Origin of the sequence: Streptomyces sp. WM6378, assembly GCF_001279695.1 — a bacterium.
GTDB lineage: Bacteria > Actinomycetota > Actinomycetes > Streptomycetales > Streptomycetaceae > Streptomyces.
In genome coordinates, this window is the sequence record NZ_LGDD01000291.1 from 1 (window position 1) to 55617 (window position 55617).

The 55617-nt window shown below is 71.2% G+C and carries 54 protein-coding genes (1 of these 54 only partly in view); 26 read left to right on the top strand and 28 right to left on the bottom strand.

What is annotated here, in order from left to right:
* The first annotated feature begins 139 nt into the window (after positions 1 to 139).
* Positions 140 to 874: a TerB family tellurite resistance protein gene (locus ADK54_RS22730; RefSeq protein WP_053727531.1), complete on the top strand. Its 735-nt coding sequence runs from the start codon at positions 140 to 142 to the stop codon at positions 872 to 874.
* A 7-nt stretch (positions 875 to 881) separates the two neighbouring features.
* On the opposite strand, the gene ADK54_RS22735 is transcribed toward ADK54_RS22730, so the two are convergent.
* Positions 882 to 1343 (bottom strand): hypothetical protein, encoded by a 462-nt coding sequence (locus tag ADK54_RS22735; protein WP_053727532.1) that lies wholly within the window; start codon positions 1341 to 1343, stop codon positions 882 to 884.
* A gap of 543 nt (positions 1344 to 1886) precedes the next feature.
* On the opposite strand from ADK54_RS22735, the gene ADK54_RS22740 reads away from it, so the two are divergent.
* Complete coding sequence (locus ADK54_RS22740) at positions 1887 to 2108, top strand: hypothetical protein (protein WP_053727533.1); 222 nt, start codon at positions 1887 to 1889, stop codon at positions 2106 to 2108.
* A gap of 503 nt (positions 2109 to 2611) precedes the next feature.
* Here ADK54_RS22740 and ADK54_RS46175 read toward each other — a convergent pair.
* Positions 2612 to 3319 (bottom strand): hypothetical protein, encoded by a 708-nt coding sequence (locus tag ADK54_RS46175; RefSeq protein ID WP_053727534.1) that lies wholly within the window; start codon positions 3317 to 3319, stop codon positions 2612 to 2614.
* A gap of 759 nt (positions 3320 to 4078) precedes the next feature.
* Here ADK54_RS46175 and recO point away from each other — a divergent pair.
* Genes recO through ADK54_RS22760 form a run of 3 tightly spaced genes read left to right on the top strand, consistent with a single transcriptional unit; the run spans position 4079 to position 6427 of the window.
* Positions 4079 to 4828 (top strand): DNA repair protein RecO, encoded by a 750-nt coding sequence (gene recO / locus ADK54_RS22750; RefSeq protein ID WP_053727535.1) that lies wholly within the window; start codon positions 4079 to 4081, stop codon positions 4826 to 4828.
* Between the two features lie 31 nt (positions 4829 to 4859).
* Positions 4860 to 5708 (top strand): isoprenyl transferase, encoded by an 849-nt coding sequence (locus tag ADK54_RS22755; protein ID WP_053727536.1) that lies wholly within the window; start codon positions 4860 to 4862, stop codon positions 5706 to 5708.
* A 2-nt stretch (positions 5709 to 5710) separates the two neighbouring features.
* Entirely contained in the window at positions 5711 to 6427 is a 717-nt protein-coding gene (locus ADK54_RS22760; RefSeq protein ID WP_053727585.1) for a helix-turn-helix transcriptional regulator, read from the top strand.
* A gap of 299 nt (positions 6428 to 6726) precedes the next feature.
* Here the strand turns inward: ADK54_RS22760 and ADK54_RS22765 are convergent, their stop codons facing one another.
* From ADK54_RS22765 to ADK54_RS22780, 4 genes are read right to left on the bottom strand one after another with little or no spacing between them, the layout of a single operon-like run.
* The gene (locus ADK54_RS22765; RefSeq protein ID WP_053727537.1) at positions 6727 to 7164 is read right to left on the bottom strand and encodes a Fur family transcriptional regulator; all 438 of its coding nucleotides are present in this window, start codon (positions 7162 to 7164) and stop codon (positions 6727 to 6729) included.
* Positions 7165 to 7223: 59 nt separating this feature from the next.
* On the bottom strand, positions 7224 to 8126 hold the full coding sequence (locus ADK54_RS22770; RefSeq protein WP_053727586.1) for a metal ABC transporter permease: 903 nt from the start codon (positions 8124 to 8126) through the stop codon (positions 7224 to 7226).
* Between the two features lie 5 nt (positions 8127 to 8131).
* Positions 8132 to 8890, bottom strand: a complete 759-nt coding sequence (locus ADK54_RS22775) for a metal ABC transporter ATP-binding protein (protein WP_053727538.1) — start codon at positions 8888 to 8890, stop codon at positions 8132 to 8134.
* 32 nt (positions 8891 to 8922) lie between these two features.
* Positions 8923 to 9912: a metal ABC transporter substrate-binding protein gene (locus tag ADK54_RS22780; RefSeq protein ID WP_053727539.1), complete on the bottom strand. Its 990-nt coding sequence runs from the start codon at positions 9910 to 9912 to the stop codon at positions 8923 to 8925.
* A gap of 178 nt (positions 9913 to 10090) precedes the next feature.
* On the opposite strand from ADK54_RS22780, the gene ADK54_RS22785 reads away from it, so the two are divergent.
* Positions 10091 to 11473 carry a glycine--tRNA ligase gene (locus ADK54_RS22785; RefSeq protein WP_053727540.1) on the top strand — a complete coding sequence of 461 codons (1383 nt, stop codon included), beginning with the start codon at positions 10091 to 10093 and terminating at the stop codon, positions 11471 to 11473.
* Positions 11474 to 11638: 165 nt separating this feature from the next.
* On the opposite strand, the gene ADK54_RS22790 is transcribed toward ADK54_RS22785, so the two are convergent.
* Positions 11639 to 12070, bottom strand: coding sequence for a hypothetical protein (locus tag ADK54_RS22790; RefSeq protein ID WP_053727541.1), 432 nt, complete (start codon positions 12068 to 12070; stop codon positions 11639 to 11641).
* 177 nt (positions 12071 to 12247) lie between these two features.
* On the opposite strand from ADK54_RS22790, the gene ADK54_RS22795 reads away from it, so the two are divergent.
* The 4 genes from ADK54_RS22795 (at position 12248) to ADK54_RS22810 (ending at position 15327) form a co-directional block, all read left to right on the top strand.
* Positions 12248 to 13495 carry a sensor histidine kinase gene (locus tag ADK54_RS22795; RefSeq protein ID WP_053727587.1) on the top strand — a complete coding sequence of 416 codons (1248 nt, stop codon included), beginning with the start codon at positions 12248 to 12250 and terminating at the stop codon, positions 13493 to 13495.
* Positions 13483 to 14139 carry a response regulator gene (locus tag ADK54_RS22800; protein WP_199827017.1) on the top strand — a complete coding sequence of 219 codons (657 nt, stop codon included), beginning with the start codon at positions 13483 to 13485 and terminating at the stop codon, positions 14137 to 14139. Before ADK54_RS22795 ends, ADK54_RS22800 begins: the two co-directional genes overlap by 13 nt.
* Positions 14136 to 14987, top strand: coding sequence for a DUF4097 family beta strand repeat-containing protein (locus ADK54_RS22805; protein WP_053727542.1), 852 nt, complete (start codon positions 14136 to 14138; stop codon positions 14985 to 14987). Before ADK54_RS22800 ends, ADK54_RS22805 begins: the two co-directional genes overlap by 4 nt.
* A 127-nt stretch (positions 14988 to 15114) precedes the next feature.
* Complete coding sequence (locus ADK54_RS22810; protein WP_053727543.1) at positions 15115 to 15327, top strand: hypothetical protein; 213 nt, start codon at positions 15115 to 15117, stop codon at positions 15325 to 15327.
* 16 nt (positions 15328 to 15343) lie between these two features.
* On the opposite strand, the gene ADK54_RS22815 is transcribed toward ADK54_RS22810, so the two are convergent.
* Together ADK54_RS22815 and ADK54_RS22820 are read right to left on the bottom strand one after the other, a co-directional pair.
* Positions 15344 to 15943: a TetR/AcrR family transcriptional regulator gene (locus tag ADK54_RS22815; protein WP_053727544.1), complete on the bottom strand. Its 600-nt coding sequence runs from the start codon at positions 15941 to 15943 to the stop codon at positions 15344 to 15346.
* A gap of 100 nt (positions 15944 to 16043) precedes the next feature.
* Positions 16044 to 17060 carry an aldo/keto reductase gene (locus tag ADK54_RS22820; RefSeq protein WP_053727545.1) on the bottom strand — a complete coding sequence of 339 codons (1017 nt, stop codon included), beginning with the start codon at positions 17058 to 17060 and terminating at the stop codon, positions 16044 to 16046.
* A 176-nt stretch (positions 17061 to 17236) separates the two neighbouring features.
* Here ADK54_RS22820 and ADK54_RS22825 point away from each other — a divergent pair, with 176 nt between their 5' ends.
* Entirely contained in the window at positions 17237 to 17425 is a 189-nt protein-coding gene (locus tag ADK54_RS22825; protein WP_053727546.1) for a DUF6243 family protein, read from the top strand.
* Positions 17426 to 17518: 93 nt separating this feature from the next.
* Here ADK54_RS22825 and ADK54_RS22830 read toward each other — a convergent pair whose 3' ends face one another.
* Entirely contained in the window at positions 17519 to 18973 is a 1455-nt protein-coding gene (locus ADK54_RS22830) for an MFS transporter (protein ID WP_234392167.1), read from the bottom strand.
* Positions 18974 to 19084: 111 nt separating this feature from the next.
* Here ADK54_RS22830 and ADK54_RS22835 point away from each other — a divergent pair, with 111 nt between their 5' ends.
* Positions 19085 to 19960: a helix-turn-helix domain-containing protein gene (locus tag ADK54_RS22835; RefSeq protein ID WP_053727547.1), complete on the top strand. Its 876-nt coding sequence runs from the start codon at positions 19085 to 19087 to the stop codon at positions 19958 to 19960.
* Here the strand turns inward: ADK54_RS22835 and ADK54_RS22840 are convergent.
* A complete protein-coding gene (locus ADK54_RS22840; RefSeq protein WP_199827018.1) occupies positions 19933 to 21393 on the bottom strand; it encodes an MFS transporter in 1461 nt (486 codons plus the stop codon). The genes ADK54_RS22835 and ADK54_RS22840 overlap by 28 nt on opposite strands.
* 123 nt (positions 21394 to 21516) lie before the next feature.
* Between ADK54_RS22840 and dusB the strand changes: the two genes are divergently transcribed.
* The 3 genes from dusB (at position 21517) to ADK54_RS22855 (ending at position 27393) form a co-directional block, all read left to right on the top strand.
* The gene (gene dusB, locus ADK54_RS22845) at positions 21517 to 22662 is read left to right on the top strand and encodes a tRNA dihydrouridine synthase DusB (RefSeq protein WP_053727549.1); all 1146 of its coding nucleotides are present in this window, start codon (positions 21517 to 21519) and stop codon (positions 22660 to 22662) included.
* A 420-nt stretch (positions 22663 to 23082) separates the two neighbouring features.
* Complete coding sequence (ppdK, locus tag ADK54_RS22850) at positions 23083 to 25806, top strand: pyruvate, phosphate dikinase (RefSeq protein WP_053727550.1); 2724 nt, start codon at positions 23083 to 23085, stop codon at positions 25804 to 25806.
* A 555-nt stretch (positions 25807 to 26361) separates the two neighbouring features.
* Positions 26362 to 27393, top strand: a complete 1032-nt coding sequence (locus ADK54_RS22855) for an ArsR/SmtB family transcription factor (protein ID WP_078966555.1) — start codon at positions 26362 to 26364, stop codon at positions 27391 to 27393.
* On the opposite strand, the gene ADK54_RS22860 is transcribed toward ADK54_RS22855, so the two are convergent.
* From ADK54_RS22860 to ADK54_RS22875, 4 genes are all read right to left on the bottom strand, one after another.
* On the bottom strand, positions 27351 to 28229 hold the full coding sequence (locus tag ADK54_RS22860) for a carbohydrate ABC transporter permease (RefSeq protein ID WP_053727551.1): 879 nt from the start codon (positions 28227 to 28229) through the stop codon (positions 27351 to 27353). The two genes, ADK54_RS22855 and ADK54_RS22860, sit on opposite strands and share 43 nt — an antisense overlap.
* Positions 28229 to 29137, bottom strand: a complete 909-nt coding sequence (locus ADK54_RS22865) for a carbohydrate ABC transporter permease (RefSeq protein WP_053727552.1) — start codon at positions 29135 to 29137, stop codon at positions 28229 to 28231. The genes ADK54_RS22860 and ADK54_RS22865 overlap by 1 nt, the downstream gene beginning before the upstream one ends.
* 5 nt (positions 29138 to 29142) lie before the next feature.
* A complete protein-coding gene (locus tag ADK54_RS22870; RefSeq protein ID WP_199827019.1) occupies positions 29143 to 30396 on the bottom strand; it encodes an ABC transporter substrate-binding protein in 1254 nt (417 codons plus the stop codon).
* A 114-nt stretch (positions 30397 to 30510) separates the two neighbouring features.
* A complete protein-coding gene (locus ADK54_RS22875) occupies positions 30511 to 32376 on the bottom strand; it encodes an APC family permease (protein ID WP_053727553.1) in 1866 nt (621 codons plus the stop codon).
* Positions 32377 to 32611: 235 nt separating this feature from the next.
* Between ADK54_RS22875 and ADK54_RS22880 the strand changes: the two genes are divergently transcribed.
* Entirely contained in the window at positions 32612 to 33016 is a 405-nt protein-coding gene (locus ADK54_RS22880; RefSeq protein ID WP_053727554.1) for a VOC family protein, read from the top strand.
* Here the strand turns inward: ADK54_RS22880 and ADK54_RS22885 are convergent.
* The 6 genes from ADK54_RS22885 to ADK54_RS22910 form a co-directional block, all read right to left on the bottom strand.
* Entirely contained in the window at positions 33006 to 33959 is a 954-nt protein-coding gene (locus ADK54_RS22885; protein ID WP_053727555.1) for an oxidoreductase, read from the bottom strand. The genes ADK54_RS22880 and ADK54_RS22885 overlap by 11 nt on opposite strands.
* A gap of 60 nt (positions 33960 to 34019) precedes the next feature.
* Positions 34020 to 34784 carry an SDR family NAD(P)-dependent oxidoreductase gene (locus ADK54_RS22890; protein WP_053727556.1) on the bottom strand — a complete coding sequence of 255 codons (765 nt, stop codon included), beginning with the start codon at positions 34782 to 34784 and terminating at the stop codon, positions 34020 to 34022.
* Between the two features lie 72 nt (positions 34785 to 34856).
* Complete coding sequence (locus ADK54_RS45035) at positions 34857 to 35441, bottom strand: TetR/AcrR family transcriptional regulator (protein WP_053727557.1); 585 nt, start codon at positions 35439 to 35441, stop codon at positions 34857 to 34859.
* Positions 35442 to 35456: 15 nt separating this feature from the next.
* Positions 35457 to 35789: a nitrite reductase small subunit NirD gene (nirD, locus tag ADK54_RS45040; RefSeq protein WP_053727558.1), complete on the bottom strand. Its 333-nt coding sequence runs from the start codon at positions 35787 to 35789 to the stop codon at positions 35457 to 35459.
* A complete protein-coding gene (gene nirB, locus ADK54_RS22905) occupies positions 35786 to 38254 on the bottom strand; it encodes a nitrite reductase large subunit NirB (RefSeq protein WP_053727592.1) in 2469 nt (822 codons plus the stop codon). Before nirB ends, nirD begins: the two co-directional genes overlap by 4 nt.
* Before the next feature lie 46 nt (positions 38255 to 38300).
* A complete protein-coding gene (locus tag ADK54_RS22910; protein ID WP_053727559.1) occupies positions 38301 to 39473 on the bottom strand; it encodes an NAD(P)/FAD-dependent oxidoreductase in 1173 nt (390 codons plus the stop codon).
* 226 nt (positions 39474 to 39699) lie between these two features.
* On the opposite strand from ADK54_RS22910, the gene ADK54_RS22915 reads away from it, so the two are divergent.
* The 6 genes from ADK54_RS22915 (at position 39700) to ADK54_RS22940 (ending at position 45192) form a co-directional block, all read left to right on the top strand.
* Entirely contained in the window at positions 39700 to 40389 is a 690-nt protein-coding gene (locus ADK54_RS22915) for a sensor domain-containing protein (protein WP_053727560.1), read from the top strand.
* 24 nt (positions 40390 to 40413) lie between these two features.
* A complete protein-coding gene (locus ADK54_RS22920; protein ID WP_078966558.1) occupies positions 40414 to 41712 on the top strand; it encodes a sensor histidine kinase in 1299 nt (432 codons plus the stop codon).
* Positions 41713 to 41800: 88 nt separating this feature from the next.
* Positions 41801 to 42454, top strand: a complete 654-nt coding sequence (locus tag ADK54_RS22925) for a response regulator transcription factor (RefSeq protein WP_053727561.1) — start codon at positions 41801 to 41803, stop codon at positions 42452 to 42454.
* Between the two features lie 133 nt (positions 42455 to 42587).
* Entirely contained in the window at positions 42588 to 44096 is a 1509-nt protein-coding gene (locus ADK54_RS22930; RefSeq protein ID WP_234392168.1) for a ferric reductase-like transmembrane domain-containing protein, read from the top strand.
* Positions 44097 to 44180: 84 nt separating this feature from the next.
* Positions 44181 to 44375 carry a hypothetical protein gene (locus tag ADK54_RS22935; protein ID WP_053727562.1) on the top strand — a complete coding sequence of 65 codons (195 nt, stop codon included), beginning with the start codon at positions 44181 to 44183 and terminating at the stop codon, positions 44373 to 44375.
* 37 nt (positions 44376 to 44412) lie between these two features.
* Complete coding sequence (locus tag ADK54_RS22940; protein WP_053727563.1) at positions 44413 to 45192, top strand: sulfite exporter TauE/SafE family protein; 780 nt, start codon at positions 44413 to 44415, stop codon at positions 45190 to 45192.
* A gap of 143 nt (positions 45193 to 45335) precedes the next feature.
* Here the strand turns inward: ADK54_RS22940 and ADK54_RS22945 are convergent, their stop codons facing one another.
* The 3 genes from ADK54_RS22945 to ADK54_RS22955 form a co-directional block, all read right to left on the bottom strand.
* Positions 45336 to 46004 (bottom strand): class F sortase, encoded by a 669-nt coding sequence (locus ADK54_RS22945; RefSeq protein WP_199827020.1) that lies wholly within the window; start codon positions 46002 to 46004, stop codon positions 45336 to 45338.
* A 45-nt stretch (positions 46005 to 46049) separates the two neighbouring features.
* Positions 46050 to 46754 (bottom strand): hypothetical protein, encoded by a 705-nt coding sequence (locus ADK54_RS22950; protein WP_053727564.1) that lies wholly within the window; start codon positions 46752 to 46754, stop codon positions 46050 to 46052.
* 115 nt (positions 46755 to 46869) lie between these two features.
* Positions 46870 to 47658 carry an aminotransferase class IV gene (locus ADK54_RS22955; RefSeq protein ID WP_053727565.1) on the bottom strand — a complete coding sequence of 263 codons (789 nt, stop codon included), beginning with the start codon at positions 47656 to 47658 and terminating at the stop codon, positions 46870 to 46872.
* Between the two features lie 70 nt (positions 47659 to 47728).
* Here ADK54_RS22955 and ADK54_RS22960 point away from each other — a divergent pair, with 70 nt between their 5' ends.
* Entirely contained in the window at positions 47729 to 48346 is a 618-nt protein-coding gene (locus tag ADK54_RS22960; protein WP_053727566.1) for an NADPH-dependent FMN reductase, read from the top strand.
* A gap of 132 nt (positions 48347 to 48478) precedes the next feature.
* On the opposite strand, the gene ADK54_RS22965 is transcribed toward ADK54_RS22960, so the two are convergent.
* Together ADK54_RS22965 and ADK54_RS22970 are read right to left on the bottom strand one after the other, a co-directional pair.
* Positions 48479 to 49828 carry a sensor histidine kinase gene (locus ADK54_RS22965; RefSeq protein WP_234392169.1) on the bottom strand — a complete coding sequence of 450 codons (1350 nt, stop codon included), beginning with the start codon at positions 49826 to 49828 and terminating at the stop codon, positions 48479 to 48481.
* Positions 49789 to 50601, bottom strand: coding sequence for a hypothetical protein (locus ADK54_RS22970; protein ID WP_053727567.1), 813 nt, complete (start codon positions 50599 to 50601; stop codon positions 49789 to 49791). Before ADK54_RS22970 ends, ADK54_RS22965 begins: the two co-directional genes overlap by 40 nt.
* Before the next feature lie 249 nt (positions 50602 to 50850).
* Between ADK54_RS22970 and cutA the strand changes: the two genes are divergently transcribed.
* Both cutA and ADK54_RS22980 read left to right on the top strand, forming a co-directional pair.
* Positions 50851 to 51162: a divalent-cation tolerance protein CutA gene (gene cutA, locus ADK54_RS22975; RefSeq protein ID WP_053727597.1), complete on the top strand. Its 312-nt coding sequence runs from the start codon at positions 50851 to 50853 to the stop codon at positions 51160 to 51162.
* The gene (locus ADK54_RS22980) at positions 51159 to 51614 is read left to right on the top strand and encodes a gamma-glutamylcyclotransferase family protein (RefSeq protein WP_053727568.1); all 456 of its coding nucleotides are present in this window, start codon (positions 51159 to 51161) and stop codon (positions 51612 to 51614) included. The genes cutA and ADK54_RS22980 overlap by 4 nt, the downstream gene beginning before the upstream one ends.
* On the opposite strand, the gene ADK54_RS22985 is transcribed toward ADK54_RS22980, so the two are convergent.
* Entirely contained in the window at positions 51568 to 53682 is a 2115-nt protein-coding gene (locus tag ADK54_RS22985; protein WP_053727569.1) for a molybdopterin oxidoreductase family protein, read from the bottom strand. The genes ADK54_RS22980 and ADK54_RS22985 overlap by 47 nt on opposite strands.
* 107 nt (positions 53683 to 53789) lie before the next feature.
* Positions 53790 to 54473 (bottom strand): SanA/YdcF family protein, encoded by a 684-nt coding sequence (locus ADK54_RS22990; RefSeq protein WP_053727570.1) that lies wholly within the window; start codon positions 54471 to 54473, stop codon positions 53790 to 53792.
* Positions 54474 to 54740: 267 nt separating this feature from the next.
* Between ADK54_RS22990 and ADK54_RS22995 the strand changes: the two genes are divergently transcribed.
* A protein-coding gene (locus ADK54_RS22995) for a sirohydrochlorin chelatase (protein ID WP_078966559.1) crosses the window boundary here: on the top strand, positions 54741 to 55617 show its 5' portion. 128 nt of this gene lie beyond the right edge of the window; the window shows 877 of its 1005 coding nt (coding positions 1-877); its start codon is at positions 54741 to 54743; the stop codon falls past the right edge of the window.

A 55617-nucleotide genomic window follows, 5' to 3' on the forward strand; every position in this document is an offset into this window, starting at 1 on the left:
GCCCGGCCCCCGCCGCCCCGACGACGGGATTTCGCCATCCGCCGACCTCTCCTCCTTCCGGGGTGCTGACGCCACATCACGGATGTGGCTAACATCACGTCAACGCGGCAACGTTGCCGGAGCGTTACGGAGGTGCGCGGTGCGGCCAGCACGGGGACAGAACGGCACGAACCCGACCGGGACGCCCGGTTCCCGCCTCCGGCCCCGCCTCTGGTCCGTCCGCACCCTGTGGCACACCGTCGGCGACGGCGAGTTCTTCTGCCCCGACTGCGGCGGCGACCGGAACTACCAGCGCCGCACCGGCCGCAGACGCCTCACCGTCCTCGGCATCCCGCTCGTCACCCGCGGCACCGCGGGCCCGGTGGTCGAATGCGCCGCCTGCCAGGGCCACTTCGGGACGGAAACCCTGGACCACCCCACCACGACCCGCTTCTCCGCGATGCTCCGCGACGCCGTGCACACCGTCGCCCTCGCCGTCCTCGCGGCGGGCGGCACCTCGTCCCGTACGGTCACCACGACCGCCGTCGCCACCGTCCGGGCGGCCGGGTTCGACGACTGCACCGAGGACCAGCTCGTCGCCCTCATCGAGGCCCTGGCGGCGGACACCGGCCGGTTCCTGGCCGACCCGGTCGGCGACACCGACCCCTGCGGTGCGGCCCTCGCGATCGAGCTCCACGAGGCCCTCGAACCGCTGGCCCCGCACCTCGCCCCCGCCGGCCGCGAGTCCATCCTGCTCCAGGGGGCCCGGATCGCGCTCGCGGACGGCCCGTACAGCCCGGCCGAACGCGAGGTGCTCAGCACGGTCGGCGGCGCGCTCTCGCTCTGCGCGGACGACACCGCCCGGCTGCTCGCGGCCGCCCGCACGCCCTCCTGAGGCCCGGCTAGTTCTTGAGCTTGTACTCGCAGAGCTTGTCCGACTTGCCGTTCTGGTTGTCCGCGACCTGCTTGCCGTCGACCTTGATGGTGCAAGGGGCGGCCTGAAGCATCCCGTCCGCGCGCTTGACGGAGCCCGGCACCACCGACACCGTGTGGCCGACCTCCAGCTCGGCGTCCTCCAGCGTCACCGACTCGGTCTTCGTCCAGGGCAGCGTCACCTGCTCGAAGTGGTTGGTGTTGCCGACCCACATCACCTGAGACTTGCCCGTGCCGCCCACCTCGAAGACGACCTGGTGCGGCACGCCCTCGCGGTCCGGCGCCGAGCCTTTCGCGTTGCCGCCCGCCGAGGCGCTGGGCTTGGCGTCGCCCGCCTTGGCCGTGCCGTCGTCCTTCTTCTCGCTCCCGCACCCGGTGAGCAGCGCGGCCGCCGCGAGCAGGGTGATGGCGAGGGTGGCTGTCTTCCGCATGTGCGTACGTCCCCGTTGCTGTGCTGATCGGTACTGGTCCCGCAGGAGACCGTAGATCATGCCATCGGGCGCCCGGACACCGCCCGCGGGGGCACGCGGCAGCGCGTTAACCCCCGTACCGCAATGCATTGTTGGGCATCCGGAAGGCCTTGAACATTCGCTCGAAGAAACCTCTCTTTATGAGCCGTGCGGTCGATCCGGAGCGGAAACGTCCAACTGCCGCTTGCGAATTGGCTGTTCGAAATAGCGGGGGCGGTCACCCGATATATGGAGAGCGGGACGGGTGCCCGTCCGCCGCCCCTTCCCGGCTCCGGCCTGCTCCAACCCCCTGCGGCACACCTTCGTAGGAGCAGAAATCGCGGCTGCGGAATCGGTCGCGGGTGAATTGCAGGATGCGCGCGCCCGGTCCTGAATTACGCGGCCATTGCTCCTGCTCGATCCAATGTGGTACCCGAACGAAAAACTGGGATCATGGAGCGGCCGGCGCCGCCCGGCACCCGATACTGCCCGTGGACCCAGTTCCGTACTGTCGGAGGGAAACCCATGACCGCAGTCCCGCCCGTGGGTTCGTACGTCGTCGACACCGGGAGCGGAAGACTGGGCCAGGTGATGGGGCGGCAGGGGCCCTACCTCCAACTGCGGCCGTTCGGCGGCGGGCGCGAGTGGGACTGCCTGCCGGAGGCCGTGCGGGCCGCGACCACCACGGAGCGGCTCAGGGCCGCGACGGCGTACGCGAACGCGCGCAGCCGGGGCGAAGTGCCGTGAGCCGCACTCCCCGGGCAGGCGGCGCGCTACTCCCTGGGGAGCAACACGGGCGGCCGGGACGCCCGGGGAAGTACGGATGATCTCGGTCGCGGGCGGGACGAAAGGGGCCGCCGCGAGCCCGACGCTGGAAACAGCCGGGCAGGCCGCGAGGGCCTTCCGGAGTCCAGCCGGAGGGGGACCCGCCATGGGGTCGACGAGGTCAGCACCAACGAGGTCGGCGCCGGCGCCGACCGGGGGATCAACTGCCTTGAGGCGGCGGGCAGTTCCCTGGGGCGTGCTCGCGCTGTGGGTGATCGTGCCCGCCGTCGCCGGATCGTTCGCGGGGAAGCTCGGGGACGTACAGCGCGACCAGACCGCCGACTACCTGCCGGCGCCGACTCGACACAGGTGGCCAAGCTCCAGGACAAGCTGCCCGGCGGCGAGATCACCAGTCTGGTGCTCGTCTACCACCGCGACGGAGGAGTCGGGGCTGGTGGTGCCGGGCGCGTGAGCCCTGCGCGGGTTCAGCCCTGCCCGGGCCCGTCGGTGCCGTCGGCCGGCTTGATCAGGGAGTCCTCGGAGGGCCGGGTCTTGGTGGCGCCCTTGGCGGGGTCCGAGGCGGCCGGGAGCGGGGCGAGCTCGGTGCCGTTCCAGCGCAGAGTGGTGTCGGACTCGCGGTTGCGGCCGCCCGCGGGCTCCGTGACGACGAGATCGGTGCCCAGCGTCGCGGCGCTCGTGCCGGGCCGCCCGGCGTACTCCAGAACGGCATGGGCCTGCTCGCCGACCGCCGTGTAGACCCAGAGGATGGTGCGGCCCAAGTCGTCGTAGGCGAGCACGAGTTCACGCTTTCCGTCACCGGTGAGATCGGCGTACGCGGGCGGCCGCAGCCGGCACGAGGAGCCGTCCGGGCACCCCTTGAGACCGCTCTGCACCGCGCGGTCGGTCGCCGGATCGGCGGCCAGGAGGCGCACCCCGTCGACCCGCGAGAGATCCCCGTCCGGCACGGTGACCCCCGGCACGGGCCCGCGCGCGTGGAAACCCTGGCCCGGCTTGGCGGGCACGACGGTGGCGGTGTGGTCGGGCCACAGCGGGGAGGCGGTCACCGAACCGGAGGGCGAGGGAGCCGGCCCGTCGTCCCGCACCCCCTCGCCCGCCGAGCACCCCGCAAGCGCCAGCACGGCGAACGCGCAGACCGCCGTGCGGGCACGGCGACCGGTGGTGGGCAGCGGCATTCCGGTCCGTCCAGGTGAGGCGAAGGGTTCGGTCACAGGAGAAGAGGGCCCTGCTGGCGCAATGGTGCCGCATCCCCCTATGTAAACGCCGTGAATCGGACCGCACACGGGCGCCCGGCGCGCCCGGACCGCTTGAGGGGCAAGGGGAGAGGCCCCCGGGGTGATCCGCGCCACGTCGCCCCGACGGGGGCGGCGCTTCCGGCGCAGACGACCTCGGCCCGTTCGGCGGCGCCCCCCACCCTTTCACCTGCGGACCCGTTCGTGGCCGGTCGCGTGGTTCCTCGCGCCCCTTGCAGGATCGGTGCGGGCTCCCCTGGTGCGACCCGGCCGCCCCTCCGCCTCTTCGCCTGCGGACCGTGCGTGGTTGCTCGCGCAGTTCCCCGCGCCCCTGGCAGCGCCGGGTACCGGCATTCCCAGCCTGTCATGGGGGTCCCCCTGGCCCTTAAGGCCTTGGGGGAGTTTGAGGACGAGCGCACTTAAGGCGCGATCGGGGTCTGGGCGGAGCCCAGCGGCCACCGGGGCGCAGCTGGACGAAACCTCCCGGAGGGTCTCGGGAAGGGGCGGGGTGGGGAATTCGCCCAGATCCAGGGCCTCGCGCCGCACCGCTCGCCCCGTGCAGGACAATGGCCGCATGAGTCTGTTCCGTGATGACGGCATCGTGCTGCGTACCCAGAAGCTGGGTGAAGCCGACCGCATCATGCTGTTGTCTCCCGGGGGGCAACCCCCGGACCCCCGGCCGGACACCCGTGGGGGCTCGCGATGAGTCTCTTCCGCGACGACGGGATCGTGCTGCGCACCCAGAAGCTCGGGGAAGCCGACCGCATCATCACGCTGCTCACCCGCAATCACGGCCGGGTGCGGGCCGTCGCCCGCGGGGTGCGGCGGACCAAGTCCAAGTTCGGGGCGCGGCTCGAACCGTTCAGCCACGTCGACGTGCAGTTCTTCGCGCGCGGCAGCGAACTCGTCGGCCGCGGGCTCCCGCTGTGCACCCAGAGCGAGACCATCGCTCCGTATGGTGGCGGCATCGTCACCGACTACGCCCGGTACACCGCGGGCACCGCCATGCTGGAGACGGCGGAACGGTTCACCGACAACGAGGGCGAGCCGGCCGTGCAGCAGTACCTGCTCCTGGTCGGCGGGCTGCGCACGCTCGCCCGCGGCGAGCACGCCCCGCACCTCATCCTGGACGCCTTCCTGCTGCGCTCGCTCGCCGTCAACGGATACGCCCCGAGTTTCGAGGATTGCGCGAAATGCGGCATCCACGGCCCCAACCGGTTCTTCTCCGTCGCGGGCGGCGGCGTCATATGCGGTGACTGCCGCGTACCCGGCAGCGTCGTACCCTCTGCGGAGGCCATCGGACTGCTCAGCGCGCTGCTCACGGGGGACTGGGAGACGGCGGACGCTAGTGAGCCGAGGCATGTGCGGGAGGGCAGCGGGCTCGTATCGGCCTATCTGCACTGGCACTTGGAGCGCGGCCTGCGCTCCCTGCGGTACGTAGAGAAGAACTGAGCATCCAGAGCATCTAGGGAGAGAGCTCCACATGGCAGTACGCGGAATCCTGGGCGGGCGGTCGCGGCGCGACTACAAGACCCCCGAGCCGCACCCGTCGGGCGCGGTGCCGCCGAAGATCCCGGCCGAGCTGGTGCCCAACCACGTCGCCTGCGTCATGGACGGCAACGGCCGCTGGGCCAAGGAGCGCGGCCTGCCCCGCACCGAGGGCCACAAGGTCGGCGAGGGAGTCGTCCTCGACGTGCTCAAGGGCTGCCTGGAGATGGGCGTCAAGAACCTCTCCCTGTACGCCTTCTCGACCGAGAACTGGAAGCGCTCGCCCGAAGAGGTCCGCTTCCTGATGAACTTCAACCGCGACGTCATCCGGCGCCGCCGCGACGAGATGAACGAGCTCGGCATCCGCATCCGCTGGGTCGGCCGCATGCCCAAGATGTGGAAGTCCGTCGTCCAGGAGCTCCAGGTAGCCCAGGAGCAGACCGTCGACAACGACGCCATGACGCTGTACTTCTGCGTCAATTACGGCGGCCGGGCGGAGGTCGCCGATGCCGCGCAGGCCATCGCGCGCGACGTCGCCGCCGGGAAGCTCGACCCGTCGAAGGTGAACGAGAAGACCTTCGCCAAGTACCTGTACTACCCCGACATGCCGGACGTCGACCTGTTCCTGCGGCCCAGCGGCGAGCAGCGCACCTCCAACTACCTGATCTGGCAGTCCAGTTACGCCGAGATGGTCTTCCAGGACGTGCTGTGGCCCGACTTCGACCGGCGCGACCTGTGGCGGGCCTGCCTGGAGTTCGCCTCCCGCGACCGCCGCTTCGGCGGCGCCATCCCCAACGAGGCGCTGGCCGCGCTCGACAAGAGCGGCGACCTGCCCCGGCAGTGACGGTGAACCGTACGGAACGGCTGTACGCCCTGGTCGAAGAGCTCCGCGCGATCGCGCCCCGGCCGCGCACGGTCGGCTGGCTCGCGACGCGCTTCGAGGTGTCGGGCCGCACCGTGCAGCGCGACCTCCAGGCGCTGATGGAGTCGGGGGTGCCGGTGCGCTGCGAGGCGGGACGGCGCGGCGGCTGGTTCATCGACCCCGGGATGACCCTGCCGCCGGTCAACCTCACCAGCGAGGAGGCCCTCGCGGTGGCCGCGGCGCTGGCCGGGGCGGAGTCCTCGACGCCGTTCTCCTCGGGCGCGCGGGGCGCCATGCGCAAGCTGGCGGCGGCGCTGTCCGCGGATGCGGCGTCCTCGGTACGCGATCTGGCCTCGCGCATCCACGTGCTGCCGGGCCGGACCTCGGCGGGGGTGCTGCGGACGGTCGAACTCGGCGTTCTGGAGCGGAAGTTGCTGCGGATTCGCTACGCGGATGCGGCGGGGTGCGAGTCGTCCCGGCTGGTCGAGCCGGGCGGGCTGTTGTGCGCGGAGGGGGGTTGGTACCTGGTGGCCTGGTGCCGCCTTCGGGGGGCCGGCCGCGGGTTCCGTCTCGACCGGATCCGGGCGGCGGAGCCTCTCGATGAGAGGTGCGAGCCTCGGCCGTTGTCCATGCTGGACGAGGGGCTCGCGGGGCGGGTGGGAAGCCCGGTGTCGCTGAGCTCGCTGGCGGCGGAGGGCTAACGGCTGTGGCTTTCCCCACCCCGCCCCTTCCCGCTGTGACACTCTGCGGCTCCGCCGCGTGGCCTCCGGGGGTGAAGGACCCTGGGGCTCCGCCCCAGACCCCGTTCGCGCCTGAAGGGCGCTCGTCCTCAATCGCCGGACGGGCTAAAGATGCCGGTGCTGGCCAGGATCGATGCTGCTAGGGGCGCGGGGAACTGCGCGAACACGCACCCGCGGCCCGCGGTCGAACGGCCAGCGCCCAAGGGGCTCGGGGCGGAGCCCGAGGGGGACCGCCCCGAGGGGGTGAAGGGGGAGGCCCCCTATGAGTTCCCCGGGTTGGCGCACTGCGCGCACGTGCCGAAGATTTCCACCGTGTGGGCCACGTTCACATAGCCGTGCGCCGACGCGATCGACTCCGCCCACTTCTCGACCGCGGGCCCCTCCACCTCCACGGCCTTCCCGCACACCCGGCACACCAGGTGATGGTGGTGGTCCCCGGAGGAGCAGCGCCGGTACACCGACTCCCCGTCGCTGGTGCGCAGCACGTCCACCTCGCCCGCGTCCGCGAGGGACTGCAGCGTGCGGTAGACAGTGGTCAGGCCCACCGAGTCACCCCGGTGCTTGAGCATGTCGTGCAATTCCTGTGCGCTGCGGAACTCGTCCACCTCGTCAAGGGCAGCCGCCACCGCGGCACGCTGCCGGGTCGACCGGCCTCGTACGGGGGCGGTATTCGACCCGCCGAGTGGCGCTGTCGTCACAGGTGCCTCCAAGCCTTGACCCGTACAAACTCTCCTGGGGCCATTGTGCCAGCTCCCGCTCAGGCCGTGACCTCGCCGGCCTGAGGCTTTGCCGGGGCGGGCACGTCGAGCCCGCACTCGCCCTCGGCCGGGGCTGCCGCCGCGGCCCGGGCCCGCCGCTTGGCGAGTGGCGTCGCGAGACCCGTCAGGACGATGAAGATCGCGATCGTGAACAGGACGATCACCGCGCCCGGCGGTACGTCCTCGTAGTACGTGACCACCGTTCCGCTCAGCGTCACCGTCACCCCGATCGCCACCGCGATCGCGAAGGTCAGGGCGAAGCTGCGGGACAGCTGTTGCGCGGCCGCGACCGGCACCACCATCAGGGCGGAGACCAGGAGCAGGCCCACCACGCGCATGGCCACGGTCACCGTGACCGCCGCCGTCACCGCCGTCAGGAGGTTCAGGGCTCGCACCGGCAGACCCGTCACACGTGCGAACTCCTCGTCCTGGCTGACCGCGAAGAGCTGGCGGCGCAGGCCGACCGTCACGGCGAGGACGAACGCTGCCAGGAGGCCGATGGCCCACACGTCCGACTGCGAGACCGTCGACAGCGAGCCGAAGAGGTAGGAGTTCAGGTTGGCCGTCGAGCCGCCCGGCGCGAGGTTGATGAAGAGCACGCCGCCCGCCATGCCGCCGTAGAACAGCATCGCGAGCGCGATGTCGCCGCGCGTCTTGCCGTACCAGCGGATCAGTTCCATCGTGACCGCGCCGAGGACCGAGACGAGCGTCGCCATCCACACCGGTGAGGTGGAGAGGAGGAAGCCGAGGCCGACGCCGGTCATCGCGACGTGGCCGATGCCGTCGCCCATCAGCGCCTGGCGGCGCTGGACCAGGTAGATCCCGACGGCGGGCGCGGTGATCCCGACGAGTGCCGCGGCGATCAACGCCCGTTGCATGAACGGGGAGTTCAGGAGTTCCATCATGGTCAGCTCAGCAGTCCCGTGCGTACCGGCTCGGCGGCCGTGTGCGGATGTACGTGGTCGTGGCCGGGCAGCGCGTGCTGGCCGACGGCCCTCGGCGGCGGGCCGTCGTGCACGACGCACCCGTCGCGCAGCACCACCGCCCGGTCGATCAACGGCTCAAGGGGCCCGAGTTCGTGCAGGACGAGGAGGACCGAGGCGCCTGCGGATACCTGTTCGCGCAGGGTCGCTGCCAGGATCTCCTGGCTCTCCATGTCGACGCCCGCCATGGGCTCGTCCATGATCAGGAGTTCCGGCTCGGCCGCCAGTGCCCGCGCTATGAGCACGCGCTGGTGCTGGCCGCCGGAGAGGGCGTCCACGGAGTCCTTCGCCCGGTCGGCGAGGCCCACCGCCTTGATGGCCCGGTCGACGGCCTCGCGGTCGGCCCTGCGCAGGATCCCGAAGCGGGTGCGCGACAGCCGGCCCGAGGAGACGACCTCGCGGATCGTGGCGGGCACCCCGCCCGCGGCGGTCGTGCGCTGCGGTACGTAGCCGACCCGTCCCCAGGCACGGAAGCGCCGGCGCGGGGTGCCGAAGATCTCGACCGAGCCGCCGCTGAGCGGCACCTGCCCGATGATCGTCCGGATCGCGGTGGACTTGCCCGAGCCGTTCGCGCCGAGCAGCGCGACGACCTCGCCGCGGTGCACGGCCAGGTCGATGCCGCGCAGGACGGGGCGCGAGCCCAGCTCGGCCGTCACCTTGGTGAGCGATATGACGGGCTCCATGGCGGGTGCCTCCAAAGCGGGTGGACGGATGGTCACTTGGTGCCGAGCGCCGTCGTCAGGGCGGTCAGGTTGGACCGCATCACCGAGAAGTAGTCGGTGCCCTTCGACTTGTCGGTGATGCCCTCAAGAGGGTCGAGTACATCAGTCTTGAGCGAGGCGTCCGACGCCAGGGTCTTGGCGGTCTTGTCGCTGACCAGCGTCTCGTAGAAGACGGTCGTGACCCCGTCGGCCTTCGCCATCTTCTGGAGGTCCTTGATCCGGGCCGGGCTCGGCTCGGAGTCCGGGTCGAGGCCGTTGATGGCCTCCTCGGTCAGCCCGTAGCGCTCGGCGAGGTAGCCGAAGGCGGCGTGGGTGGTGATGAAGACCTTCGCCTTCGTGTTCCCCAGTGCGGCCGCGTACTCCTTGTCGAGGCCACCGAGCTTCGCCACCAGAGTGTCGGTGTTCTTCCGGTAGTCGGCCGCGTGGGCCGGGTCGGCCTTCGCCAGGGCCGCGCCGACGCCCTTGGCGACCTCGGCGTACTTCACCGGGTCCAGCCAGATGTGCGGGTCGTCGCCGCTCTCGGAGTGGCTGTGGCCGTGGTCGGCGTGGTCCTCCTCGCCGGCGGTGTGGTCGTGCGCGGCGGCGTGTCCGCCCACCTCGTTGCCGTGCTTCTCCATCGAGGTGAGCGTCGAGGCGTCGACCTTGGTCTTGAGGTCGGCCTGCTTGACGGCCGCGTCCACGGCGGGCTGGAGGCCCTTGAGGTAGACGACCGCGTCGGCGTCGTTGAGCTTCGCGGTCTGCTTGGCGCTGATCTCCAGGTCGTGCGGCTCCACGCCCGGCTTCGTCAGGCTGGAGACCGAGACGTGGTCGCCGCCTATCTGCTCGGTCAGGAACTGCAGCGGGTAGAACGACGCCACCACGTCAAGCCGGCCGCCCTTCTTGTCCGCCGCGGCCGAGCCCGATCCGCAGGCGGTGAGGGCCGTGAGACCGAGGAGGGCGGCGCAGGACAGGGCGGCCGTGGGTATGAGGCGTCGTACGTTCATGACATCCATTTTCAACAAAGATGGAAACGGTTGTCAATAATCGGGACCGGCGGCTCTCCGTGAGGGGCCGTGTGCGGGCCCCGCGCGGTAACCGATTTGATAGAGGGGGTGCGGCCGCCGCTAATCTGGGGCATTCGCTGTTCCCCCGTTCGTCGTCGTCGTTAATGAAGAGAGCACCGTGGCCGCCGACAAGATCGACACCATCGTCAACCTGAGCAAGCGCCGTGGCTTCGTCTACCCGTGCAGCGAGATCTACGGAGGCCAGAAGGCCGCCTGGGACTACGGGCCGCTGGGTGTCGAGCTGAAGGAGAACCTGAAGCGCCAGTGGTGGCGCTACATGGTCACCTCGCGCGAGGACGTCGTCGGCATCGACTCGTCGGTGATCCTGGCCTCCGAGGTCTGGGAGGCCTCCGGTCACGTCGCGACCTTCACCGACCCGCTCACCGAGTGCACCTCCTGCCACAAGCGCTTCCGCGCGGACCACCTCGAAGAGGCCTACGAGGAGAAGCACGGCAAGGCCCCCGCGAACGGCCTCGCCGACCTCAACTGCCCCAACTGCGGCAACAAGGGCACCTTCACCGAGCCCAAGAGCTTCTCGGGCCTGCTCTCCACCCACCTCGGCCCGACCCAGGACACCGGCTCGGTCGCCTACCTGCGCCCCGAGACCGCCCAGGGCATCTTCACCAACTTCGGCCAGGTCCAGCAGACTTCCCGCAAGAAGCCGCCCTTCGGCATCGCGCAGATGGGCAAGTCCTTCCGCAACGAGATCACGCCGGGCAACTTCATCTTCCGCACCCGCGAGTTCGAGCAGATGGAGATGGAGTTCTTCGTCAAGCCCGGCGAGGACGAGCAGTGGCAGGAATACTGGATGGAGCAGCGCTGGAACTGGTACACCGGCCTCGGCATGCGTGAAGAGAACATGCGCTGGTTCGAGCACCCCGCCGAGAAGCTCTCGCACTACTCCAAGCGCACCGCCGACATCGAGTACCGCTTCAGCTTCGGCGGCAGCGAGTGGGGCGAGCTCGAAGGCGTGGCCAACCGCACCGACTACGACCTCACCGCGCACTCCAAGGCCTCCGGCCACGACCTCTCCTACTTCGACCAGGAGGCCGGCGAGCGCTGGACGCCGTACGTCATCGAGCCCGCGGCCGGTGTCGGCCGCGCGATGCTGGCGTTCCTGCTCGACGCGTACAGCGAGGACGAGGCGCCCAACGCCAAGGGCGTCATGGAGAAGCGCGCCGTGATGCGCCTCGACCCGCGCCTGGCGCCGGTCAAGGTCGCCGTCCTGCCGCTGTCCCGCAACCCGCAGCTCTCCCCGAAGGCCAAGGGCCTCGCGGCGGACCTGCGGCAGAACTGGAACATCGAGTTCGACGACGCGGGCGCCATCGGCCGCCGCTACCGTCGCCAGGACGAGATCGGCACCCCGTTCTGCGTGACCGTCGACTTCGACACCCTCGACGACAACGCGGTCACCGTGCGCGAGCGGGACACCATGGCCCAGGAGCGGGTCTCCCTGGACCAGATCCAGCAGTACCTCGGCAGCAGGCTGCTGGGCTGCTAGGCGCTCCGCTGGTTCGGGGTGCGCTTCGGCTGCGGACCGTGCGTGGCTGGTCGCGCCCACGCGGCGGAGCCGCATGTGTCACAGCCCCGCGCCCCTCAGCGGCATGACGAAGCCCCGGGTTCCTTTGCCAGGAATCCGGGGCTTCTGCCGTGCCCAGTACGGGAGCTACGGCTTGCGCAGCGCCACCACCCCGCACGCCACCGCCATCGGCAGTTCCGCCGCCAGCGCCAGGGTCAGGGCGGTCGGCAGGTCGCCCGCGGCCGCCGTCGTCACGTCGAACCACGCGTCCATCACCAGGAGCGCCGCAGTCGCCGCGGCGAGCTGGGAAGCTCGGGGGTCCTGTCGCTTCAGCAGGACTCCCGTGCCGGTCAGGCCCGCCGCCAGCAGGGCGTCCAGGCCGATCCACGCCGTCGACCAGTTGGAGACCTCCGTGGTCTGCGGCAGCGTCTTGGCGAGCACCACCATCCACGGCACCAGCGCTATCCCGGCCCCGGTCAGGACGGTCGCCAGGCGCGGCCGGCGACGCAGGACTCCCGAAGTGCCCACGACGGTACGGGGCTTACGGCTCGTACGGATCTGCGGGGCGACGAGCGTCATGGCGGCGGGCTCCTTCCGGCCCGGCGGTCCATCCGCCCGAGCACAGCAACAAGACTCGCGTCCGGGGCCGCTCCGGTCAGTAACGCGGCTGTCCGAACCGGGGGTGGTGCTGGCTACACCCCCGACCGGGCAGCAGCGTGATGGCAGGCCCGTGACCAGCCCAACTACGCTGTGTCCATGGCAACTCCCGGCCCGCTGCGGCGCGCGTACGACTGGACCGCCGCGCACGCGCCGTGGTCGGCGTGGGCTTGGCGCAACACCGCCCTCGTGGTCGCGTCCGTACCGGTCGCGGTACCCGCGGCGCTCGCCCTCGCGTACACGTTCTCCAACCCCAAGCACCTCTTCAAGACGCTGGCCTTCGTGCTGCTGCTCTGCCCGCTGCTCACCCGGCTCCAGCGCAGCCGCTTCTGGTCGCTGACCGGCCTCGACATCCCGAAGATCCAGTGGGCCCGCCCCTGGTACCGCTGGGGCGGACTCATCCCGCGGCTGCGCGCCGAATCGACCTGGCGGCAGTACGGCTACCACCTGCTCGTCTCCCCGCTCGCCGGGATCGGCGGCGTCCTGGTCGTGCTCGGCTGGGCCACGGGAGCCGCCTGCACCTTCGTCTACGCCTGGGTGTGGGCGCTGCCCGTCGACGACCGGCCCGCGGGCTGGACCGAGGCCTATGTCGCCTTCACCGTCCTCGGCGCCCTGCTGCTCATCGCCATGCCCTGGTTCGCGGCCCTCGTCGCCGCGCTCGACAGCCGCGCGGCGACCGTCCTGCTCGGCCCCAACCGGGCCAAGGAACTGGAACGCCGCGTCGAGGACCTCGCCGAGAGCCGGGCCGGCATCCTCGACGCCGCCGACCTGGAGCGGCGACGCATCGAACGCGACCTGCACGACGGCGCCCAGCAGCGCCTCGTCTCCCTCGCCATGAACCTCGGCATCGCCCGCGCCACCCTCACCGACCTGCCGCCCGAAGCGAGGGCCGTCATCGACGAGGCCCACCGCGAGGCGAAGGAAGCCATCGAGGAACTCAGCAGTCTCGTACGGGGCCTGCATCCGGCCGTCCTCGAAGACCGCGGCCTGGACGCCGCGATCTCCGGCATCGCCGCCCGCGCCCCCTTCCCCGTCGAACTCACCGTGGACCTCGCCGAACGCCCCTCGCCCACGGTCGAGGCCGTCGCCTACTTCGTCGTCTCCGAAACCCTCGCCAACGTCGCCAAGCACGCCCGGGCGACCCGCTGTTCCGTCCTGGTCCGCCGCCGCGCCCAGCTCCTGACGATCACCGTCAGCGACAACGGCGTGGGCGGCGCCGACCCGGCGGGCGGCACCGGCCTCCTTGGCCTGCGCAAGCGCGTAGGGTCGGTCGACGGAACCATCAGGATCAACAGCCCCCACGGGGGCCCGACCGTCATCACTGTGGAGCTGCCGTGCGGGCTGTGATCGCCGAGGATTCGGTGCTGTTGCGGATAGGACTCGTCAAGGTCCTGGAAATGGCCGGATTCGAGGTCGCCGCCGAGACCGGAGACGCCGAGGGCCTGCTGCGGGCCGTCGAGGAACACCGGCCCAAGCTGGCGCTCGTCGACGTCCGGATGCCGCCCGGCTTCACCGACGAGGGCGTACGGGCCGCTCTGATGATCCGTCAGCAGTGGCCGGACACCGCCGTGTTGCTGCTCTCGCAGTACGTCGAGGAGCGGTACGCCGCCGACCTCCTCGCCACCCAGACCGGCGGCATCGGCTACCTCCTCAAGCAACGGGTCGCCGACGTCGAGGAGTTCGTCGACGCCCTCAAGCGCGTCGCGGCCGGCGGCACCGCGCTCGACCCGCAGGTCGTCGCCCAGCTCCTGCTGCGCCGCGGCGGCGGGCCCGACCCGCTGGAACGGCTCACCCCGCGCGAACGCGACGTCCTCGCGCTCATGGCGGAAGGCCGCTCCAACGCGGGCATCGCCGCCGAACTCGTCGTCAGCGAAAGCGCGGTGGCCAAGCACATCAACAACATCTTCGCCAAGCTCGACCTGCCCGTCGCCGACGGCGACCACCGCCGGGTCCTCGCGGTCCTGCGGTTCCTGGACGGCGGACCGGCGTGAGCGCCACCGAGCAGCGCGAGGCACCGAAGGCACCGAAGGCGGCGGAGGCCGCGGGGGAGCGCCCCCGCCACCGCACCGCGTGGATCATCGTCGCGATCATCGGCGCCCTGGGCATCGTGGCCCCGTTCACCTTCTCGCTCGTGGCCGACGCCATCAGTAAGACCGATGCGTACGCGAGCCCCGACAACGGTCGCCCCCATGCCGTCTCGGCCGTCGAAGTGGACTCCGGGGCGGCCCAGATCTCCGTCACGACCGGCGCCGCCGGGCAGGTGACGATGAGCGGCAAGCTCACCTGGTCGATGAAACGGCCCGTCGTCGAGCGGACCTGGGACGGCGACACCCTCAAGGTGCACACCCGCTGCGTCGGCTTCGTGGACGAGTTCGTCCAGAACTGCCAGGTCGACCTCAAGCTGACCGTCCCCGCAGGTGTCCGCCTCAAGGTCAAGAGCGGCTCCGGCCCGATCAAGGTCAGCAATCTGACCGGCCCCGTCGACCTCCAGGGCGGCTCCGGCAGCATGAAGCTGTACGGGCTCAAGGGCGCGGTCCGGGCCAAGGTCGGCTCCGGTGAAATCCAGGCGTCCCAACTCTCCTCGTCCGACGCCTACTTGAAATCCGGCTCCGGCACCGTGGACGCCGAATTCATCGCCGCGCCGCAGCGGGTCAAGGCCTCCGCCGGATCGGGCAGCGTCTCGGTCACCGTGCCGGAGAGTGCCCACTACCGGGTCGAGGGAGGCACGGGGTCGGGCGGCCGCAGCATCCAGAAGGAGCTGATCGACAACAACTCCGACCGGGTCCTGGACGTCTCCAGCGGCTCCGGATCGGCCACGGTCGGCTACCCGGGCTTCTGACTTGGGGAGCCTCGTGCCGCCCCCCCCAATTCACCCTGGGAATCCTGCTGTTGATGTTGTCCGTGGGGCACACTGGCCCCGCCGCAGCGAACTTCGCCGCGTACCGGCGCATTTCAGGGAGCCACCGATGCCGTCCACGACGACCAGCACGGTCAGCAGATGGGACCAGCACAGCAGACGCCACGTCGTACGGGTCGAGCGGGCCGGCGTGCAGCGCTCGCTGACCTGTGAGACCTGTGGCTGGCGCAAGGGCGCCCAGTTCCTGCCCTGGCTCAAGGCGGAGGAACACCTGACCGCGGCCCACCAGGCAACCGTCGACCCGACGGCCCCGGCGGGCTGAGCCGCGCGCGGAGCGCTCAGCGCTTCCTCAGCCCCTGCAACAGCAGATCCACCACGGCCCCGAAATCGTCCACGATGGACCGGCGCGACCACTCCGCCGCGTACACCGGGTCGTGGAAGCGGCCCGTCGCGTCGAAGACGGCCCGCGCCGAGACCGCCGACGACTCGTGCGGAATCGTGAACTCGCCCCGCTCCAGACCGAATTGGATGATCGTGGTGAGCTGACCCACCAGCTCCGCGATGTGCTCCTCCACGACGCTGCTGTTCTCCCGGAGCAGCACCTCGTACGTCTGGAACAGCTCCGGGTCGTCGCCCGCCTTGTGCATCTTGGCCTGGAACAGCTCGCTCAGCCAGAGCCGGAGCACGACGCCCGACTCCAGGTCCTGGCGGGCCGCGATCTCCCGCAACAGGTCCGTCGAACGGTTCAGCCACCGCTCGGTGACCGCCTCGCGCAACGCGGCCTTCGTGCGGAAATGGCGGTACACACTGCCGTGGCTCACCCCGAGCTGGCGCGCCACATCGACGACCGTCGCCTTCGCCGGGCCGTACCGGCGCAGCACCTCCTCGGTCGCGACGAGGATGCGCTCGGCGGTCAGTGGTTCCGTACTCATGGACATGACGTTACCTGCCGCTCGGAACGGCCCGGCCGGCCTGTGGACAACCCCGGTCACGGACTTGTCCACAGGTCACGGGCACGGGCAGGGGTGTGGCTCGGGCTCAGTGCTCGCTGTCCAGGTGGGCCATCTGAGCCTGGGGGTAGCGGTCGCCCGCGGCCGCGTCGACCGGGATCGCCGCCTCGATCGCGGCGAGGTCGGCGGCGGTCAGGTCCACGTCCAGCGCGCCGAGCGCCTCGGTCAGCCGGTCCCGGCGGCGGGCGCCGACCAGCGGCACGATGTCCACGTCGTGCTGCGGGCCCTGCGCGAGGACCCAGGCGATGGCGGTCTGCGCGACCGAGACGCCCTTCTGCTCGGCGATCTTCCGCAGCGCCTCGACGAGGTCCAGGTTGTGCTGGAGGTTCTCGCCCTGGAAGCGCGGGCTCATGCCGCGGAAGTCGCCCGCCGACAGCTGCCGGTCGCGCGAGAAGTGCCCGCTGATCAGACCGCGCGAGAGCACCCCGTACGCGGTGACGCCGATGCCCAGCTCGCTCGCGGTGGGCAGGATCTCGTCCTCGATGCCGCGCGAGATCAGCGAGTACTCGATCTGGAGGTCGGAGATCGGGGCCACGGCGGCGGCCCGGCGCAGGGTGGCCGCGCCGACCTCGGAAAGCCCGATGTGCCGTACGTGCCCGGCCTGGACCAGCTCGGCGATGGCGCCGACGGTCTCCTCGATCGGCACGTTCTCGTCGACCCGGGCGATCCGGTAGATGTCGATGTGGTCGACGCCGAGGCGCTGCAGCGAGTAGGCGGCGAAGGTCTTGACCGCGGCGGGCCGCCCGTCGTACCCGAACCAGGCGCCGTCCGGGTCGCGGAGCGCGCCGAACTTCACGCTGGTCAGGGCCTGCTCGCGGGCCGCGGCGGGGGCGGAACGCAGCGCCTCGCCGATCAGCATCTCGTTGTGGCCCATGGCGTAGAAGTCGCCGGTGTCGAGAAGCGTGACGCCGGCGTCGAGCGCGGCATGGATGGTGGCGATCGACTCGCCCCGGTCGGCTTCGCCGTACAGCGCCGACATGCCCATGCAGCCGAGGCCGAGCGCGGAGGTGCGGGGGCCGCTGGTGCCGAGGGTGCGGGTTCGCATGAGGGGACTCCTTGGTGGTGGGGGTGTGCGTCCACGATGACATGACAGCTGACAGATTTCAATATCTGTCAGCTGTCATGTGTTGGTCGTCATCTGTGATCCGGTGCCCGGGGCCCCGGCCCCCCACGCCAATAACTGGTACAGCTCACCCCCAGGACCCAGGTACCGTCGCCCTCATGGCTAAGAGTCGTAACAACCTGCTCGGTGTCGGTGGACAGCGGAAGAAGGTGTCCCGCAACGGAGACCAGGGCTCCGTCCAAGGGAGCGCGGCCGACCGGAAGGCGGCCGTGGACAAGAAGGAGGAGCTGCTGCGCAAGATGCGCGAGCGCGCCAACCCCGCGACGACGGAGTCGAGCGAGAGCTGATCCGAGGAGTCCGGGGCATCCGGAACATCCGTACGGCGAAGGGCCCGGAACGTGTGACACGTTCCGGGCCCTTCGCCGTCGCGGCTCACCCGCTCACCGCATGGTGCGCGGCAGCCGCAGGCTCAGCAGGGTCGTCACCACGATCAGGCCGAGCTGGACGAGGAGCGTGACGACGAGCGCGTCGCGCATGCCCATCGACGGCGCGAGGGCAAGGAAGAGGCTGCCCAGGACGGCGACGCCGAGGGCGATCGCGGACTGCTGGGTGGTGACCATCACGCCGCTGCCCACCCCGGCCCGGTCGGCCGGTATGTCGGAGAGCATCAGGCGGATGAGGACCGGGAGTTGCAGGCCCTGGCCGAGGCCGGCGACGGCCACACCCGGGGCGAGTTCGACGATGCTCAGGCCCGACCAGCCGTTCCGCACGGTCAGTACGAGCACGGTGATGCCGACCGCCTGGATCACTCCGCCCGCGGTCACCACGCGGGTGCCGAAGCGGCCGATGAGCCGGGGCCCGGCGAGCGAGGCGGCGAAGAAGGCGAGCGCCATCGGCACCAGGGCGAGACCGGCCGAGACCGGGCCCATCCGCAGTCCCTGCTGGAGCACCACGGCGACCACGAACATGAAGCCGCTGAAGCCGATCGAGAACGGCACCACCATCGCCAGGCCGCGCCGCAGCGAGGTCGTTTCGAGCAGGCTCGGCGGCACCAGCGGCGTCCGGCCGAGCCGGTCCGCGCGCCGCTCCACCAGGAAGAACGCGACGGCGGCGAAGGGGAAGACACCGAGCGAGACCCACGTCCACAGCGGCCAGCCCGCGGCCCGGCCCTCGGTCAGCGGGAGCAGCAGCGAGATCAGGGACAGCGCGAGGAGCAGCGTGCCCGGCACGTCGATCGTGGCCGGCCGGTGCGAGCGGGTCTCCGGCACCGAACGGGCCGTGAGGAGGATGCCGAGGACGGCGACCGGCACGTTCACCAGGAACACCGAGCGCCAGCCGGACCCGGCGATGTCGGCCGCGACCAGGACGCCGCCGAGGATCTGCCCGGCCACCATGGACAGGCCGGCGGTCGCGCCGTACAGGCTCATCGCCTTGGCGCGGCGCGGGCCCTGGGTGGTGGCCTGGATGGTGGCGAGGACCTGCGGCATCATCAGCGCGGCCGCGGCACCCTGTGCCACCCGGGCGCCGACCAGCGTCCAGGCGCTCGGCGCGAGGCCGCAGGCCAGCGAGGTGAGGCCGAAGGCGGCCATGCCGATCAGGAAGAGCCGGCGCCGGCCGGCCATGTCGCCGAGGCGGCCGCCGAGCACGAGCAGGACGGCGTAGGCGACGCCGTATCCGGCGACGACGAGTTCCAGCAGGGCCGGACCCGCGGCGAGTTCGCTGTCCATGGACGGCAGGGCGACGTTGACGATGAAGAAGTCGATCAGGGGGAGCGCCGCGCCGAGCAGTACCGTGAACAGCCCGAGCGGCCCGATGACTGCCCCGTGCTGGGTGACCGGGACAGTAAGGGAAGAGGTGGAAGGGTTGGAGGTCGTCCGTACCGTTGTTTCACTCACGGGGAAGACGATCCTCTTCCGCTGAGCCTGGTACCAGAGTCTCCTTATCCTGGTACAAGCACTACCTGGCAACCGGCTGACAAGCATCGGCGGGTGCGGCACCCTGAAGCCATGAGCACTGTGGCCCCGGCAAGCGATGTCCGCCGTCATGAGCTGGCCGAATTCCTGCGCAGCCGCCGCGAGCGCATCACCCCCGAGCAGGTGGGGCTGCCGCCCGGCCGGCGCCGCCGCACTCCGGGGCTGCGCCGCGAGGAGGTCGCGCAGCTCTCCGCTGTCGGTGTCACCTGGTACACCTGGCTGGAGCAGGCCCGCGACATCCAGGTCTCCCCGCAGGTCCTGGACGCCCTCGCGCGCGCCCTGCTGCTCGACCCCAGCGAGCGCAGCCACCTGTTCTCGCTGGCCGGCGCCCTCGACCCGGCGCCGAACGCGGCGTGCCCGAACGTGACGCCCGCGCTGCGCGCAATGCTCGACCAGATGGGGCCGATCCCGGCCTGCATCCAGAACAGCCGGTACGACATCCTCGCGTACAACAGCACGTACGGGCGGCTGCTCTGCGATCTCGACGCGCTGGCGCCCGAGGAGCGCAACTGCCTGTGGCTGGCCTTCACCAACCCCGACTGGCGGGCCTCGGTGGTCGATGTGGCCGAGATGAACCGGGTGATGGCGGCCAAGTTCCGCGCCTCGATGGCCGAGCACCTGGCCGAACCGGCATGGAAGGCGCTGCTGGCCCGGCTCACGGGTGCCTCTCAGGAGTTCCGCGAGGTGTGGGCCCGGCACGAGGTGGTCAACCAGGGCGGCAAGACCAAGTACCTCCGCAACGCCCACGTCGGCCTGCTGTCCGTCGAGCACACCAATCTGTGGCTCGGGCCCTCGGCGGGCCCGCGTGTGGTGATGTACGTGCCGACGGACGACGAAACCCGCGGGCGCCTGGAGCGACTCCAGGAGTTGGCGGACGCCGATCAGGCGTTGGCGTCCGCCGGGGCCTGAACGGCCGGAGCCTCCAGGCACCGCGCGGTCCGCCGCGCCGACTCGCGCGCCCAGCGTCCGCTGGTCGCGAGCCCCACGCACAGCACGCTCAGACCGCAGCCCGTGATGATCCACCAGGCGGGCCGGGCGGCCCCGGGGAAGCTGTCGGCGTACGCACCGGAGGCGACGCCCGCCATGCCGCCCGCGAGCACCGCGCCGATGACGGCCACGCCCAGGGTCTGGCCGATCTGGCGGCTGGTGGAGGCGACCGCGGCGGCCACGCCCGCCTGGGAGCGGGGCATTCCGGAGACCGCGGTGTTGGTGATGGGCGCGTTCACCATGCCGAAGCCGAGGCCGAACAGGACGTACCCGGTGAAAAGGAGCGCCGTGGTCCGCTCGGCGTCGAAGAGCGCGAAGAGCAGCCCGCTCGCGGCCATCGCGACGCCGGCGACCAGCAGGGACAGGCGCGGCCCGCGGCTGCCGACGAGGCGGCCCGACAGGGGCGCGCAGACGAAGGTGAGCGCGGCCATGGGCAGCATGTAGAGCCCGGCGTTCAGCGCGCTCAGACCACGCGCGTTCTGCAGGTACAGGGTGTTGAGGAAGAGGAACCCGCCGAGCGCGGCGAAGGCCGAGATCGCGATGACGGTGGCGCCGCTGAACGGGGCGCTGCGGAAGAACCGCAGGTCGATGAGGGGTTCCGCGCGCCGGGGCTCGTACATCAGGAGGGCCGCGAGCGCGGCGACGGCTATGGCGACGAAGGCCAGGATCTGCGGCGAGTCCCACCCGGCGCTGGGCACCTCGATGATCGCGTACGTCAGGGAGCCGAGCAGCGCGATGACCAGGAGCTGGCCGATGGGGTCCGGGCGGCGCGGCTTGGGGGCGCGGGACTCGGGGACGTAGCGCCAGGTCAGGAAGAGGGCTAGCAGCCCGATGGGCAGGTTGAGCCAGAAGATCGAGCGCCAGCCGACCGACTCGACGAGCACACCGCCGATGATCGGGCCCGCGGCCATCGAGATGCCGACGACACCGCCCCACACGCCTATGGCGCGGGCGCGTTCGCGCGGGTCGGTGAAGGTGTTGGTGATGATCGACATCGCGACGGGGTTGAGCATCGAGCCGCCGACCGCCTGCACCATCCGGAAGGCCACCAGGGATTCCAGGTTGGGGGCCAGCGAGCAGAGCACCGAGCCGATGGTGAACAGGACCAGGCCCGCCTTGAAGACCTTGCGGCGGCCGATGCGGTCGGCGGTGGAGCCCGCCAGCATCAGCAGCGAGGCGAGGACGAGGGTGTACGCGTCGATCGTCCACTGCAGGCCGGAGACGCCGGAGTGGAAGTCCTTCTGCAGGGAGGGGAGGGCGACGTTGAGGACGGTGTTGTCGAGGCTGACGATCAGCAGGCTCATGCAGCAGATCGCCAGGATGAGCATCCGTCGGCGGGGGTTCGGCTCGGACATGGCATCGATAGTACGCCTAACTAATGAACCGGATGGACGGGGCCCAGGTGGCGGCGGTCCTGGTACCAGTGACACCGGTCTGCGCGCACCCGTTGTCCACAGCCCCGAAGGGGCACGGCCGGGATGCGCGACAATAAGCAGATGACCACGCTCTCCATCGGCCCGCACACCGTGCAGCCGCCCGTGGTGCTCGCACCCATGGCCGGCATCACCAACGCTCCGTTCCGCACCCTGTGCCGCGAGTTCAGCGGCGGCAAGGGCCTGTTCGTCAGCGAGATGATCACGACGCGGGCGCTGGTCGAGCGCAACGAGAAGACCATGCAGCTCATCCACTTCGACGAGACCGAGACCCCGCGCTCGATCCAGCTCTACGGAGTGGACCCGGTCACAGTAGGCAAGGCCGTCCGCATGATCGTGGACGAGAACCTCGCCGACCACATCGACCTCAACTTCGGCTGCCCGGTCCCCAAGGTGACCCGCAAGGGCGGCGGCTCGGCCCTGCCCTACAAGCGGCCGCTGCTGCGCGCGATCCTGCACGAGGCCGTCTCCAACGCCGGGGACCTGCCGGTCACCATGAAGATGCGCAAGGGCATCGACGACGACCACATCACCTTCCTCGACGCCGGCCGGATCGCCGTCGAGGAAGGCGTCACCGCGATAGCGCTGCACGGCCGCACCGCAGCCCAGCACTACGGCGGCACCGCCGACTGGGACGCCATCGCCCGCCTCAAGGAGCACGTCCCCGAGATCCCGGTGCTCGGCAACGGCGACATCTGGTCGGCCGAGGACGCCCTGCGCATGGTCAAGGAGACCGGCTGCGACGGCGTCGTGGTCGGCCGGGGCTGCCTGGGGCGGCCCTGGCTCTTCGGCGACCTGGTGGCCGCGTTCGAGGGCACGGACTCCTTCGCGCGCCCCACGCTGCGCACGGTCTCCGAGGTGATGCTGCGGCACGCGACGCTGCTCGGCGAGTGGATCGGCGACGAGACCCGCGGTGTGATCGACTTCCGCAAGCACGTCGCCTGGTACCTCAAGGGGTTCGCGGTCGGTTCGGAGATGCGCAAGAGCCTGGCCGTCACCTCGTCCCTGGACGAACTGGGCGCTCAGTTGAGCGAGCTGGACCTGGACCAGCCGTGGCCGATCGGCGCCGACGGCCCGCGCGGCAGAACGTCCGGAAACAACCGGGTCGTCCTGCCGGACGGCTGGCTGAAGGACCCGTACGACTGCTCCGGCATCAGCATGGAGGCCGAGCTGGACACCTCCGGCGGCTGATCCGGGCCGGTTCGGATCGGCGCGGAACGGTCCAAAGAGTGGTCCGAGGGCTGGAATCCCGCTCGACTGAGCGCGTGATTCTCGCCACCCTTGATAGGGGTTGCGCTCAGATGAGCGCTTTTCGGGTGGCTGCATCTCTGAAAGGGGTGGCACTGAGTGCCATCCCTTCTGTATTCAAGTAGTGGACTCACTTGGCGCTACGGCTGCTCAGGTGAGCGGATATTGGCTGATCCTTGACCCGCTCCCTTCAAGTGTTGAACGTAAGCCCCGGGTGGTCGTTACGCGCCAGTCACTTTCGATCTGGTGGCGGACGAGTGGTTACGCCCCCGTGACGCGCAAGTGGACATACCCAGACGCCTTCGATCTGGGTATGTTCCTCGCCGTCAGGGCAGCCACCGCGGATTCGAGGAGTCGAGACCCGTGTCGGAAGACAAAGACCTCCAGCACACCCAGAAGTTCGTCTACGACTTCACCGAGGGGAACAGGGACCTCAAGGACCTCCTCGGAGGCAAGGGCGCGAACCTCGCCGAGATGACCAATCTCGGTCTCCCGGTCCCTCCCGGGTTCACCATCACCACCGAGGCGTGCAAGGTCTACCTCGACAGCGGTGACGAGCCGGCCGAGCTGCGCGACGAGGTCAGCGCGCACCTCGACGCCCTCCAGCAGACGATGGGCAAGAAGCTCGGCCAGGCCGACGACCCGCTGCTCGTCTCCGTCCGCTCGGGCGCCAAGTTCTCCATGCCCGGCATGATGGACACCGTCCTCAACATCGGACTCTCCGACGAGTCGGTGGCCGGCCTCGCCAAGCAGTCCGGCGACGAGCGCTTCGCGTGGGACTCCTACCGCCGCCTGATCCAGATGTTCGGCAAGACCGTGCTCGGCGTGGACGGCGAGCTCTTCGAGGAGGTTCTCGACGACGCCAAGGCCGCCAAGAAGGTCACCGTCGACACCGACCTCGACGCGGGCGACCTGAAGAAGCTGGTCAAGCACTTCAAGAAGATCGTCAAGGCCGAGGCCGGACGCGACTTCCCGCAGGACCCGCGCGAGCAGATGGACCTCGCGATCCGCTCGGTCTTCGAATCCTGGAACACCGACCGCGCCAAGCTCTACCGCCGCCAGGAGCGCATCCCGGGCGACCTGGGCACCGCGGTCAACATCTGCTCCATGGTCTTCGGCAACCTCGGCCCCGACTCGGGCACCGGCGTCGCCTTCACCCGCGACCCGGCCTCCGGCCACCAGGGCGTGTACGGCGACTACCTGCAGAACGCCCAGGGCGAGGACGTCGTCGCGGGCATCCGCAACACCGTGCCGCTCGCCGATCTGGAGTCGATCGACAAGGCGTCGTACGACCAGCTCATGCAGATCATGGAGACCCTGGAGACCCACTACAAGGATCTCTGCGACATCGAGTTCACCATCGAGCGCGGCCAGCTCTGGATGCTCCAGACCCGGGTCGGCAAGCGCACCGCCGGTGCCGCCTTCCGCATCGCCACGCAGCTCGTGGACCAGGGCCTCATCGACGAGGCCGAGGCGCTCCAGCGCGTCAACGGCGCCCAGCTCGCCCAGCTGATGTTCCCCCGCTTCGACGACGGGGCCAAGAGCGACCTCATCGGCCGGGGCATCGCCGCCTCGCCCGGCGCCGCCGTCGGCAAGGCCGTCTTCGACTCGTACACCGCCGTCAAGTGGTCGCGCTCGGGCGAGAAGGTCATCCTGATCCGCCGCGAGACCAACCCCGACGACCTCGACGGCATGATCGCCTCCGAGGGCATCCTCACCTCGCGCGGCGGCAAGACCTCGCACGCCGCCGTCGTCGCCCGCGGCATGGGCAAGACCTGTGTCTGCGGCGCCGAGGAGCTGGAGGTCGACACCAAGCGCCGCCGCATGACGACGCAGGCCGGCACCGTCATCGAAGAGGGCGACCTCGTCTCCATCGACGGCTCCACCGGCAAGGTCTACCTCGGTGAGGTCCCGGTCGTGCCGTCCCCGGTCGTCGAGTACTTCGAGGGCCGCATGCACGCGGGCGCCGACGACGCCGACGAGCTCGTCCAGGCCGTGCACCGGATCATGGCGTACGCGGACCGGGTACGCCGGCTGCGCGTACGGGCCAACGCCGACAACGCCGAGGACGCCCTGCGGGCCCGCCGCTTCGGCGCCCAGGGCATCGGCCTGTGCCGCACCGAGCACATGTTCCTCGGCGAGCGGCGCGAGATGGTCGAGCGGCTCATCCTCGCCGACACCGACGACGAGCGCGAGACGGCACTCAGTGCCCTGCTGCCGCTCCAGAAGAAGGACTTCGTCGAGCTGTTCGAGGCGATGGACGGACTCCCCGTCACCGTCCGCCTGTTGGACCCGCCGCTGCACGAGTTCCTGCCCGACATCACGGAGTTGTCGGTCCGCGTCGCGCTCGCCGAGTCCCGCAAGGACGCCAACGAGAACGATCTGCGCCTGCTCCAGGCCGTGCACAAGCTGCACGAGCAGAACCCGATGCTGGGTCTGCGCGGCGTACGCCTGGGCCTGGTCATCCCCGGTCTGTTCGCCATGCAGGTCCGGGCGATCGCCGAGGCGGCCGCCGAGCGCAAGAACGCCAAGGGCGACCCCCGCGCCGAGATCATGATCCCGCTGGTCGGCACCGTCCAGGAGCTGGAGATCGTCCGCGAGGAGGCCGACGCCGTCATCGCCGAGGTCGAGGCCGCCACCGGCACCGACCTCAAGCTGACCATCGGCACCATGATCGAGCTGCCCCGCGCCGCCCTGACGGCCGGTCAGATCGCCGAGGCCGCCCAGTTCTTCAGCTTCGGCACCAACGACCTCACCCAGACGGTCTGGGGCTTCTCCCGCGACGACGTCGAGGCCAGCTTCTTCACCGCGTACCTGGAGAAGGGCATCTTCGGGGTCTCTCCGTTCGAGACCATCGACAAGGACGGCGTCGGCTCGCTCGTGCGCTCCGCCGTCGAAGCCGGCCGCGCCACCCGCCCGGACCTGAAGCTCGGCGTCTGCGGCGAGCACGGCGGCGACCCCGAGTCGGTGCACTTCTTCCACGAGGTGGGCCTGGACTACGTGTCCTGCTCGCCGTTCCGCATCCCCGTGGCGCGCCTCGAAGCGGGCCGCGCCGCAGCCGAGTCCAAGGGCAGCGACTCGCGATAAGCCCCGGAGCCGCCGCCGGGTCCCCGACCCTCAACACCGATCCGGCGGCGGCTCCGGAACACCAAGAAGGGGCAGCAACCCTGTGCGGGGGTGCTGCCCCTTTTGCGTTGGCTCTTCCCGCCCCGCCCCGGTAAGCGTTCGCCGGGCGCGTTCGCGGTACACGTCCCGGGTGTGCGGGCGCTTAATTCCTGTTGAATGGCGGACATTTAACGGGGTGGTGGCCGGAAATGCAGAGTGCGGTTCACGGATCCCCACCCGTGAACCGCACTCTGTCAACCGCGCCGAGCACGGAGCCGCCACCTACGCCCACCGCCGCCAGAACCTGTGAAGCCCCCCACGGTCTTCGCAGAATCTTTCCGGTTGGCCCGGTGTCGTGCCCGACGAGGTACAGCTTTTCGTCCCCGGGGCCCCTTGCGCGAGGCCTTTCAACTGTGGCTGAAAGGCCCGTGGTCACGTGCAGTGACGGGAGGCATACTCAGTCGAGTCGGTCGGGGGATCAATTGCGGATGCAACACAAGGCAACAGGTTGCAACACAGTGGACAGGTGGGGTTTCGGTGCTGCGCATTCATTTCACCGGCGAGGATCTGGCTCGGCTCCGTATGGCGCCGGGTCCTGACACGCTGTGGGAAACGATTCTCAGCTTTCACCGCTTAAGGGACCGGCGGGGCGCCTCCGTATTCGGTGAATGGCGACAGGAAACTCGCGGCCGGTTGAGCGGAGAAACACGATTGCTCTCCGCAGTCGTTCCGTGTCGGGGATATTTCCCCGACTTTCTCACGCCGCCCAAGGGCCCGCATTCCCTGGAGACCGGACTGGAGCGAATTCGCGAGACACGGCCCGAGCGGCTGCACGCCGAACTCTCCCGGCTCCCCGCGGGCCGCCCGACGACCGGCTGGGCGGCCTCGCTCGCGGACGGCTGCACCACCCAACTCGGCCGCCTCGCGGATGCGTTGGCCGCCTACCACCAGGCGGCCGTCTCCCCGTACTGGTCGCACATACAGACCCGGGTCGACGCCGACCGGGCGGCCCGCGGCCGGGCGCTCCTGGACGGCGGCGCCGACGAACTCCTCGCCTCGCTGCCGCCGATGCTGCGCTGGCGCGCACCCGTCCTGGAGGCCGACTACCCGGTCGACCGCGAACTCCATCTGGGCGGGCGGGGGTTGCTCCTGCAGCCCTCCTTCTTCTGCCGCCGAACCCCGGTCGCCCTCCAGGACCCGAAGCTGCCGCCCGTGCTCGTCTACCCCGTGACGCACACCCAGGCGCCGTACGAATCCCCGCCGGGCCCCGAGCGCGGCACCTCGCTCGGCCGGCTCGTCGGCCACACCCGCTCCAGCGTGCTCCAGGCCATCGGCAACGGCTGCACCACCAGCGAACTCGCCCGCAGGGCAGGCGTCTCGCTCGCCTCCGCCAGCCAGCACGCGGGCGTCCTGCGCGACGCCGGGCTCCTGGTCACGCTGCGGCACGGCAACTCCGTATTGCATACGCTGACCCCGCTCGGCTCCGCGCTGCTCTGCGGCGGGACCCCGCGCGTGCCGAGGCCGCGTCAGTCGTCGATCCCCGAGCGCTCCACGCCGGCCACGATGTAGCGCTGGAGCAGCAGGAAGACCAGGACCAGCGGGACGATCGAGACGGCCGCCGCGACGAACAGCTCGTGCAGGTTGACCACCTGGGCGGTGGTGAAGGTGGAGAGCGCCACCTGCACCGTCCAGGCGTCTTGGTCCTGGCCGATGACCAGCGGCCACAGAAAGGAATTCCAGGCGCCGATGAACACAATGGTGCCGACGGCCGCGAAGACCGGGCGCGCATTGGGCACGACGATCCTCCAGTACGTACGCCAATATCCAAGTCCGTCGACGCGGGCCGCATCCTCCAACTCACGTGGAAATCCCGTGAAGAACTGGCGAAAGACGAAGCACGCGAACCCGGAGAACAGGGTGGGGATGATCAGGCCGCGCAAGCTCGACACCCAGCCGAGGGACGAAACAAGAACGAAACTTGGTACGAACGTGACCGCCGCGGGAACCATCAGCGTGCCGAGCACCGCGTAGAAGACCTGGTTGGCGAACCGGTACGGGATGCGCGCGAGGCCGTACCCCGCGAGCGAGGCGAACAGCAGGGTGCCCAGCGTCGTCGCGACGGCGATCAGCGCCGAGTTGAGCAGCGAGCGGGCCATCGGGACCGCGGGGTCGTCGAAGAGTTCGCGCACGTTCGACCAGTGCAGGGTGGACGGGAAGAACGTCCAGTCGGGCGAGGTGATGTCCTGCTCGGCGGCCAGGCCGTTGCGTACCAGCAGGTAGAAGGGGACCAGGAAGAGCAGCGCGAGCGCGGCCAGGATCGCCCAGCGCAGGGCGCGGCCGACCCGTACGAGCGCCTCGTCGGGGCGGTTGTTCCTTCGGGCGCCGGGTCGGCGGGGCGCGGTCATCAGTCGGCCTCCTTCCTGCCCAGGCCGAACCAGCGGGCCTGGAACACCGTCACCACCGCGATGATCAGCGCGAGGATCACCGCGCCCGCGCTGCCCGCCCCCAGGTTCTGCCCCTGGCCGAGGGCGGTGTAGTAGAGGTAGACCAGCGGCGGGCGGGCGTAGGGCGGGTAACCGCGGGCGTCGGACAGCAGGTTGTAGAACTCGTCGAACGCCTGGAACGCGTTGATCACCAGGAGCAGCACCACCGCGATCGACGTGGTGCGCAGCTGGGGGAAGGTGATGTGCCGGAACACCTGCCAGCCGGGCCGGGCGCCGTCGACCGCGGCCGCCTCGTACAGCCGCGGGCTGATCCGCTGGAGCCCGGCCAGGAAGAGGATCATGTAGAACCCGGCCTGCAGCCAGAGCCGCACCGTCACGATGACCAGCCAGTACCAGGGCGGATGCGTTGTCGAGAGCCAGGCCGTCTGGTCGGCGCCGAACCAGCCGAGCACGGTGTTGGCGAGGCCGAACCGCACCCCGTTGAAGATCGACATCTTCCAGATCAGCGCGGCGACCACGTACGAGCAGGCCGCCGGCAGGAAGAACACCGAGCGGAAGAACGCCTGGAAGCGGCGGATCCGGTTCACCATCAGCGCGAGGCCGAGCGCGAGCGCGTACGTCGCCGGGACGATGAACAGCGAGAACACCGCGAACGTCCCCAGGCTGGACGTGAACGCGCCGTCGCGCAGCATCGCCGTGTAGTTGTCGAACCCCACGAAGTCGGTCGGCGAGACCGTGTTGTGGGCGTCGAAGAAGCTCAGGTAGACGCTCCACAGCAGTGGGACGTACGTGAAGAGCGCGAGCCCCGCCGCGAACGGGCCGACGAAGATCCAGAACCAGAGGGTGTTGTCCGAAAAGCGCCGTCGCATGGCTGTCAGCTCTTCTTCACCCGCTGAAGTTCGTCATTGGTCTTCCGGATGACAGATTTCAACTCGCTGTCAGGGCTGGCCCCGTCCTTGATGATCCGGTTCAGCGCGTCCTGGTACGCCGTCTGCAGCGTCGGCGTCCACAGCAGGGGCTGGGCGTAGCCGTGCTCCGTCGCGTACGTCACCGCGTCGGCCGCCGCGCCCTGCCGCAGCTTGGCCGCCTTCTTCGCGAGCGAGAGCCGGGCCGGGATGTGGAAGCCGTAGGACAGCGCGAAGTCCTCCTGGAAATCGGTGCGTTCCACCCACAGCCACTTCACGTAGGCCTTCGCCTCGGCCTGGCGCTCCGAGCGGGTGGACACCGCGGCGGCGTACGCCCCGACCGGCACCGAGGGCTTCCCGTTCGGGCCGTCCTTGGGGAAGGGCAGCACCCCGAAGTCGTCGCCCAGCGCCTTCTGCACGGCGGGCAGCGCCCACAGCCCCGACCACTGCATCGCGGTCAGGCCCTGGAGGAACGCGGAGGGGTCCGACCAGTCGGAGGGCGCCCCGAGCAACAGCGACTCGTCGGCGTACAGCTGACGCAGCTTGCCGAGCGTGCGGGCGGCGGCCGGGTCGTCGAAGCCCGCCCTGCCGTCGGCGGTGACCAGGCTCAGCCCGGCCGCGTACAGCGGCGTACCGCCGAGGACGCCCGCTCCGCCGTCGTTGCCGAGGAAGAGCCCCTTGACCTTGTTGCGCGTCAACGCCTTGGCCGCGTCCACGAGTTCGTCCAGGGTGGCCGGCGGCTGGACGCCCGCATCCTTGAGGAGGCTCTTGCGGTAGTAGAGGAACTGCGTGTCGACGACCTGCGGGATGCCCCAGACCTTCCCGTCGTACGTCTTGGGTGCGAGCACCGCCGGATTGAAGTCGTCCTTCACCCCGTCGAGCAGCGCGCTGAGATCGGCGACCTGGCCGCCCCGGATCTGGTCCAGGGTCGGCCCGTTGACCTCGAAGACGTCCGGGCCCGACGCCGTGAGCAGCGCGGCCGCGGTCTGCTGGTCGTAATTGCCGGGCCGCCACTGCACGGCGACCTTCGCCTTGTCGTACGCGGCCGCGTAACGGCGCACGGCGGCCTCGGTGCCGGCCTCGCCGTACTGGTGGTACCAGTGGTCGAGCGTGACCTTCCCGTCCGGTGAACTCCCTTTGTCCCGGCCGGTGTTGGAGCCGCAAGCGGTGAGCAGACCGAGTGCGGCCCCGGTACCGAGCAGTGTCCGGCGGCTGATCGTCATGGCGTACGCCCCCTGTTCGTCATCCCGCTGTACGCCTCAACGATCAACCATGCAGGGGGATTACGACAGCGATATTGCGGCGATGTGTCGGCCCGGACGAATGTGCCCGCCCGGTCAGGCCTCGACGCGGGCCGCGCTCGGGCCGAGCCGGAAGCGCAGCCGGCAGATCACCGCGTCGGTGTCCTTGCGCACGGCGTGGGCGAGGACGGCGCCGCGCTGGTTCTGCAGCATCCGCTGCCAGATGTGCGCGGGCTCCACCTCCGGTATCAGCACCGTGACCCGGGTGTGCGGGTGGTAGGTGTGGACGCGGCTCACGTAGTCGGCGACCGGCCGGCCCAGGCTGCGGTGCTGGGAGGTCAGCTCGACCAGCTCCACGCCCGGGTTCCACAGCTCCCAGTCGCGGCGCAGCGCCTCCATGTCGCGCCGGTCGTCCTCGTCGGGGTGGCTCACCGTCACGGCCCGCACCTCGTCGCCCAGGGACACGGCGGCGTTCAGGGCCTCGCAGGTCAGCCGGGACAAGTGGGAAACCGGCACGATCACCAACGACCGGTCGCGGCGCGGCGGTTCGGGCACCCGGCCGAGGCCCAGGCGGTCCGCGATGCGTCCGTACGCCCGGTGGACGGCCTCGAAGGCGAGCACCAGGAGCGGCAGCGCGATGACGATCAGCCAGGCGCCCTCGGTGAACTTGGTGGCGGTCACCACGACCGCCGAGATGCCGGTCAGGACCGCGCCGAAGCCGTTGAGGACGGCCTTCCACCGCCAGCCGGGGGAACGTTCCAGGCGCCAGTGGATCACCATGCCGGTCTGGCAGATGGTGAAGCCGACGAAGACACCGATCGCGAAGAGCGGGACCAGAGTATTGGTGTCGCCGCCCGAGAAGACCAGGAGCGCCGCGGACACGGCGGCAAGGGCGAGCACGCCGTGCCGGTGCACCTGACGGTCGGCCTTGAGGCCGAAGACGTGCGGCAGGTAGTTGTCGCGGGCCAGCAGCGACATGAGGACGGGCAGCCCTCCGAAGGACGTGTTCGCGGCGAGCGCCAGAAGGATGACGGTGGCGAACTGCACGACGTAGAAAGCCCAGTTGTGGCCGAGGGACGCGTCCGCGAGCTGGGCGAGGACGGTGACGCCCTCGACCGGCTGGAGGTGGAAGCGGCCGATGAGCACCGAGAGGCCGATCAGCATGACCCCGAGCAGCGCGCCGAGCGCCACCTCGGTGCGCTGGGCGCGCTTGGCGGCCGGGGCACGGAAGGACGGCACGGCGTTCGCGACGGCCTCGACGCCGGTCAGCGCGGAACACCCGGACGCGAAGGCCTTGAGCAGCAGCAGGGCGCCGACGCTGGTCGCGTTGCCCGCCAGGACGGAGGCGTGCCCGTCGGCGGTGTACGTGGACGCGGGCGCGGAGCGGAAGAGGCCGACGACGACGATCGCGAGGATGGAGGTGATGAACACCGCGGTCGGGACGATGAACGCCTTCGCCGAGTCGACGATGCCGCGCAGGTTGATGGCGGTGACCAGGACGAGCACGCCGAGGCAGATGACGAGCCGGTCACCGTAGAGACCGGGGAAGGCCGAGGTCAGCGCGGCCACGCCCGCCGTGACGGACACGGCCACGTTCAGGACGTAGTCGAGGATCAGCGAGGCGGCGGCCACCAGGCCGGTGCGGGCGCCCAGGTGGCGGCGGGCCACCGCGTAGGAGCCGCCGCCGTTCGGGAAGGCCGCGATGACCTGCCGGTAGGAGGCGACGAGCACCGCGAGCAGCCCGGCGATGGCCAGCGTCACGGGAAGCGTGAAGCCGAGCCCGTACGCACCGGCCCCGGCGAGGACCAGGACGATGGCCTCCGGTCCGTACGCCACGGAGGCCATCGCGTCCAGGGAGAGAGCGGCCAGCCCCTGCGTGGCGGTGAGCCGGTGCCGGTCGACCGCTCCGGGAGGTTCTTCGGGGGCCGCGTCGCTGACGACGGCCTTCGACGTGGTGAGCATTCGCCCAGCGTGCGACCCGCCCCGCCCGTTGCCACGCCCCCTTGGCGCCCCCTTGTCGGAGGGCGGCCGCATCCATACGCGGTCTTGACGCGAGGGCCTTTCCAGACGGGGAGCCCCACAGAGGAGAGGGCGCTCTGCCGCCGCCCGAAAAACAAACGCGGCACGGCGATGAGTTTTCGCGCGGGCCGCCGTCTACCCCTCGTAAGCAACGCCACCACCCACGAGGGAGCACGACATGCCCACCATGATCTTCGTCAATCTGCCGGTGAAGGACCTGGACCGCTCGAAGGACTTCTTCGGCAAGCTGGGCTACTCGTTCAATCCCCAGTTCACCGACGAGAACGCGGGCTGTCTGGTCATCAGCGACACGATCTACGCGATGCTGCTCACCGAGCCGTTCTTCAAGGGCTTCACGAAGCGCCAGATCGCCGACACCGCGACGACCGTCGAGTCGATCGTCTGCCTGAGCGCCGACAGCCGCGAGGAGGTCGACCGCCTGGTCGACACCGCGCTGGCCTCCGGCGGCTCGCCCGCCCAGGAGACCATGGAGCAGGGGCCCATGTACGGCCGCTCCTTCCTGGACCCGGACGGGCACCACTGGGAGGTCATGTACATGGACCCGGCCGCGATCAACGCCTGAGCCGGCCCGGCCGAAGGGGCGTCAGCTTTTCGTACGTCACGCCGGTGAGCTGCTCGGAAGCCGCCCAGAGACGTTCACCGGCGATGTCGTCCAGCGTCCACTTGGCCCGCCAGGACTTGGCGGGCGCGCCGCGCCACATCATCAGGGACGGGCCCGTGAACGAGTCGGGCCGCACCCCGGGCGCGGTCGCCGCGTACAGCGTGGGCAGCGCGCCGGCCTCGGCGGGCTGGGCCATGACGCGGTTGCCCAGCTCGACGATCCGCTCGGCGACCTTGCGGCCCTCCATCCGTACGCCCCGCGTCTGGAGGCCGGTCGCGGCGTAGCCGGGGTGCGCGGCCGCCGCGACGATGTCCGAGCCCGCAGTCCGCAGGCGTCGCGCGAGCTCATGGATGAAGAGCAGGTTCGCCGACTTGGACCGCCCGTAGGCGATCCAACGCCGGTAGTGGTGCTCGCTGTTGAGATCGCCGAGGTCGATATTGGCCAGCGCGTGCATCCCACTGGACACGCTCACCACACGCGCCGCCGCGGCCGCCCGCAGCCGGGGCAGCAGCAGTCCGGTGAGCGCGAAGTGCCCCAGGTGGTTGACGCCGAACTGCGTCTCGAACCCGTCGGCCGTCCTCCCGTAGGGAAGCGCCATCACGCCCGCGTTGTTGACGAGCAGATCGAGCTGTCCGTACGGGAACGTCGCGGCGAACTCCCGCACCGAGGCGAGGTCGGCCAGGTCGAGCCGCCTGAACTCGGCCTCCGCGCCCGGGACTTCGGCCCTGATGCGCTCCTCGGCCTCCCGGCCGCGCGGCTCGCTGCGGCAGGCGAGCACCACCCGTGCGCCACGGCGGGCCAGCTCCCGCGCCGTGACCAGACCGATGCCGCTGTTCGCCCCGGTGACGACGGCCGTGCGGCCGCTCTGATCGGGGATGTCCTGAACACTCCAGCCCTGAGCCATGCGCCCACCGTACCGGTGGGTATGCCTGGTGAGCGGGGTGGGGCCGTGGTGGCGTACGGGTCAGGCGGAGGCGCCGCCGTCGATGACGAGGTCCGCGCCGACGACCGAGGCGGCGTCGTCGGAGGCCAGGTACAGCACGGCCGCCGCGGCCTCGGCCGTCGTCGAGACCCGGCCGAGCGGCTGGACCTCCTTCATGCGGATCGCCCGCTCGGCCTCGCTCTCGCCCGGCCGCAGCGACATGGTGGTGTCGATCGGACCCGGGCTCACCACGTTGATCCGCACCCCGTCCTGAATGTGGTCGAGGGCGGCGCCCCTGGTCAGCGCGCTGACGGCGGCCTTGGACGTGGCGTACGCGGCGAGGCCGGGACGGCGGCTGTGGGCGCCCAGGTTGGAGGCGATGTTGACGATGGCGCCGCCCGACTCCTGGGTGCGCATGTGGGCGATCTCGGCTTGGAGCGCGTAGAGAACGCCGGTGACGTTGACAGATATCAGCGTCTGCCAGTCACTCTCCGACAGCTCGACGACGGGGGCGCCGCCGCGGAAGACCCCGGCGTTGTTGACCGCCACGTCGAGGGAACCGAACCGTTCGACCACGTCGGCCACCAGGCCGCGCACGGCCGCGGATTCGGACACGTCGGCGGTGAACGCGGCCGCCGTGCCGCCCGCCTGTGCGATCAGAGCCACCGTCTCGTCGAGGGTCGCGGCCGTACGCCCGGCGACGGCGACCCGGGCCCCCTCGGCGGCGAAGGCGAGCGCGACGGCCCGGCCGAGCCCGGAACCGGCGCCGGTGACGAGAACGGTCTTGTGCGCGAAACGAGCAGACATATTCTTGACCAATCGTTCTGTTATCGGGGTGTGGGTGGCTAAGGCCGGGGGCAGTGGGCAATCGCGCACCGGTCAGTCGAGCACCGTCAGAATCTGTTCGGCCGCATCCCGCACCCGCCCCGGCTCGCCGGACGCCTTGCCGACGATCCGTACTCCCTGGAGGAAGACGAGCAGCATCCGGGCGAGCCCGCGCGGATCGCGGTCCGCGGGCAGTTCGCCCTGCGCCTGGGCCCGTACGAGCGCGGAGCGCAGCAGGGTCTCGATGTGCTCCCAGCTGAGCTCGACCCGGCGGGCCGCGGCGCTGTCGTGCGGGGCGAGTTCCGCGGCGGTGTTGGTGACGAAACAGCCGGTCAGGCGGGATGTATGGGCCGTCGACTCGGCGGCGAAGCGCCGCACCACACTGCGTACGGCGGGCAGTGCGGGCCCGGGGCCGGACAGCTCGGCGAGCAGTTCGGGGTCGCGGTGCTCCGCGTACCGGTCAAGGGCCTTGAGGTACAGCTCGTGCTTGTTGCCGAACGTCGCGTAGATGCTGGCGCGGCCGATGCCGAGGTGCTCGACGAGGTCCGCCATCGACGTCGCCTCGTAGCCGCGCCGCCAGAACAGCTCAAGGGCTGACTGGAGCGCGGCGTCAGGGTCGAATTCCTTGGTCCTGGCCACATGGCGACAGTAGAACTAATTGGAACGATCGGTCAAGTAAGCCTGGACGGCCTGCGCTTCGTCGTCCAGGCAGGTCCCGGTCTCCAGGTCGAAGCGGTGTTTCAGGAGCGGGGACGCGACATAGGGACGGCCCTCCGGAGTGGAGCCGAGCAGTCCGCGGGAGAGGACGTAGGCGCCGGTGAACGGGTCACGGTTGTCGATGGCGTACGTACGGCCGCGGCGGTCGCTGAAGACGGCGGCCTGGCGGCCGTCGGGCAGCAGGGCCGCCACCCCGCGCCCGGGGGTCAGGCGGGCGGCCTCGCAGACCTCGAACCAGCCGTCGTCCAGCTTGAGTTGGACCATCGTCATCGGGTCGCTCCCAGGGTGAGGAGGGGCAGCTCGGGCTTGATCTGGTCGCGCTCTGGGACGAACCTGACCGACGGGTCGGGTGCGCCGGGCGCGTTCACGAAGGACACGAAACGGGCGAGCCGCTCGGGGTCGTCGAGGGTCTCGGCCCACTCGTCGCGGTAGCCGGCCACGTGCGCCGCCATCAGGGCCTCCAGCTCGGCGCAGATGCCGAGCGAGTCGGTCACCACTACGTCCTTGACGTGGCTCAGGCCGCCCTCGATCCGCTCCAGCCAGACCGAGGTGCGCTCCAGGCGGTCGGCGGTGCGGATGTAGAACATCAGGAATCTGTCGATCAGACGGACAAGTTCGTCATCTGTCAGATCCTGCGCCAGCAGATCGGCGTGGCGGGGGCTGGCGCCGCCGTTGCCGCCGACGTACAGGTTCCAGCCGTTGGCCGTGGCGATCACGCCGAAGTCCTTCGACTGGGCCTCGGCGCACTCGCGGGCGCAGCCGGACACCGCCGACTTCAGCTTGTGCGGCGAGCGCAGGCCCCGGTAGCGCAGCTCCAGGTCGATCGCCATCCGCACCGAGTCCTGCACCCCGTAGCGGCACCAGGTCTGCCCCACGCAGGACTTGACCGTGCGCAGCGACTTCCCGTACGCGTGCCCCGACTCGAAGCCCGCGTCCACCAACCGGGTCCAGATGGAAGGGAGTTGATCGACGCGCGCGCCGAACAGGTCGATGCGCTGACCGCCGGTGATCTTCGTGTAGAGCCCGAAGTCCCGTGCCACCTCGCCGATCACGATGAGCTTGTCCGGGGTGATCTCGCCGCCCGGGATGCGCGGCACGATCGAATACGAGCCGTTGCGCTGCAAGTTGGCCAGGAAATGATCGTTGGTGTCCTGAAGCGCGGCCTGCTCGCCGTCCAGGATGTGTCCGTTTCCGAGCCCGGCCAGGATCGAGGCGATCGCCGGCTTGCAGATCTCGCAGCCCTCGCCGCCTCGCGCCCGCGCGCGCCCGTGCCCGTCGAGGAGCTCGGTGAACGAGCCGATGCGCAGCGCCAGCGCGATCTCGTACAGCTCCTGGCGGGTCTGTGCGAAGCAGCCGCACAGGCCGCCGTCGCCGGACTTCGGGAGCAGCATGCCGATGGTCTTGACGCAACTGCCGCAGCCCGTACCGGCCTTGGTGCACTTCTTGACCTCGGGCAGCGAGGAGCACGCGGCGATCGCGCCCTTGGTCACGTTGTGGCAGGAGCAGATGACCGCGTCGTCCGGCAGCGCCTCCGGGCCCAGCGCGGCCGGCGCGCCGAGCCCGGCCGGCAGGACCAGCTGCTCGGGGGAGACCGGCGGCACGTGCCCGGTGAGCGGCCGCAGCATGCCGTACGCGTCGGCGTCGCCGACCAGGACTCCGCCGAGCAGCACGCCCTCGGGCGACACGACCAGCTTCTTGTAGATCCCGGAACGCGAGTCCGAGTAGACGACGTCGAGGCAGCCGTCGGCCGTGCCGTGCGCGTCGCCGAACGACGCCACGTCGACGCCGAGCAGCTTCAGCTTCGTCGACAAGTCGGCCCCGGTGAAGGTGCGTCCGGAGGCGGCGGCGATCGCGTCGGCCGCCGTCTGGGCCATGTCGTATCCGGGCGCGACCAGGCCGTACACGCGGCCGTCCGAGGCGAGCGCGCACTCGCCGATCGCGAACACCGAGGGGTCGCTGGTGCGGCACTGCTCGTCGACGACGATGCCGCCGCGCTCGCCCACCGCGAGGCCGCAGTCGCGGGCCAGCTGGTCACGGGGGCGGACACCGGCGGAGAAGACCACCAGGTCGGTCGACAGATGAGAGCTGTCAGAAAGTGTCATTCCATTGACGTGGCCCTCGTCGCCGGCCGTGATCTCCCGCGTGCCGACACCCGTGTGCACGGTGAGGCCCATGTTCTCGATGGTGCGAAGGAGTGCGGCGCCACCGCCCTCGTCGACCTGCACCGGCATCAGCCGGGGCGCGAACTCCACGATGTGCGTGGTCAGTCCGAGCCCGCGCAGCGCACCGGCCGCCTCCAGGCCGAGCAGCCCGCCGCCCACCACCGCGCCGGTCGTCGCGGTCTTCGCGTACTCCTCGATGGCGAGCAGGTCCTCGATCGTCCGGTAGACGAAGCAGCCGGGGGTGTCCTTGCCGGGGACCGGCGGCACGAACGGGTACGAGCCGGTGGCCAGGACGAGCGTGTCGTACGCGAAGGTCCGCCCCGAGCGCGCGGTGACCGTGCGCGCGGCCCGGTCGACCGACTCGGCGGGATCGTCCACGTACAGCTCTATCCCGTGCTGCCGCATGAAGTCGTCGGGCACGAGGCTGAGTTCGTCAGGTGTCCTTCCCTCGAAGTACGAGGTGAGGTGGACGCGGTCGTAGGCGGGGCGGGGCTCCTCGCACAGCACGACCACCCGGGTCCGCCCGGTCGTCCCGCGCTCGGCGAGCGCCTCCAGGAAGCGCTGGCCGACCATGCCGTGGCCGACGACCACGATCGTGGAAAGGTGTTCGGTGGACACGTCAGGAACCTCCGTCGTGGGTGAGCAGGTGGAGCAGGGGCGCGTCCGGTACGGGCTCGTCGCCCTCCCAGGTCCGGGCGAGCGCCCCGACCGCCCCGAGATCGCCGAGGAGCACGCCCCCGACCAGGCGGTCGCCGCGCACGACGACCTTGCGGTAGGCACCCCGGGTCGCGTCCGCGAGGTGAGCCACGTCGTCGCCGGGGCGGGGCGTGGGCTCGCCGAACGCGGCGAGGTCCAGAGGGCGCGGACCACCGAGCGTGAGCCGGGTCAGACCGCGCGTCCCGGAGTAGGAGCCGCGCCCGGTGGCCAGCAACGCGCCCAGCGCGTCGGCCTGTTCGAGCGCCGGTCCCGCGAGCCCGTACACCGTGCCGCGATGCTCGGCGCAGTCGCCGACGGCATGGATGTACGGGTCCGAGGTGCGCAGCTCGTCGTCGACGACCACGCCCTGGCGCACGTCGAGCCCGGCGGCTAGCGCGAGGCCGGTCCGGGGGCGGACCCCGGTGGCGAGAACGACGAGTTCGGCGCCGAGGACGAATCCGTCGGCGAGCTCGACGTCGGTGCCGGCAGGACCGGTGAGACCGCGCACCCGGCACTCGGTGTGCACTTCCACACCGAGGTGTTCGAGATGGGTGCGGACCAACGCCGAGGCAGCGACGTCCAGCTGACGCTCCATCACGCGCTCGCCCTGCTGGGCGAGGACGACCTGGGCGCCGCACTCGGCGAGCGCCCGCGCGGCCATCACACCGAGCAGCCCGCCCCCGATGACCACCGCCCGGGTCCCCTCGCGGGCCCTCTCGCGCAGGGCGAGCGCGTCGTCGAGGGTGCGGAAGGGGTGGACGCCGTCGGGGAGTCGGCCCTCGCGCAGGCCCCTGAGCGGCGGCAGCACCGGGTTCGACCCGGTCGCGAGCACGAGGCGCCCGTACGGGACGGCCCCGGCGTCGTCGCAGTGCACCACGCGGGCCGCGCGGTCGATCCGCACCGCCCGCACGCCGCGCCGCACCGGTACGGGGGGCAGCGATATCACCTCGGGCCCGTACCGCCCGGCGACCACCTCCGCGAGGAGCACCCGGTTGTACGGTGCGTGGGTCTCCTCGCCGATGACGGTCACCGGGACATGCCGGGCCAGGCGGGCACCCGCTGTGCCGCCGCCGATCACCACGATGTCCGTACTCATGTGCCCAGCGTGCGCGGCGGCTGTTACCCGTCCGCATCCCGCCGATTTCCACGGCGGAACCTTGAGCTCAGCGGAGCGGGGGGTGGGATGTGAGGGGAGCGGAGCGAGGGGAGCCGATGCTCCAGCCCGTCGGGCAGGGGCAGGGGCAGGGGGTGGGGTAAACCGAACCATGAAGTTCCGTGCTGGCACGATCGAATCGGGGGACCGGGGGCGGGAGCCTTGACGCATGGACCTCGCGCAGCGGCATTCCGCACCCGCACCTGTACGCACACCTGCACAGGCACCCACACCGCCCCGCCCCGTCGCGGGCCCGGCCGTCACCGACCAGCACGCCACGCACCGTGCGGCTCCCCGCCTCGGCTGGAAGGGCATCCTGCGGGAGCCGTTCCGGGCCGGGACGTGGCTGCGGCTCGCCTATCTCCTGCTGGCCCTGCCCGTCGGCATCCTGTGCGTCCCGACAGCCCTGGTGGGCGGCCCGGCGGGCCGGATCCAGCGCGGGCTCGCCCGCAGGCTCCTGGGCGTGGAGGTGCCCGACCCCGGGCGCACGGGCCCGCTCGCCCTGGCCCACGCCGTGATCAGCCTGCCGCTCAACCTGATAGCGCTCACCGTGTCGGGCTACTTCTGGACGGTCGTCGTCATGAACCTGGCCTACCCGCTGCGGCCCGGGGGCGACCCGAGCGACGCGTGGGGCGGCCCCACCATGGCCGGCGCGTGGGCGGTGCACGGCATAGGCGGCGGATTGCCCTTCCTGCTCATCACACCCTGGGTGATGAAGGGCTTCACCGCACTCCAGGCCCGCCTGGTCAAGGGCTTCCTCGGCGCCGACCGCACCGGGCTGCTCAGGACCACCGGGATCGCCCTCGCCGTCGCTGCGATCTGCGCCATCCTGTCCATACCAGTGATCCACCAGCTCTGATCGGCGGCTCTAGGGTTGTTCCCCATGCACCGCCTGCGCTTTCCGGGCTCCTTGGAGTTCCCCTACCGGCGAGACCGACTCGGCCCGATCGGCCGCTCCGCGCTCTGCTCGCTCATCGCGCTGCCGCTCGCCCTGACCGGCCTGGCCCTGGTCGCCGCGGTCCTGCTGATCGGCGCGGTGCTGTCGTGGACGGCGTTGGGGCTCTGGCTCATCGCCGCCGCCATCCGCGCGGCCCTGGCCCTCGGAGATCTCCAACGGGCCCTGGCCAAACGGCTGTTGGGGCTTGAGATCGACCCGCCGGTACGGGCGGAGACGAGCGGCGTCTTCGACTGGCGGCGCGCTGTGCTCGGCGGCCGACACGGATGGCGGGCGGTGGGCTGCGCCCTGGCGGCCCCGCTCACGGCCCTGCTGGCCCTGGGCTCCGTATACATCGGCTTTGTGCACGGGGTGCTCTTGACCCTGTACCCGGTGCTCAAGCGCTGGAACTACTTCACGATCCGGGAGCCCGACGGTTCCGTACGGCACGTGGGAATGGAGGTGGGCGGAGTGGAGCTCGACAGCTGGCCCCGGTGGCTGCTGCCCTTCGCCGTCGGCCTGCTGCTCCTGTACGCGGCACCCTGGCTGGTCCGCCATGCCCTCGCCCCGCACCGGCTGCTGCTCACCGCGCTGCTCGGGCCGGACCGGGCGGACCAGCGCATCCGCACCCTGGAGGAGACCCGCGCCCAGGCCGTCGACGACGCGGCCGCCACCCTGCGCCGGATCGAGCGCGACCTCCACGACGGCACCCAGGCCCGCCTGGTGGGCCTGGGCATGCACCTCACGATGATCCGCGAACTGGTGGCGGGCGGCGCCGGGCAGGACCGCATCCTGAGAGTCGTCGAGACCGCGCAGGGCAACGCCAAGCAGGCTGTCGCCGACCTGCGCCATCTGGTCAAGGGCATCCACCCGCCCGTGCTCGACCAAGGACTGGACGCCGCCCTTGCCACCCTCGCCGCCGACAGCGCCCTGCCCGTCCGAGTGAGCTGCGGAATCGAGGGCAGACCGAGCCCGGCCGTCGAATCCATCGCCTACTTCTGCACGGCGGAACTGCTGGCCAACGCGGCCAAGCACAGCGGGGCTTCGGAGGTGACGGTCACGGTGCACGGCGCGGCGAAGATCCTGCTGCTCACCGTCGAGGACAACGGGCGCGGGGGAGCGGTGGTCGGCGCGGGCAGCGGACTGGCCGGCCTGCGGGCCCGGGTCCGTACCGTCGACGGCTCCCTGACCTGCGACAGCCCACCCGGAGGGCCTACGGTGGTGAGCGTGCTGCTGCCTTTCAGATGAACGGCGGTCTCTGTCGAGTGCGGGCCTTTGAACACCGAGAACTCTGAACACCGAGAACTCTGAACACCGAGAACAGGGCGGGTCATTCATGCGGGTCGTCATCGCCGAGGACTCCTCGATCCTGCGCGACGGGCTCGTCCAGCTCCTGGAGATGCGCGGGGTGGAGGTGGCGGCCGCCGTGGGGGACGCGCAAGCGCTGCTGGCCGCGGTCGCCGAACACCGGCCGGACGCGGCGGTGGTGGACATCCGGCTGCCGCCGACACAGACCGACGAGGGGCTGCGGGCAGCCGTGCAGATCCGCCGGACGGCGCCGGGCACCGGGGTGCTGATCTTCTCGCAGTACGTGGAGACCAAGTACGCGGCGCAGCTCATCGGGGACGGCGGGGCGGGGGTGGGCTATCTGCTCAAGGAACGGGTCGTGGACATCGGGGAGTTCGTGAACGCCCTGGAGCGGGTGGCGGCGGGTGGCACCGCACTCGACCCGGAGGTGGTGGCCCAGCTGTTCGGGGCGAGCCGGCGGGCCGCCGCGCTCGACGCGCTCACCCCGCGCGAGCGGGAAGTGCTCGGGCTGATGGCGGAGGGCCGCACCAACCAGGCCATCGCCGGGTCGTTCGGGGTGTCGGAGCGGGCAGTGGAGAAACACATCGCGAACATCTTCGCCAAGCTGGACCTGCCGCCCTCCGAATCGGGCCACCGCCGGGTGCTCGCCGTACTGCGTTACCTGGACCGGCAAGGCAGCTGAAGGCGGTCGGCGCCCGGGTCGGGGCAGGGCCGGCTTAATCGGCGGTCAGCCCACCCTCAAGGGCGCCTTAAGGATCCCGGATCCGCCTCTGACCAGGGCCTTTCGTGAGTCGCTCCGACCTAGGCTGCCGGGCGTGACGATCGAGGCCACCGACCCGCGGCTTGCCGCGTACCCAGCCCTGTCCGCCTATCTCGCCCACCAGTCTCATCAGTCGTATCAGTCCCAACAGCGGCCTCAAGTAGGCGAGTTGGGCCCCAAGCGGCCGGGTCTGGACGCCGCCGGCCCGGCTACTGCCGAGGAGCGGGCCGCGGCGCCCGTACCCGACGACGTGCGGGCGCTGCGCATCCGGCCGAAGGTCATGCGGCGGGGGATCGTCGGTGGGGCCGGGGGCGTGGGTCTGCTGTGGGGTGCGCAGGCGGCACCGTCCGCGCGCCTGGACGCGCTGTTCGGGAGCGGGGCCCACCTGTCGGGGCTGCTCGCGGGCTACGGAATCCTGGTGATGCTGCTGCTCATGGCCCGGGTCCCCGCCGTCGAGCACGGCGTGGGCGCCGACCGGCTCGCCCGCTGGCACGCGCTGGGCGGGCGCTACGTACTGAGCCTCGTCGGCGCGCACATGGTGCTCGCGCTGTGCGGATATGCCGCCCACACCGGCACCGATCTGCTGACTTCGGCCGCCCAACTGCTCGGCTACGTCGGGATCCTGGCGGCCGCGCTGGGGACGTTCGCGCTGGTGGTGGCCGGAGTCAGCTCGGTGCGGGCCGCTCGGGCGCGGATGTCGCAGGAGACCTGGCGTGCCCTGCACTTCCTCACCTACCTCGGGGCCGCGCTCGCCTTCGCCCACCAACTGGTCGGCCCCGACGTGTCAGGCAGCCCGCTCACCGTGTGGGTCTGGGCGATGCTGCACGCCACCGTCGCCGTGCTGATCGTCTGGTACCGGGGCGTCGTCCCCGTACGGCAGGCGCTGCGGCACGCACTCCGCGTCGCCGAGGTGCGTGACGAGAGCCCGGACGTCGTCTCCGTCGTGATGCGCGGCACCGGGCTCGACGCGCTGCGCGCCGAACCAGGGCAGTTCCTGCGCTGGCGGTTCGTGCAACGCAGGCTGTGGCACACTTCGCTGCCGTTCTCGCTGTCCGCGCCGGTCAGGGACGACACCGTACGCATCACCGTCAAGGCGCTCGGTGTCCACAGCCGGCGGATACGGCGGCTGCGGCCGGGCACCCGGGTCCTGGCCACCGGACCGTTCGGCGCGATGACCGCGCACCGCCGCACCCGCCGCAAAGTGCTGCTCCTGGCCGGCGGGGTCGGGATCACGCCCATGCGGGTCCTCTTCGAGACGCTGCCCGCCGCACCCGGCGACCTCACCCTGCTGTACCGGGCGAGCAACGCCGCCCAGTTGGTGCTGCGCGACGAACTGGAGGCCATCGCCGCCCAGCGAGGGGCCGCGCTGCACTACCTCCTCGGCCCGTCCGACGCGTCGTTCGACCCGCTCGCGCCGCAGGCCCTGTGCAACATCGTCCCCGGCCTCGCCGAGCACGACGTCTACCTGTGCGGCCCCGGCCCGATGGCGGAGGCGGCGACCGCCTCGCTCATCAGGGCGGGGGTGCCCGAACAGCACATCCACACCGAGCAGTTCAGCTTCTGAACCCCGCCGACCGACGCCCGCGGAACCACGCCCTCCGGCCGAACCGGCCGACCGAACACCGCCGAACCGAGGAATCGCAGAGCCATGGCCCGTCACCGCAAGTGCGCCGCCCCCGTCCCCCTCGACCGCGCCCGGCGCCGGCTCGCGGCCGGGCTCACCGCCACCAGCGCCCTCGCCGCCACCTTCCTGGCCGTCGCCGTCACCCCGGCCGCGCCGCCCGCCCCCGACCGGACCCCGGCGGCCACAAGCTCAGATCTGGCTCAGGCATCCGGAAAGTAATAGACGAACCAGCCGATCGCTCCTTAAGGTCGCGATCATGCCCGACATATCGCTGACCATGCTCATCGTGCTGTGCCTCGCCGCGGGCGCAGCCGGCTGGATCGACGCGGTGGTCGGCGGCGGCGGACTGCTCATGCTGCCCGCCCTGCTCCTCGGCCTCCCGCACGTCCCCGCCGCGCACATCCTCGGCACCAACAAGGCCGTCGCCATCGTCGGCACCTCGGGTGCCGCCGTGACGTATGTGCGCAAGGCGCCGGTGAACGTGAAGACGGCGGTACGGATCGGGCTCGCCGCGCTCGCGGGCTCCATGACCGGCGCGTTCTTCGCGGCCGGCATCAGCAGCGCGGTGCTGCGCCCGGTCATCCTGGTCGTGCTGCTCGGCGTCGCCGCGTTCGTCATGTTCAAGCCCGCGTTCGGCACCGGGACCAGCGGGCAGCCCGTCACCCGGGCCCGTACCGTCACCGCGATCGTGCTCGTCGGCGGCGGCATCGGTCTCTACGACGGCCTCTTCGGCCCCGGCACCGGCACGTTCCTCGTCCTCGCCCTCACCGCCGTGCTCCACCTCGACCTGGTGACCGCGAGCGCCACCGCCAAGATCGTGAACGTCTGCACCAATGTCGGGGCGCTCGCGATGTTCGCCTACCAGGGCAACGTCATGTGGCAACTGGCCGCGATCATGGCCGTGTTCAACCTGGCGGGCGGTCTGATCGGCGCGCGCATGGCACTGAGCAAGGGCAGCGAGTTCGTGCGCGGCGTGCTGCTCGTGGTCGTCTTCTCGCTGGTCGCCAAGCTGGCGTTCGACCAGTGGAACGCGTAAGCGCTCCGCTTTGGGGAGGGGAGTGGTCGTCGTTCTGGTGCGGGTCCGGTGGGGGCTGGTCGCGCCCACGCGGCGGAGCCGCACGATGTCACAGCCCCGCGCCCCTAACCCCGCTTTCGGCCTCGGGCCGTGCGTGAGCCCGCTCAGGGGGCGCTGACCCGTGTCGCCCCGGCCACCCCCGTCAGGTGGGCGAAGGCGACCACGTTGCCCCGGTAGCCGGTCTGCTGCGAGAAGCCTCCGCCGCAGGTGATCAGGCGTAGTTCCGGGCGTGCGGCGGGGCCGTACACCTTCGTGTCCGGGAACGCGTCATTCTCGTAGACCTCGACCGCGTCGACCTCGAACACCGCGGTCCGCCCGTCCTCGCGGGTCACCTCGACCCGGCTGCCCTTCTTCAGCGCCCCGAGTGAGTAGAAGACGGCCGGGCCGCGGGAGTCGTCGACGTGGCCCGCCATCACGGCCGTGCCCCGGGCGCCCGGCGCCGTGCCGTCCTTGTACCAGCCGGCCATGTTCGTGTTCCCCGGCGGCGGCACGTCCAGGCTGTGGTCGGGGCCGAGCCCGAGCCGCATCACGGGCGCGTCGACGCGGATCGAGGGGATCTTGATCCGTACGGGTTCGGAGGGCGGCAGGCCCTCGGCGGGCGGGAGTTCGGCCACGGCACGCGCGGCGGACCCGGAGCGGGAGTCGCCCGTGATTCCGCTCCGTTGCGACGCCGGCCCCGCCGCGAACCTCTCGGCCGCCGACGGCTGCGGAGGCTCCACGGTCTCGAAGCCCCGCTCGATCAGCCACAGGCCGACGAACGCGGCGACCACCATCAGCCAGCCCGCGTTGCGCCGTGCGATCCGGTCCGACAAGGGCGGTCAGCCCCGGCCCTGCGCGCCGCTCGCCCGGCGACGCAGTAGCCAGGTGCCGCCCACGGCGGCCGCGGCCAGTACCGCCGCGCCCACCGCGATCTTGGTGGTGTCGGGGCCGATGCTGCCGCCGACCCCGGTCTTCACATGACCCCGCGGGTCGTTGGTGTCCCAGGACTTGTCGTGACCCCGCTGGTCGTTCCAGGCCGACGGCTTGTCCTTGCCGCGCGGGTCGTTCCCGTCCCAGGACTTGTCCTTCTCCCGCTGGTCGCCCCAGTCCCACGACTTGTCCTTGCCGCCCTGCGGGTCGCCCGCGTTCCAGGACTTGTCCCTGCCCTTCTGGTCCCGGTCGCCGCCGCCGGTGACGGTCAGCTGGGCATCGGCCACCTTGCCGTTCTCGCAGCTCACCCTGATGCGGAAGGAGCCCGGCTTGGCCTGTGGGGCCACCTGGAACTGCCCGGCGAGCACTTCCCTGTGCGTGGAGGCAGACATCGGGAAGTCGCCCGAGCCCACCGCGTTCGCATCGCCCGTGGCCCGCCCCGCCGGCCCGCAGACGGTGGTGTTCGCGGTCACCGTGGTGCCGGGCGCGGCGCTCGCCGGCCACAGCTCCAGCGAACCGCCCGGCTCGCTGTTGGCGTACGCGAGCGAAGCCCCCGGACCCAGCACGGCGGCGGACGCCAGCAGGGCACTGGTCAGGAGTCGGGCTGTACGCATGGATCCTCCGGGGACGAGGCAGGGCTTCTGCCTTCGACCTAAGAGGCGCACGGGCCGCTCCGCCCGTCGGCGGGGTGCGAAAGAGTGACCTGGTGCGGGCCGTACGGGTGAACCGTCACCCCGGGGCGATCACGTCCCAGGGCGCCTCCTCGTACGCCCGCCACACCACCTTCATCAGCTCCGCGTCGACCGCGAACTCACGCTCGTCGATCCGGCCCACCGGGGCGATGCCGCGCGAGTTCATGACGAAGGCCGCGCTGTACGCGTCGAGCCCGCCCAGGGTCACCTCGCGGTGGACCGACTTCAGGCCGTACGCCGCGAGCCGGGGTTCGAGCACGGCCATCGTGATGCCGATCAGCGCGGGACGGTTCGGCCAGACCACCGAACTGCCGTCCCAGAACGCGATGTTGGTGATAGCGCCCTCGGCGACGACCCCGCCGGGGCCGGTCAGCAGGGCCTCGGTGAAGCCCTGGCGTTCGGCGAGGCGGACGTAGTAGCCCTGGGCGAAGTGGCCGAGGTGTTTGAGGTGGGCGACCGGGCGCTCGTACGGCACGGAGAGCAGCGACTGCGCGGTGGACGGTATGTCGGTCGGCTCGTTCACGACGACCATCGGGGTCGGCGCGTCGGCCGGCCCGTACACGTAGACCCGTACCGTCGCGTCCGACCGGCCCGAGGTGCCGAGTGCCTGCCCTATCAGGGAGCGGATCCGTTCGCCGTCGAGACCGGGGCCGAACAGCTCGCGGGTGGCCCGGTCCAGGCGGGTCAGGTGGTGGGCCAGGCCGCGGACGCGTCCGTCGCGCACCTGCAGGGCGGTGAAGTGGCCGTAGCCGCCGGTCAGCGCGGGAATGAGCAGGTTCTCGGCATCGGCGGGGCGGCCGTCGATCTCGACGTACGGAAGTGTCATGGGCTTCAAGATAGTTCGCCGCCGGTCCGCGCTTGACCTCAAGCAGACTTGAGGTTGAATCCTTCTCGGCATGGACATCACCACGGCCGGACCGGCTGTTTCCCCGGTTTCCCCCGCTCTGAAGCTCACCGTTGTTGTCGCCTCCAACCGCGAGGGCCGGTTCGCGCCGGTCGTCGCCGACTGGTTCCTCGCCCGGGCCCGCGAGCACCACGGCCTCGACGTCGAGGTGCTCGACCTGGCCGAGGCCGAACTCCCGACCGCCATCTCCCACCACCCCTCGCCCGCCGTAGCGGCCCAACTCGCCGTCATCTCACCGAAGTTGGCGGACGCCGACGCCTTTGTCGTGATCACCCCCGAGTACAACCACTCCTTCCCCGCCTCGCTGAAGAATCTGATCGACTGGCACTACGTGCAGTGGCAGGCCAAGCCCGTCGGCTTCGTCTCGTACGGCGGGATCTCGGGCGGTCTGCGGGCGGTCGAGCAACTGCGGCAGGTCTTCGCCGAGATGCATGCCGTCACCGTGCGGGACACGGTCAGCTTCCACCAGGCGCACGGACTCTTCGACGAGGACGGCGAACACCGCGAGCCCTCGCAGGCCGACGCGGCGGCGAAGAAGATGCTCGACCAGGTGGCGTGGTGGGCGCGGGCGCTGCGCGAGGCGAAGGAGGCGCGTCCGTACGCGGGCTGAGGGGGCAGCATTGGGCGGTCGGAATCTGTCAGTTGATCATCGCCAGCTGATAGCTGATAGCTGATAGCTGATAGCTGATGGCTGATGGCTGTCAGCCGACCGCCCATCCCCCGACCGCCCATCGCCCAACCCTCAACCTCCCGGCAGCGACACCATCGCCACCGCGCCCCCGCCCTCCGCGTTGCTCAGCGCCACCTCCGCGCCGATGACGTGGGCCTGGCCCAGGGCGATGGTGAGGCCGAGGCCGGTGCCCTGGCCGCGTTCCTTGGCGCCGGTCACGAAGCGCTGGGGGCCGTCCTTCAGGAGGCGTTCGGGGAAGCCGGGCCCGTGGTCGCGCACGCTGACCGACGTGCCGTCCACCGTCACCTCGACCGGCTCCGCGCCGTGCCGCCGCGCGTTGGCGATCAGGTTGGCGACGATCCGCTCCAGGCGGCGCGCGTCGGTGCGTACGAGGGTGTCCGCGCCGCCGGGGTCATCCGCGGCCTGCTCGGGGCGGCGCGCCAACTCGACGGCCCAGCCGCACCGTTGGAGGATGCCCTCCACGGTGCGGTCGAGCGGGAGCACCTCCAGGTGGGGCTCCTCCGCGTTCGCGTCGAGCCGGGCGACCTCCAGGAGGTCCTCGGTCAGGGTGCACAGGGCCGAGACCCGGTCCCGCACCAGCTCGGTCGGGCGGCTCGGAGGCAACAGCTCGGCGGCCGTGTGCAGCCCGGTCAGCGGGGTGCGCAGCTCGTGCGCCACGTCCGCGGTGAAGCGCTGCTCGGCCTCCAGGCGGCGCTGCAACGACGCGGCCATCGTGTCGACCGCGCAGGCCAGTTCGGCCACCTCGTCCTGGCGGCCGGCGGGGGCCGACTGGCCGATCCGGGCGTCGAGTTCACCCCGGCTGATCCGGCGCGCGGTGGCCGCGGCCGTACGCAGTTCACGGCTCAGCCTGCTGGCGAGCCCGGCGCCGCCGAGCGCCGCGAGCCCGACCACCACCGCGCCCCAGGCCACCAACTGGCCGTCCAGCTCCCGGAGTTCGTCCACCATGGCGTCCAGTGGCTGCCGCACCGAGAGCACCCGGTCGCCCACGGGCCGCGCGGCCCACACCGCCGGATGCGGTCCTTCCAGGTCCAGGAAGGTGCTCCGCTTTCCGGCGTGGGCGGACTTCCGCAGCGGCTCGGGCAGGTCCGGGTGGTCGAGCGCGGCCTCGGTGTCGCCGTGGTCGACCTGGCCGGTCAGCTCGTACAGCTGACGTACGCGAATGAGCTGGGCGGTCGCGGACTCGCGGGCGGTGGCGGCGACCTGCGCGGCGCGCGACTGGTGGATGAGCAGGCCGATGGTGACCGCCACCAGGGCGCAGCCCGCCGCGAGCAGTGCGGCGATCTTCCAGCGCAGGCTCAGGCCCTGGGTCAGCCCGCGGGCGCGGGCGAGCAGGGCGCGGCACCGGCGCCGCGCGGCGCGCATCACGAGGCGCCCTTCCCGCTGTCCGGGCCGCTCGTCCACGTCTTCGCTCCGCCCGTCTTCGCAACTCCGCCCGACTTCGCAGGCCCTGGCGTTTTGCGCGGCCCGGGGGTCTCGGGCTCGTCCGTGGTGTCCTTCGTGTCCGGGCCCTTCGGGGCGATGCCCTTGTACGTCTTGATGTCGCTCACGGGGGAGAGGCGGGCCCCGTCCCAGCGGTAGCGGACCGCCTGCTCGGCGCCGTCGTCCGCGGCGCCCCGCGTCACCAGATCGGTGCCGACGGCCTCCACCGCGAGGCGGGTGCCGACGGTGTAGAGGATGGGAACGATCCGGCCGTCGCGGACCGTGTAGACGATGACGACCGTGCGCCGGGTCTCCAGATCCGCCGCGACGATCAGTTCGGGCGAGCCGTCGTGGCCGGTCAGGTCGTGGAGGACCGGCGGGCGGATGCCGGGCCGTCCAGGGTGGTCGATCACGGGCAGCCGGACGAGGGTCTTGGCGCGCGGGTCGGCCTTCAGGATCGCCATCGGGTTCATGCCGCGCAGTCCCTCCTTCGGCACCTTCAGCGATTCGGGGAGCGGGACGGGAGCCTCTCCCCGGCCGGACGCCGTCGCGCCGTCGCGCCGCGCCTCGCTCTCGTACCAGGCGGGCCACAGCTCCTGGGGACTGGGCTGGAGGGCGACCGTGGAGGCCCGGGCGCCCTCCACGAGACCGGAGCGCGAACCGCAGCCGGAAATGGCGAGGGCCACCGCGGCGATGCCGAAGGCGGCGATGCTCGCGATGGCGGCGGCGCGGAGAATCCGGAAGGTCTGGATCATGGTGGGATGCCGGGGGTAGGGAAGGCGGCCGGAACACCGGCACTCCCGTCGACACTAGGAGCGGATCATCACGGAAACCGGGACAACATGTAACAGCCGTGCGTACGCTCCGCACCGGCCGGCGGGTTCGGGACGTAGGACCCTGCCGGACGACTCTTGTCATCCCGGCCGGACCCGGCCGAACCACCGAGGGAGGACGCCGTGACATCGGCCGATCGGCTGACCGCGCAGGCCACGACCGTGCAGACCATGATCGTGCAGACCACGACCGACAGCGCCGACAAGGCGGCGGCGCTCGCCCGCGGCGCGGTGGAGGCCCGCCTCGCGGCCTGCGCGCAGATCGTGGGCCCCGTCACCTCCGTCTACCACTGGGCGGGCGGCATCGAGACGACGCAGGAATGGCAGGTCCTCTTCAAGACCACGGCCGCCCGCTACCCCGAGCTCGAACGCCACCTCCTGGCGGCCCACGACTACGAGACCCCCGAGATCATCGCGACCCCGGTGGTGGCCGGCAGCCCGGCCTACCTGTCCTGGATCACGGCCGAAACGGTCGCCCGATGACCGCCGCCGAGCCGCCGCTCCCCTTCTTCGTGTACGGCACGCTCCGCCCCGGCGAGCGCTACTACCGGAGCTTCCTGCAAGGCCGTACGGTCTCCGAGCGCCCGGCGCTGCTCGGCGGCGCCCTCCTGTACGACGGTCCCGGCTACCCTTACGCCATAGCCGGGGACGGCACGATCGCCGGCACCCTCATCGAGGTCGCCCCCGACGACTACCCCGAACTCCTCGCCGCGCTCGACGAGTTGGAGGAGTACATCGGACCCGGCCACCCCCGCAACCTCTACGACCGCCTGGTGCGCGAGGCGCTGGTGGACGGCCGGCCCGTACGGTCGTGGACCTACCTCGCCGCGCCCCGCCTGGCCCGCGAGCTGATCGCCGGCGGCACCCCGATCCCCGGCGGCGACTGGCTCACGTGGCAGGACCGGCCCGCTCCACCCGTACCGCGCACGCCTTGAACTCGGGCATCTTCGAGACCGGGTCGAGCGCCGGGTTCGTCAGGTTGTTGGCCCGGCCCTCGCCCGCCCAGTGGAACGGCATGAACACCGTGTCCGAGCGAATGGCACCGGTCACCCGGGCCGGAGCGGTGGCCCGCCCGCGCCGCGAGGTCACCGTCACCGCGTCGCCGTCACCCACCCCGATCCGGCCGGCGAGCAGCGGATGCATCTCGACGTACGGGCCGGGCGCGGCGGCGTTGAGTTCCGGCACCCGGCGGGTCTGCGCGCCCGACTGGTACTGGGCGAGCACGCGGCCCGTCGTGAGTACCACCGGATAGTCGGTGTCGGTCTCCTCGTCCGGCTCCCGGTGGGTGACCTCCACGAAGCGGGCCCGCCCGTCCTCGGTCGCGAACCGGTCGAGGAACAGCCGGGGCGTGCCCGGATGCCCCTCCTGCGGACAGGGCCAGAACACCCCGTCCTCCGCCTCGATCCGGGCATAGCTGATGCCCGCATAGTCCGCCGCCCCGCCCGCCGACGCGAGCCGCAGCTCCTCGAACACCTCCTCGGGATCGACCGGAAACCCCTTGGCGACCGACTCCGAACCAAGCATCCGCGCAAGGGAGTTGAGGACTTCGAGATCGCTGCGTACGTGCTCCGGAGGCGTGACCGCCGCCCGCCTCAGCAGCACCCGGCCCTCCAGATTGGTCATCGTGCCGGTCTCCTCCGCCCACTGCGTCACCGGAAGCACCACGTCCGCGAGCTCGGCGGTCTCCGAGAGCACCACGTCCGCGACGGCGAGGAAGTCCAGCGTGCGCAGCCGCCCCTCGATGTGGGCCGCGCGCGGCGCCGACACCACCGGGTTCGACCCCATGACCAGCAGCGCCTTCACCTCACCGCCCAGCGCGTCGAGAAGCTCGTACGCGCTGCGCCCCGGTCCCGGAAGCGAGTCCGCCTCGACGCCCCACACCCCGGCGACGTGGGCGCGCGCGGCAGGGTCGGCGAGCTTGCGGTAGCCGGGCAACTGGTCGGCCTTCTGGCCGTGTTCGCGGCCGCCCTGGCCGTTGCCCTGGCCGGTGAGGCAGCCGTACCCGGACAGCGGGCGGCCCGCCCGGCCGGTCGCGAGACAGAAGTTGATCCACGCGCCGACCGTGTCGGTGCCCTTGGCGTGCTGCTCGGAGCCGCGCGCGGTGAGCACCATGCCGTCCGGGGCATCACAGAACATGGCCACGGCGGCACGGAGTTGGGGCACCGGAACGCCGGTGATCTTCTCCACGAGCTCGGGCCAGTGCGCCATCACCGCGGCCCGCGCCGCCTCCCACCCCGACGTCCGCTCCCGTATGAACTCCTCGTCGGCGCGCCCCTGGGCCACCACCAGGTGCAGCAGGCCGAGCGCGAGCGCGAGGTCGGTGCCGGGGCGGGGCGCCAGATGCAGGTCGGCCAGCTCGGCGGTCTTCGTGCGGCGCGGGTCGATGACGATCAACTTGCCGCCGTTCTCCCGCAGTTCGCGCAGGTAGCGCACCGCGGGCGGCATGGTCTCGGCCAGGTTCGACCCCGCCAGGATCACGCATCCGGTCCGCGCCACGTCCGCCAGCGGGAACGGCAGCCCCCGGTCGACGCCGAACGCCCGCTGATGCGCGGCCGCCGCCGACGACATGCAGAACCGCCCGTTGTAGTCGATCTGGGAGGTGCCGAGCACGACCCGCGCGAACTTGCCCAGCGCGTACGCCTTCTCGTTCGTCAGCCCGCCGCCGCCGAACACCCCGACCGCGTCGGCCCCGTACCCCTGGCGTACGGAGCCGAGCCGCTCGGCCACGAGCTCCAGGGCCTCCCCCCAGGTGGCCGGTTCGAGCAGGCCGGTGGCGGCGCGCCGGACGAGCGGCTCGGTCAGCCGCAGGCCCCGGGAGAGCAGCGCGGGCGCGGAACTCCCCTTGCCGCAAAGGGAGCCCCGGTTCACGGGGAAGTTCCGCCTGACGACATCGAGTCCGCCGTCCGCGCCGCTCGCGGCCCGCAGTCCCATGCCGCACTGGAGCGAGCAGTACGGGCAGTGGGTGGGGGTCACGGGGGCGGACGCGGGCGCATCTATGGGCATGCGCTCCAGGCTACGACCGGGGTGTTACACCCGCGTCCGCGCGCGGGTTACGCGGGCGGGGCGGGGGGCTCATTCTGGTCAGGGGGGAGCGGTGAGGGGGGCAGCCGTCAGCTGCCCGCCAGTGCCCTCGCAATCCCCGGCTCCTTGGGACCCAGGAACGTCGGGTCGGGCCGGAACACCACGTCAAGGAGGGCCTTGCCCGCGGCGAAGACCTCGCGGGTGCCGCCGTAGTACCAGGTCACATCGTGGACGGCGTCGACGCCGACGCCGTAGGACCGGACCCCCGCGGCCTCGCACAGCGCCACCGCGCGCCGGATGTGGAATCCCTGGCTGACCAGGACGGCCCGGTCAACGCCGAAGATCTTCTTGGCCCGTACGCACGAATCCCAGGTGTCGAACCCCGCGAAGTCGCTGACCACGCTCTTGTCCGGCACCCCGTGCTGGACGAGGTAGCCGCGCATCGCGTCGGGCTCGTCGTAGGTGGGTCGGCCGTTGTCGCCGGTGACCAGGACCGCCTTCACCTTGCCCGCCCGGTACAACTCCACGGCCGCGTCGAGGCGATGGGCGAGGTAGGGCGAGGGCTTGCCGTCCCACAGGCCGGCCCCGAACACCACGGCCACCCCGGACACCGGGGCGTCGGCCACCGTGCCGACGCGGCCGCTCGTGCTCGCGTACATCCAGGTGGCGGGCGCGAGCCCGAGCACGCACGCGGCGACGACGCCCTGCACGAGGCGGCGCCGGCCCGCGCGGGTGCGCGGCAGACGCGGTCGCTTCAGTCGGATGCGCGGCACGTGGTCCCCCTGGTGAGCTGCGTTCTGGTGATCTTCGTCGGCGTACGAGGGGATGGACGTCGCGGGCGGAGAACCGGTTCGCCGCCGGGCGCGCTCCGTACAGCTCTGTGACATGGAAAGACCCGTGACATGACCCTGCCTCTCGCGGGTGTTCCGCCGACGGCCCGGAGCCGATGCACCCCGTCCTCGCCGCCCCCGTGAGGCCATGGAAAACACCCGTCACCGCCGCGCAACGACCCGGCAACGTGCGCCCGGCAGGATCGGTTCATGACGGAGCCGGAGACGAGCCACCTCTTTCCGCACGACCACCTCTTTACGCAGAGCCAGCTCCCACGGGACCAGCCCTCCCCGCAAAACCAGCCGTTCTCGCAGAGCCGGCCGCCCCTTCCGCTCGACAGCACCGCGCAGCTCCTCACCCGCATCACAGCCCAACTGGGCAGCCAGCTCAGCCACGTACGACTGAACGGAACCCCCACCTCCATGCCGCCCCCCGCACGCCCCGCCCTCGTCGCCGTCGCGCACGGCAGCCGCGACCCCGGCGCGCTGCGGACGGTCACCGCCCTCCTGGAACGGGTCCGCGAACTGCGGCCGGGCCTCGACGTCCGGCTCGGCCACATCGAGCTGGACCGCCCGCTGCTGCCCGACACCCTGGCCGGCCTTGCGGGAGAGGCCGTCGTCGTGCCGCTGCTGCTCGGCCGCGGCCACCACGTCAAGCACGACATCCCGCACGCCCTCGCCACGGCGGGCCGGCACCTGAGCGCCCGTGTCGCGGCCCCGCTCGGCCCGCATCCGCTGCTCGTCGAGGCGCTGTACGGGCGGCTCGTCGAAGCGGGCTGGGACCTCGACGCCCGTACCGTGCGCGGCAGCGGGGTCGTGCTCGCCGCGGCCGGATCGCGCGACCCCGACTCGGCCGCAGACACCCGCCGCACCGCCACGCTGCTGAGCGAGCGCCTCGGCGGGGTGCCCGTGCTGCCCGCGTACGCCTGCGCCGCTTCTCCCACCGTGCCCGAGGCGCTGCGCGCCCTCGCCGCGCGCGGCAGGCACCGGGTCGCGGTCGCCTCGTACTTCACCGCTCCGGGACGTTTCGCGGCCGAAAGCGCGGCAAAGGCGCCGTGGATCGCGGCCGCCCCCATGGGCGCGCATC

Bases quoted from the DNA above. Each gene is read 5' to 3' on its own strand.
- dusB (WP_053727549.1), top strand. From the start codon at position 21,517: ATGCGCGACAATAAGCAGATGACCACGCTCTCCATCGGCCCGCACACC.
- ADK54_RS22970 (WP_053727567.1), bottom strand. From the start codon at position 50,601: ATGATCCAGACCTTCCGGATTCTCCGCGCCGCCGCCATCGCGAGCATC.
- nirD (WP_053727558.1), bottom strand. From the start codon at position 35,789: ATGACGATGGTCCAACTCAAGCTGGACGACGGCTGGTTCGAGGTCTGC.
- ADK54_RS22935 (WP_053727562.1), top strand. From the start codon at position 44,181: ATGGCCCGTCACCGCAAGTGCGCCGCCCCCGTCCCCCTCGACCGCGCC.
- ADK54_RS22735 (WP_053727532.1), bottom strand. From the start codon at position 1,343: ATGCGGAAGACAGCCACCCTCGCCATCACCCTGCTCGCGGCGGCCGCG.
- ADK54_RS22870 (WP_199827019.1), bottom strand. From the start codon at position 30,396: ATGACGATCAGCCGCCGGACACTGCTCGGTACCGGGGCCGCACTCGGT.
- ADK54_RS22910 (WP_053727559.1), bottom strand. From the start codon at position 39,473: ATGAGTACGGACATCGTGGTGATCGGCGGCGGCACAGCGGGTGCCCGC.
- ADK54_RS22940 (WP_053727563.1), top strand. From the start codon at position 44,413: ATGCCCGACATATCGCTGACCATGCTCATCGTGCTGTGCCTCGCCGCG.
- ADK54_RS22840 (WP_199827018.1), bottom strand. From the start codon at position 21,393: ATGTCCGAGCCGAACCCCCGCCGACGGATGCTCATCCTGGCGATCTGC.
- ADK54_RS22950 (WP_053727564.1), bottom strand. From the start codon at position 46,754: ATGCGTACAGCCCGACTCCTGACCAGTGCCCTGCTGGCGTCCGCCGCC.
- ADK54_RS22780 (WP_053727539.1), bottom strand. From the start codon at position 9,912: ATGAACGTACGACGCCTCATACCCACGGCCGCCCTGTCCTGCGCCGCC.
- ADK54_RS22820 (WP_053727545.1), bottom strand. From the start codon at position 17,060: ATGCGAACCCGCACCCTCGGCACCAGCGGCCCCCGCACCTCCGCGCTC.
- ADK54_RS22890 (WP_053727556.1), bottom strand. From the start codon at position 34,784: ATGTCTGCTCGTTTCGCGCACAAGACCGTTCTCGTCACCGGCGCCGGT.
- ADK54_RS46175 (WP_053727534.1), bottom strand. From the start codon at position 3,319: ATGCCGCTGCCCACCACCGGTCGCCGTGCCCGCACGGCGGTCTGCGCG.
- ADK54_RS22770 (WP_053727586.1), bottom strand. From the start codon at position 8,126: ATGGAACTCCTGAACTCCCCGTTCATGCAACGGGCGTTGATCGCCGCG.
- ADK54_RS22755 (WP_053727536.1), top strand. From the start codon at position 4,860: ATGGCAGTACGCGGAATCCTGGGCGGGCGGTCGCGGCGCGACTACAAG.
- ADK54_RS22860 (WP_053727551.1), bottom strand. From the start codon at position 28,229: ATGACCGCGCCCCGCCGACCCGGCGCCCGAAGGAACAACCGCCCCGAC.
- ADK54_RS22810 (WP_053727543.1), top strand. From the start codon at position 15,115: ATGCCGTCCACGACGACCAGCACGGTCAGCAGATGGGACCAGCACAGC.
- ADK54_RS22865 (WP_053727552.1), bottom strand. From the start codon at position 29,137: ATGCGACGGCGCTTTTCGGACAACACCCTCTGGTTCTGGATCTTCGTC.
- ADK54_RS22835 (WP_053727547.1), top strand. From the start codon at position 19,085: ATGAGCACTGTGGCCCCGGCAAGCGATGTCCGCCGTCATGAGCTGGCC.
- ADK54_RS22980 (WP_053727568.1), top strand. From the start codon at position 51,159: ATGACCGCCGCCGAGCCGCCGCTCCCCTTCTTCGTGTACGGCACGCTC.
- ADK54_RS22955 (WP_053727565.1), bottom strand. From the start codon at position 47,658: ATGACACTTCCGTACGTCGAGATCGACGGCCGCCCCGCCGATGCCGAG.
- ADK54_RS22960 (WP_053727566.1), top strand. From the start codon at position 47,729: ATGGACATCACCACGGCCGGACCGGCTGTTTCCCCGGTTTCCCCCGCT.
- ADK54_RS22740 (WP_053727533.1), top strand. From the start codon at position 1,887: ATGACCGCAGTCCCGCCCGTGGGTTCGTACGTCGTCGACACCGGGAGC.
- nirB (WP_053727592.1), bottom strand. From the start codon at position 38,254: ATGGTCGGCCAGCGCTTCCTGGAGGCGCTCGCCGAGCGCGGGACGACC.
- recO (WP_053727535.1), top strand. From the start codon at position 4,079: ATGAGTCTCTTCCGCGACGACGGGATCGTGCTGCGCACCCAGAAGCTC.
- ADK54_RS22795 (WP_053727587.1), top strand. From the start codon at position 12,248: ATGGCAACTCCCGGCCCGCTGCGGCGCGCGTACGACTGGACCGCCGCG.
- ADK54_RS22825 (WP_053727546.1), top strand. From the start codon at position 17,237: ATGGCTAAGAGTCGTAACAACCTGCTCGGTGTCGGTGGACAGCGGAAG.
- ADK54_RS22985 (WP_053727569.1), bottom strand. From the start codon at position 53,682: ATGCCCATAGATGCGCCCGCGTCCGCCCCCGTGACCCCCACCCACTGC.
- ADK54_RS22920 (WP_078966558.1), top strand. From the start codon at position 40,414: ATGCACCGCCTGCGCTTTCCGGGCTCCTTGGAGTTCCCCTACCGGCGA.
- ADK54_RS22885 (WP_053727555.1), bottom strand. From the start codon at position 33,959: ATGGCTCAGGGCTGGAGTGTTCAGGACATCCCCGATCAGAGCGGCCGC.
- ADK54_RS22790 (WP_053727541.1), bottom strand. From the start codon at position 12,070: ATGACGCTCGTCGCCCCGCAGATCCGTACGAGCCGTAAGCCCCGTACC.
- ADK54_RS22875 (WP_053727553.1), bottom strand. From the start codon at position 32,376: ATGCTCACCACGTCGAAGGCCGTCGTCAGCGACGCGGCCCCCGAAGAA.
- ADK54_RS22880 (WP_053727554.1), top strand. From the start codon at position 32,612: ATGCCCACCATGATCTTCGTCAATCTGCCGGTGAAGGACCTGGACCGC.
- cutA (WP_053727597.1), top strand. From the start codon at position 50,851: ATGATCGTGCAGACCACGACCGACAGCGCCGACAAGGCGGCGGCGCTC.
- ADK54_RS22945 (WP_199827020.1), bottom strand. From the start codon at position 46,004: ATGGTGGTCGCCGCGTTCGTCGGCCTGTGGCTGATCGAGCGGGGCTTC.
- ADK54_RS22775 (WP_053727538.1), bottom strand. From the start codon at position 8,890: ATGGAGCCCGTCATATCGCTCACCAAGGTGACGGCCGAGCTGGGCTCG.
- ADK54_RS22915 (WP_053727560.1), top strand. From the start codon at position 39,700: ATGGACCTCGCGCAGCGGCATTCCGCACCCGCACCTGTACGCACACCT.
- ADK54_RS22925 (WP_053727561.1), top strand. From the start codon at position 41,801: ATGCGGGTCGTCATCGCCGAGGACTCCTCGATCCTGCGCGACGGGCTC.
- ADK54_RS22815 (WP_053727544.1), bottom strand. From the start codon at position 15,943: ATGTCCATGAGTACGGAACCACTGACCGCCGAGCGCATCCTCGTCGCG.